The 54,913-nt window shown below is 66.6% G+C and carries 48 protein-coding genes and 2 riboswitches; of the genes, 27 read left to right on the top strand and 21 right to left on the bottom strand.

What is annotated here, in order from left to right; translation table 11 throughout:
* Positions 1–640: glycosyltransferase family 2 protein (locus D3H34_RS25230; protein ID WP_119556977.1), on the top strand; the 640-nt coding region annotated here is incomplete at its 5' end.
* 85 nt (positions 641–725) lie between these two features.
* Complete coding sequence (locus D3H34_RS25235; RefSeq protein ID WP_119556978.1) at positions 726–2,747, top strand: acyltransferase family protein; 2,022 nt, start codon at positions 726–728, stop codon at positions 2,745–2,747.
* A gap of 40 nt (positions 2,748–2,787) precedes the next feature.
* Here the strand turns inward: D3H34_RS25235 and D3H34_RS25240 are convergent, their stop codons facing one another.
* Both D3H34_RS25240 and D3H34_RS25245 read right to left on the bottom strand, forming a co-directional pair.
* On the bottom strand, positions 2,788–3,831 hold the full coding sequence (locus tag D3H34_RS25240) for a glycosyltransferase family 2 protein (RefSeq protein WP_286186213.1): 1,044 nt from the start codon (positions 3,829–3,831) through the stop codon (positions 2,788–2,790).
* 31 nt (positions 3,832–3,862) lie between these two features.
* Positions 3,863–4,867 carry a glycosyltransferase family 2 protein gene (locus tag D3H34_RS25245; RefSeq protein WP_350308486.1) on the bottom strand — a complete coding sequence of 335 codons (1,005 nt, stop codon included), beginning with the start codon at positions 4,865–4,867 and terminating at the stop codon, positions 3,863–3,865.
* 354 nt (positions 4,868–5,221) lie between these two features.
* On the opposite strand from D3H34_RS25245, the gene D3H34_RS25250 reads away from it, so the two are divergent.
* Both D3H34_RS25250 and D3H34_RS25255 read left to right on the top strand, forming a co-directional pair.
* Positions 5,222–5,989 carry an ABC transporter permease gene (locus tag D3H34_RS25250; RefSeq protein WP_286186214.1) on the top strand — a complete coding sequence of 256 codons (768 nt, stop codon included), beginning with the start codon at positions 5,222–5,224 and terminating at the stop codon, positions 5,987–5,989.
* A gap of 3 nt (positions 5,990–5,992) precedes the next feature.
* Entirely contained in the window at positions 5,993–6,694 is a 702-nt protein-coding gene (locus D3H34_RS25255) for an ABC transporter ATP-binding protein (RefSeq protein ID WP_119556982.1), read from the top strand.
* Positions 6,695–6,862: 168 nt separating this feature from the next.
* Here D3H34_RS25255 and D3H34_RS25260 read toward each other — a convergent pair whose 3' ends face one another.
* The 10 genes from D3H34_RS25260 to rfbB form a co-directional block, all read right to left on the bottom strand.
* The gene (locus D3H34_RS25260; protein ID WP_119556983.1) at positions 6,863–8,836 is read right to left on the bottom strand and encodes a rhamnan synthesis F family protein; all 1,974 of its coding nucleotides are present in this window, start codon (positions 8,834–8,836) and stop codon (positions 6,863–6,865) included.
* Positions 8,833–10,722, bottom strand: coding sequence for a glycosyltransferase family 2 protein (locus D3H34_RS25265; RefSeq protein WP_119556984.1), 1,890 nt, complete (start codon positions 10,720–10,722; stop codon positions 8,833–8,835). Before D3H34_RS25265 ends, D3H34_RS25260 begins: the two co-directional genes overlap by 4 nt.
* A gap of 73 nt (positions 10,723–10,795) precedes the next feature.
* Complete coding sequence (locus tag D3H34_RS25270) at positions 10,796–11,785, bottom strand: GHMP family kinase ATP-binding protein (RefSeq protein WP_119556985.1); 990 nt, start codon at positions 11,783–11,785, stop codon at positions 10,796–10,798.
* Positions 11,782–13,695 carry an HAD-IIIA family hydrolase gene (locus D3H34_RS25275; RefSeq protein ID WP_119556986.1) on the bottom strand — a complete coding sequence of 638 codons (1,914 nt, stop codon included), beginning with the start codon at positions 13,693–13,695 and terminating at the stop codon, positions 11,782–11,784. Before D3H34_RS25275 ends, D3H34_RS25270 begins: the two co-directional genes overlap by 4 nt.
* Positions 13,692–14,651, bottom strand: coding sequence for an SDR family NAD(P)-dependent oxidoreductase (locus tag D3H34_RS25280; protein WP_119556987.1), 960 nt, complete (start codon positions 14,649–14,651; stop codon positions 13,692–13,694). Before D3H34_RS25280 ends, D3H34_RS25275 begins: the two co-directional genes overlap by 4 nt.
* 82 nt (positions 14,652–14,733) lie before the next feature.
* Positions 14,734–15,363 (bottom strand): D-sedoheptulose-7-phosphate isomerase, encoded by a 630-nt coding sequence (locus D3H34_RS25285; RefSeq protein WP_119556988.1) that lies wholly within the window; start codon positions 15,361–15,363, stop codon positions 14,734–14,736.
* Between the two features lie 114 nt (positions 15,364–15,477).
* On the bottom strand, positions 15,478–16,026 hold the full coding sequence (gene rfbC / locus D3H34_RS25290) for a dTDP-4-dehydrorhamnose 3,5-epimerase (RefSeq protein WP_286186215.1): 549 nt from the start codon (positions 16,024–16,026) through the stop codon (positions 15,478–15,480).
* The gene (gene rfbA, locus D3H34_RS25295; protein ID WP_119556990.1) at positions 16,023–16,910 is read right to left on the bottom strand and encodes a glucose-1-phosphate thymidylyltransferase RfbA; all 888 of its coding nucleotides are present in this window, start codon (positions 16,908–16,910) and stop codon (positions 16,023–16,025) included. Before rfbA ends, rfbC begins: the two co-directional genes overlap by 4 nt.
* A 61-nt stretch (positions 16,911–16,971) precedes the next feature.
* Complete coding sequence (gene rfbD, locus D3H34_RS25300) at positions 16,972–17,862, bottom strand: dTDP-4-dehydrorhamnose reductase (RefSeq protein WP_119556991.1); 891 nt, start codon at positions 17,860–17,862, stop codon at positions 16,972–16,974.
* Positions 17,859–18,935, bottom strand: a complete 1,077-nt coding sequence (rfbB, locus tag D3H34_RS25305) for a dTDP-glucose 4,6-dehydratase (protein ID WP_119556992.1) — start codon at positions 18,933–18,935, stop codon at positions 17,859–17,861. Before rfbB ends, rfbD begins: the two co-directional genes overlap by 4 nt.
* Positions 18,936–19,052: 117 nt before the next feature.
* Positions 19,053–19,143, top strand: a riboswitch (glycine riboswitch).
* 45 nt (positions 19,144–19,188) lie between these two features.
* Positions 19,189–19,295: riboswitch (glycine riboswitch) on the top strand.
* A gap of 91 nt (positions 19,296–19,386) precedes the next feature.
* Here rfbB and D3H34_RS25310 point away from each other — a divergent pair.
* Positions 19,387–20,694: a D-amino acid dehydrogenase gene (locus tag D3H34_RS25310; protein ID WP_119556993.1), complete on the top strand. Its 1,308-nt coding sequence runs from the start codon at positions 19,387–19,389 to the stop codon at positions 20,692–20,694.
* Positions 20,695–20,712: 18 nt separating this feature from the next.
* On the opposite strand, the gene D3H34_RS25315 is transcribed toward D3H34_RS25310, so the two are convergent.
* From D3H34_RS25315 to D3H34_RS25330, 4 genes are all read right to left on the bottom strand, one after another.
* A complete protein-coding gene (locus tag D3H34_RS25315; protein WP_119556994.1) occupies positions 20,713–22,128 on the bottom strand; it encodes an RtcB family protein in 1,416 nt (471 codons plus the stop codon).
* 203 nt (positions 22,129–22,331) lie between these two features.
* A complete protein-coding gene (locus tag D3H34_RS25320; RefSeq protein ID WP_119556995.1) occupies positions 22,332–23,612 on the bottom strand; it encodes an FIST signal transduction protein in 1,281 nt (426 codons plus the stop codon).
* Between the two features lie 212 nt (positions 23,613–23,824).
* A complete protein-coding gene (locus tag D3H34_RS25325; RefSeq protein ID WP_119556996.1) occupies positions 23,825–24,622 on the bottom strand; it encodes a PhaM family polyhydroxyalkanoate granule multifunctional regulatory protein in 798 nt (265 codons plus the stop codon).
* Between the two features lie 64 nt (positions 24,623–24,686).
* Complete coding sequence (locus D3H34_RS25330) at positions 24,687–26,108, bottom strand: aminotransferase-like domain-containing protein (protein ID WP_119557022.1); 1,422 nt, start codon at positions 26,106–26,108, stop codon at positions 24,687–24,689.
* A 110-nt stretch (positions 26,109–26,218) separates the two neighbouring features.
* On the opposite strand from D3H34_RS25330, the gene D3H34_RS25335 reads away from it, so the two are divergent.
* From D3H34_RS25335 to D3H34_RS25385, 11 genes are read left to right on the top strand one after another with little or no spacing between them, the layout of a single operon-like run.
* Positions 26,219–26,818: a LysE family translocator gene (locus D3H34_RS25335; RefSeq protein WP_119556997.1), complete on the top strand. Its 600-nt coding sequence runs from the start codon at positions 26,219–26,221 to the stop codon at positions 26,816–26,818.
* A 2-nt stretch (positions 26,819–26,820) separates the two neighbouring features.
* Positions 26,821–27,774: a DMT family transporter gene (locus tag D3H34_RS25340; protein ID WP_119556998.1), complete on the top strand. Its 954-nt coding sequence runs from the start codon at positions 26,821–26,823 to the stop codon at positions 27,772–27,774.
* Between the two features lie 5 nt (positions 27,775–27,779).
* A complete protein-coding gene (locus D3H34_RS25345; RefSeq protein ID WP_119556999.1) occupies positions 27,780–28,190 on the top strand; it encodes a VOC family protein in 411 nt (136 codons plus the stop codon).
* A 60-nt stretch (positions 28,191–28,250) separates the two neighbouring features.
* The gene (locus tag D3H34_RS25350) at positions 28,251–29,459 is read left to right on the top strand and encodes an aminotransferase-like domain-containing protein (protein ID WP_119557000.1); all 1,209 of its coding nucleotides are present in this window, start codon (positions 28,251–28,253) and stop codon (positions 29,457–29,459) included.
* Positions 29,460–29,473: 14 nt separating this feature from the next.
* Positions 29,474–30,100 (top strand): DJ-1/PfpI family protein, encoded by a 627-nt coding sequence (locus D3H34_RS25355; protein WP_119557001.1) that lies wholly within the window; start codon positions 29,474–29,476, stop codon positions 30,098–30,100.
* A 25-nt stretch (positions 30,101–30,125) separates the two neighbouring features.
* A complete protein-coding gene (locus D3H34_RS25360) occupies positions 30,126–30,791 on the top strand; it encodes a LysE family translocator (RefSeq protein WP_119557002.1) in 666 nt (221 codons plus the stop codon).
* 5 nt (positions 30,792–30,796) lie between these two features.
* A complete protein-coding gene (locus D3H34_RS25365) occupies positions 30,797–31,438 on the top strand; it encodes a glutathione S-transferase family protein (protein WP_119557003.1) in 642 nt (213 codons plus the stop codon).
* 5 nt (positions 31,439–31,443) lie between these two features.
* Positions 31,444–32,376: a PhzF family phenazine biosynthesis protein gene (locus D3H34_RS25370; RefSeq protein ID WP_205736805.1), complete on the top strand. Its 933-nt coding sequence runs from the start codon at positions 31,444–31,446 to the stop codon at positions 32,374–32,376.
* A 14-nt stretch (positions 32,377–32,390) separates the two neighbouring features.
* A complete protein-coding gene (locus tag D3H34_RS25375; protein ID WP_119557005.1) occupies positions 32,391–33,086 on the top strand; it encodes a VOC family protein in 696 nt (231 codons plus the stop codon).
* Positions 33,087–33,088: 2 nt separating this feature from the next.
* Positions 33,089–33,721 carry a LysE family translocator gene (locus tag D3H34_RS25380; RefSeq protein WP_119557006.1) on the top strand — a complete coding sequence of 211 codons (633 nt, stop codon included), beginning with the start codon at positions 33,089–33,091 and terminating at the stop codon, positions 33,719–33,721.
* Between the two features lie 15 nt (positions 33,722–33,736).
* Positions 33,737–34,702 carry a threonine dehydratase gene (locus tag D3H34_RS25385; RefSeq protein WP_119557007.1) on the top strand — a complete coding sequence of 322 codons (966 nt, stop codon included), beginning with the start codon at positions 33,737–33,739 and terminating at the stop codon, positions 34,700–34,702.
* Between the two features lie 4 nt (positions 34,703–34,706).
* On the opposite strand, the gene D3H34_RS25390 is transcribed toward D3H34_RS25385, so the two are convergent.
* A complete protein-coding gene (locus tag D3H34_RS25390) occupies positions 34,707–35,534 on the bottom strand; it encodes a creatininase family protein (protein ID WP_119557008.1) in 828 nt (275 codons plus the stop codon).
* A 227-nt stretch (positions 35,535–35,761) separates the two neighbouring features.
* Here D3H34_RS25390 and pgaA point away from each other — a divergent pair, with 227 nt between their 5' ends.
* The 5 genes from pgaA (at position 35,762) to D3H34_RS25415 (ending at position 43,225) form a co-directional block, all read left to right on the top strand.
* Entirely contained in the window at positions 35,762–38,398 is a 2,637-nt protein-coding gene (pgaA, locus tag D3H34_RS25395) for a poly-beta-1,6 N-acetyl-D-glucosamine export porin PgaA (protein WP_167481273.1), read from the top strand.
* 8 nt (positions 38,399–38,406) lie between these two features.
* The gene (gene pgaB / locus D3H34_RS25400; protein ID WP_119557010.1) at positions 38,407–40,473 is read left to right on the top strand and encodes a poly-beta-1,6-N-acetyl-D-glucosamine N-deacetylase PgaB; all 2,067 of its coding nucleotides are present in this window, start codon (positions 38,407–38,409) and stop codon (positions 40,471–40,473) included.
* Positions 40,470–41,753 carry a poly-beta-1,6-N-acetyl-D-glucosamine synthase gene (gene pgaC, locus D3H34_RS25405; protein ID WP_119557011.1) on the top strand — a complete coding sequence of 428 codons (1,284 nt, stop codon included), beginning with the start codon at positions 40,470–40,472 and terminating at the stop codon, positions 41,751–41,753. Before pgaB ends, pgaC begins: the two co-directional genes overlap by 4 nt.
* Positions 41,737–42,306 carry a poly-beta-1,6-N-acetyl-D-glucosamine biosynthesis protein PgaD gene (gene pgaD / locus D3H34_RS25410; protein ID WP_119557012.1) on the top strand — a complete coding sequence of 190 codons (570 nt, stop codon included), beginning with the start codon at positions 41,737–41,739 and terminating at the stop codon, positions 42,304–42,306. The genes pgaC and pgaD overlap by 17 nt, the downstream gene beginning before the upstream one ends.
* Positions 42,307–42,427: 121 nt before the next feature.
* Positions 42,428–43,225: an SDR family oxidoreductase gene (locus D3H34_RS25415; protein WP_119557013.1), complete on the top strand. Its 798-nt coding sequence runs from the start codon at positions 42,428–42,430 to the stop codon at positions 43,223–43,225.
* Positions 43,226–43,593: 368 nt separating this feature from the next.
* Here D3H34_RS25415 and D3H34_RS25425 read toward each other — a convergent pair whose 3' ends face one another.
* Positions 43,594–44,502 carry a LysR family transcriptional regulator gene (locus D3H34_RS25425; protein WP_119557015.1) on the bottom strand — a complete coding sequence of 303 codons (909 nt, stop codon included), beginning with the start codon at positions 44,500–44,502 and terminating at the stop codon, positions 43,594–43,596.
* A gap of 86 nt (positions 44,503–44,588) precedes the next feature.
* Between D3H34_RS25425 and D3H34_RS25430 the strand changes: the two genes are divergently transcribed.
* Positions 44,589–45,599, top strand: a complete 1,011-nt coding sequence (locus D3H34_RS25430) for a zinc-binding alcohol dehydrogenase family protein (protein ID WP_119557016.1) — start codon at positions 44,589–44,591, stop codon at positions 45,597–45,599.
* A gap of 15 nt (positions 45,600–45,614) precedes the next feature.
* On the opposite strand, the gene D3H34_RS25435 is transcribed toward D3H34_RS25430, so the two are convergent.
* Together D3H34_RS25435 and D3H34_RS25440 are read right to left on the bottom strand one after the other, a co-directional pair.
* Entirely contained in the window at positions 45,615–47,363 is a 1,749-nt protein-coding gene (locus tag D3H34_RS25435) for a chloride channel protein (protein ID WP_119557017.1), read from the bottom strand.
* The gene (locus D3H34_RS25440; RefSeq protein ID WP_119557018.1) at positions 47,360–47,785 is read right to left on the bottom strand and encodes a MarR family winged helix-turn-helix transcriptional regulator; all 426 of its coding nucleotides are present in this window, start codon (positions 47,783–47,785) and stop codon (positions 47,360–47,362) included. Before D3H34_RS25440 ends, D3H34_RS25435 begins: the two co-directional genes overlap by 4 nt.
* Positions 47,786–47,857: 72 nt before the next feature.
* Between D3H34_RS25440 and D3H34_RS25445 the strand changes: the two genes are divergently transcribed.
* On the top strand, positions 47,858–48,412 hold the full coding sequence (locus D3H34_RS25445; RefSeq protein WP_119557019.1) for a GNAT family N-acetyltransferase: 555 nt from the start codon (positions 47,858–47,860) through the stop codon (positions 48,410–48,412).
* 17 nt (positions 48,413–48,429) lie between these two features.
* Here D3H34_RS25445 and D3H34_RS25450 read toward each other — a convergent pair whose 3' ends face one another.
* Complete coding sequence (locus D3H34_RS25450) at positions 48,430–49,785, bottom strand: PQQ-dependent sugar dehydrogenase (RefSeq protein ID WP_119557020.1); 1,356 nt, start codon at positions 49,783–49,785, stop codon at positions 48,430–48,432.
* A gap of 130 nt (positions 49,786–49,915) precedes the next feature.
* Here D3H34_RS25450 and D3H34_RS25455 point away from each other — a divergent pair, with 130 nt between their 5' ends.
* The 4 genes from D3H34_RS25455 to D3H34_RS25470 all read left to right on the top strand — a co-directional run.
* Complete coding sequence (locus tag D3H34_RS25455; protein WP_119557023.1) at positions 49,916–50,680, top strand: alanyl-tRNA editing protein; 765 nt, start codon at positions 49,916–49,918, stop codon at positions 50,678–50,680.
* Positions 50,681–50,739: 59 nt separating this feature from the next.
* Entirely contained in the window at positions 50,740–52,968 is a 2,229-nt protein-coding gene (locus tag D3H34_RS25460; protein ID WP_205736806.1) for a protein-disulfide reductase DsbD family protein, read from the top strand.
* Between the two features lie 125 nt (positions 52,969–53,093).
* The gene (locus tag D3H34_RS25465) at positions 53,094–53,786 is read left to right on the top strand and encodes a thioredoxin family protein (RefSeq protein ID WP_205736807.1); all 693 of its coding nucleotides are present in this window, start codon (positions 53,094–53,096) and stop codon (positions 53,784–53,786) included.
* Positions 53,787–54,033: 247 nt separating this feature from the next.
* The coding region (locus D3H34_RS25470; RefSeq protein ID WP_119557021.1) for a type VI secretion system Vgr family protein at positions 54,034–54,913 on the top strand (880 nt) is incomplete at its 3' end.

Genomic DNA, 54,913 nt, shown 5'->3' on the forward strand with positions numbered 1-54,913 from the left:
CGCCAAGGTCGTGCTCACGCTGAACATTCCCGAGACCGACCTGACCGCGGGACGCCCCTGGGGCTTCGCCATCGAGCGCATCGAGAACCCGGCGCCCCTGGGCTTCGGCGCCAACCACAACCAGGCCTTCGCGCGTTGCGACACGCCCTGGTTCCTGGTGCTCAACCCCGACATCCGCTTCGACAGCGACGTGCTCGCCCCGATGCTCGCCCAGGCCGCGCCCGATGCCGGCCTGATGACGCCGCGCATCCTGGAGTCGGGCCGGCCCGTGCCCGAGCCGCACCGCGCCCTGCTGACCCCTTTCGAGATCCTGGGCCGCAAGAAGCCCGGCTACCAGCCGCCGGCCATACCGGCCTGGATTCCCGGCCTGTTCATGCTGTTCCGCAGCCAGGCCTACCGCCAGATCGGCGGCTTCGACGAGCGCTTCTTCATGTACGGGGAAGACTTCGACATCTGCGCCCGCACCCGGCTGGCCGGCTGGAAGCTCCAGGTCGCCGAAGACCTGCGCGCACGCCACGACGCCCAGCGCGCCAGCCATCGCAGCAAGAAATACCTGTACTGGCACGTGACCAGCCTGCTCAAGGTCTGGCTGTCGGGGGCCTTCTGGCGGTACCGGCGACTGCAGCGCACCACCGCCTGAAAAAAGGGCGCCGCGACGTTTGCAGGGACAATCGAGGCCGAAAAGCCCCGCACCGAGCCCGCAAGCGCCGCTTTCAGCACCGACGATGACGACACCGAGCAGCCCTCCCCCTCTCACTGAACACGCCCACCTGGTTCACCCGAAATACCGCCCCGACATCGACGGGCTGCGCGCCGTCGCGGTGCTCTCGGTGCTCGCGTACCACGCGTTCCCGCAGTGGATCAAAGGCGGCTTCATCGGTGTCGACATCTTCTTCGTCATCTCGGGCTTCCTGATCACCACCATCATCCTGGGCAGCTTCCAGGGCGACGGCTTCAGCTACCGCGAGTTCTACGCGCGCCGCGTGAAGCGGATCTTCCCGGCGCTGGCGCTGGTGCTGCTGGCCACCATGGCCTTCGGCTGGTTCGCCCTGCTGCCGCACGAATGGGAACAGCTGGGCAAGCACGTGGCCGCGGGCGCGGGCTTCGTCTCGAACTTCGCCTTCTGGAGCGAGGCCGGCTACTTCGACAACGCCGCCGAGACCAAGCCGCTGCTGCACCTGTGGTCGCTGGCCATCGAGGAGCAGTTCTACATCTTCTGGCCCGTGCTGCTGGGCCTGGCCTGGAAGCGCAAGTGGCGCATGCTCACGGTGCTCGGCACGGTGGCGGCGATGTCGTTCCTGCTCAACGTGACGACCATCCACAGCCATCGCACGGCCGCGTTCTACTCGCCGCTGTCGCGCTTCTGGGAACTGATGATCGGCGGCATGCTGGCTTATGCCCGTCTTCATCGCCCACCGCCGAAGCCGGGCTGGACCCGCCATGCGCAGTCGATCGCCGGCCTTGTACTGATCATCCTGGGCCTGTGCTACATCCGTGGCGGCAAGGCATTCCCGGGCTTCTGGGCCATCCTGCCCTCTGTGGGCGCCTTCTTCTGCATCGCGGCGGGACCGAGCGGTGTGCTCAACCGCTACGTGCTGGCTTCCAAGCCGATGGTCTGGGTCGGCCTGATCAGCTACCCGCTCTACCTCTGGCACTGGCCGCTGCTGGCCTACGCGCGCATCCTCGAAGGCAAGCTGCCGTCGGACGGCATCCGCGCGCTGATGCTGGTCGCGTCGTTCGTGCTCGCGTGGCTGACCTACCGCTTCGTCGAGCGCTACACGCGCCGCAGCGAGAACCCCACAGTGACGGCAGGGCTGGTGGCGGTCATGGTCGGCTTCGTGGTGCTCGGCATGCTGGCGACGACCCGCTACTACGTCGGGCGCCACAGTGATCCTTATTTCAACAAGACGGCCGCTGCGGCGAAGGACTGGGCGTATCCAGATGGCATGAGCCCGATCAACGTCGATGGCGAAGTTCTCCAGCAGATTGGACATGGCAAGCGTCGGGTGCTGTTCTTCGGCGACAGCCACATCGAGCAGTACGGGCCGCGCGCAGTGGAGTTGAGCAAGATCGCGCCGAACACGCTCGATTCACTGTCGTTCTCGACCTGGGGTGCCTGCCCGCCAATTCCGAACGTTGTCGACGAGCAGAACAACCTCTGTGCGCAGCGGCGCGACGGCGGCATGCGCCTGGCAGTGAGCGACAAGTTCGATGCAGTGGTCTTCGGCGCTTGCTGGAACTGCTACTTCTCGGTGACCGACAAGCCCACCGCCGAGGACGCGGCGGCAGACCGCTACTACTACCTCGACGGCAAGAACAAGCGCCGCTTCATGGGCGGCGGTGGCGCGGACTTCGCATTGAACACGCTCGAAACTGTGATGACGGCCCTCTCCAAACACAAGCAGGTCTACCTGCTGCTGGACAACCCGGTCGGCGATGGCTTCGGTCCCGAAGAATTCGTGAAAGGTGGCCGCTTGGGCAACATGACTGTCGGACGCATGTCGCCGACTGCGCCCTGGGCGCCAAAACAGAAGGCATTGCACGAGCGCATGCGCCAGATCGCACAGCGCAGCGGCGCCATCGTGATCGATCCGATTCCGACGCTGTGCGAAAAAGATCAGTGCATTCGCGCGGACGCCGACGCCACGCCGATCTACAAGGACGCAGGCCACCTGCGCGCCGAATACGTGCGCACGCACGCCACCTACATGGACCCGGCGATGACGACACCGGCGCCGGCGCGCTAGGGATGCGATCACAGCGCCCCCCGGGCGGGCGCGGTGTGAATCAGGTCTTGTAGATCTTGCGCAGGCTGCGAATGCCTGGCAACTTCGTCACTGCCCCGACGAGGCGCACCACGCTCGGCGGGCAGTGGTTGAGCAGGAACAGCGTGATCCGCAGGCGCAGCTTCTTCTTGCGCCCCACGTAGGGGTTGTTCAGCACCATCGCACCGTACTCGTTGAGGATCGCGCTCATCTCCTCACGGTACTGATCGTCGTTCTTGATCGACTCGATCGCGTGGTTGACGAAATACGGCTGGAAGCGAGGCACCAGGAAGTCGCGGAGGTAGTAGCGCCCCCGCAGATGCTCGTCCGGGAACATTTCGGTGAGCTTCTTGAAGTACTTGAAGCGGCTGCGGATCATCCGGATACCGAAGGATGTGCTCGCCGTGTGGATGCACCAGACGGTGACGGCCTTGTCCACGAAGTAGTTGCTGAACCCCTTGCGGAAGATGCGCAGGAAAAGGTCATCGTCCTCGAAGCCCATGAACTGCGAATCGAACCCGTCGACGGCCTCGAAGGCCTTGCGGCTCACCAGCGCGGCCGACGGCAGCACGAACATGTCGTTGCGCAGCAGGTCGTTGATGTTGCGCTTGGGGTGGGTGGCATGCTCCTTGATCACGCCGGTACGGATCACGTTGCCCTCGGCATCGGCCTCGTACAGGTCGGCGTAGACATAGCCAAACAGTCGATCGCCGGGCGGGATCGCGGCCGCCAGCGTCTCGATGTGGTTGGGCAGGTAGAAGTCGTCCTGGTCGAGAAAACAGATGAAGTCCGAGGTGGAGGCCTTCACGCCGGCGTTGCGCGCCGAACCCTGGCCGCCGTTTTCCTTGTCGATGATGCGAAAGGGATAGCGCTCGGCCAGCGCATCGAGCGCCGCGCGCTCCTCGGGACGCGAGCCGTCGTTGACCACGATCACCTCGTGCGCGGGCACCGACTGCTCGAACACGCTCTTCACCGAACGCTCGATGAAATCGGCCCCGTTGTAGAACGGAATGATGACCACGACGTTCGGCCAGGCCGACGGCTCACTGGGCTGGGAAGAGTGCATGGGGGTGTGGGAGGAATTCATTGTTGTTGTGTCAGACGGATTCGAAGAGATCGCGGACCACGCCGCGCACCCCGCGGCCGAACTTGTCGTAGCGGCCGGTCATGGCTTCACGTAGGACCGGCACGCACCGGGCCAGGCGCGAGGCCGGCAGAGCAGCGCGGAAACGCTGGTGAACGATCTTGCTGCGCACCTTGTCGATGATCTCGGGGGGCACGCGATCGCCCAGCTGCAGCAGGCGCTCCAGCAGCAGCTCGGCCTTGATCGCGCGTTCGACGTGCGTGTTGCCTCGCGAGGCGAGTGCCTTGCGCACTTTTTCCTTGAACGAGTCGCGGCGGGCGCCGATCTGGTTGGATTCGTGCTGGCGGTATTCGATGAGCGGCTCTTCCAGCAGGTCGACCCGTGACGTGGCTGACGCCACGATTCCCAGCCACTCATCGTGCACCCATTCAACAGGCAGCGGCAGCGCATCGGCGAGCAGCCCACGACGGAAAACCGTGGTGGCGCCGGTCACGAGGTTGCGACGCAGGAACACGTCGAAAGCCCGCCCGGTATGAATCCGCTCGATTTCGGACGGCGTGACCTCCAGCGCATGGAACAGCGTGTTACCCAGGTCGCGGCCTTGCGAATCCACCAGGCGCGCGTCGGTGTGCAACAGCCACAGGTTTTCGTCCTGCACGAAAGGCGCCACCATCCGCTCAAGCCGGTCGGGCACCCACACGTCATCCTGGTCGCTCAGCGCGATCAGGTCGCCCGTGCAGGCGGAGATGGCCTGCTCGAAGTTTTTGACGACCCGCAGGGCCACGGGGTTCTCGAAGACCCGCAGTGCGATGGGCGGCCCCGGGCGCTCCGCCGCGCATTCGGCGACCGTGACGCGCACGACCGCGACCGAGCCGTCGCGCGAGGCGTCGTCGGACAGCACAATCTCGATCGGCGGCAAGGTCTGCAGGCAGATGCTGCGCACCTGTTCACGCAGGAAGCGGGCCCCGTTGTAGGTGCACAGGGCGACGGAGATTTCGGGGGGGCAGGACATACGCATGGGTGGATCGATTTTCTGTCGGGCATGCTGCCGATGGCAGCCGCAGCCCGTCCGATCGGGGGAGCGGTGGGCTCTTCCATGGTTACGAATTGCAGCGGAACCGGAGCCGGTAAAATTATCTCTCAGTTGATACTCTGAATAAAATGCACGGGCTCGCACGAGCACCGTTCCGGCCATCCGGCCATAGCCCTCCAAGAAATTCCGCTTGACTCCCTCGGCCACGAAGCGCTTTTGCTCATCGCCGTGTCATGCGGCGGTGGGAACCTGACCCTGCACACCGTCGTCCGCATGGCAGACAAAAAACACTGACGCACACGCATGAGCCAAGTTCATTCCAATCTCCATCGAAGCCCCTTGGCCGACTGGTGGGAAGGCACCCGCCGCACCGACATCTGGTGGACGCTGGCTTGGTTCGATATCGTGCTGCGCTATCGCCGTTCCATGCTGGGGCCGCTGTGGCTCACGCTGAGCATGGGCGTCATGATCGGAGGCATGGGGCCACTGTATGCATCGCTCTTCGGCACCCATCTGGACAAGTTCTTCCCGCACCTGGCGTTGGGTGTGATCTTCTGGGGGACGTTCTCCGCGGTGGTCACCGATGCCTGCAATGCCTTCGTCGGCTCGTCCAACTATCTCAAACAGGGCTACTTTCCCATCAGCCTGTTCGTCTGGCGAGGCCTTGCGCGCAACCTGATCCAGTTCCTTCACCAGATCGTGCTGTACATCCCCGTTGCAATCTGGGCCGGCGTCTCGCTGTCGTGGTCGGTGCTACTGATCATTCCCGCCTTCGTGATCCTCATCATCAACGCCCACGCCCTCGGCCTGTTGCTGGGCCTCATCTGCACGCGCTACCGCGACGTGACCCAGATCGTCACCAGCGTCATGCAGATGCTGATGTTCCTCACACCCGTGTTCTGGCTGCCCGAGAACCTTCCAGGCCGCGCCAAGTACGTGCTGTGGAATCCCTTCGCACAGATGCTCGACCTGCTGCGCACACCTCTCATGGGCGGCGAGGCGCACCTGCACAGCTGGATCGGCATCGGCGTGTGGACCGTGCTGTGCGTGTCCATCGCGAGCGTGCTTTTCGTCAAATACCGCCGCCGCGTCGTCTACTGGCTCTGATCCATGGCATCCATTTCTCTCAAGAACGTTTCGGTCAGCTTCCCCATCTATGGAGCGGGCTCGGCATCGCTCAAGAAAACGCTGGCGGCGTCGGTCACTGGCGGTCGCTTCGGCAAGGAAACCGGAGTCACCGTGGTGCAAGCGCTTAGCGGCCTCAATCTCGAGCTCAAGAGCGGTGATCGGCTGGGCCTGGTCGGCCACAACGGCGCGGGCAAGTCCACGCTGCTACGCACACTGGCGGGTGTCTACGAGCCTTCGGCGGGTGAATTCACGCGCCAAGGCTCCGTGGCCAGCCTGATCGATCCCGCACTGGGCATCGAGATGGACGCAACCGGCATCGAGAACATCATGCTGCGCGGCCTCGTGATGGGCATGAGCATGAAGGAAATCGAACGACTTACGCCCGATATCTGCGAGTTCAGCGGACTGGGCGAATACGTCAACATGCCCGTGCGCACCTACTCGACCGGCATGATGATGCGGCTGGCATTCTCCATCTCCACCAGCGTCGAAGCCGACATTCTGCTGATGGACGAATGGCTGTCGGTGGGTGACGCCGCGTTCACAGAGAAGGCCGAGAAGCGGATGCGCGACGTGGTGTCGAAGTCAGGCATCTTGGTCTTGGCCTCCCATTCGCCCGAGTTGATTGCCAAGGAGTGCAATCGCGTGATCCATATGGAGCATGGGCGGATCGTCGAAAGCTGAGATCCCGCGTGGAAAGTCGTTGGCTCGGCATACCACCGCCGCGCTACAGGTAGTTGCGACTGACCGAGGATCGCGCACCCAGGAAATGTGCTGAGCCACAGCATGCCAGCCGTGACCCGTCTGCAGACGGGCCGTGGGCCAGCAATTCAGCTTAGTGGCTCGCTCGCCTCATTGACGCTGAAAAACGACGAGGAAGCAATCACCCTCCTTCTCCTGATAGCTGTGCGCCGGGCGGTAGTAGACGCTGGAATTGCCATTGCCCCGAGCGAAGTCCAGCGGTAGGAACGCCTCGGAATCCAGCACGTCAAAGCCGTGTTTTGCGGCTCGCTCCTGCCACCAAGGAAGCGGCTCCAACGTCTGGTGCAAGGGGGTGCCATCCTCCGTGAAGCCGCCATCCACCTGGGAGATCGAGCAGGCGAAGATGCTTCCCGGACGGGTATGACGCGCAAGATTGGCAAACAGACCCTCGACTCCATCGGCCGTCAGATGCTCGAGCACTTCCCAGGCTGAGATCACGTCGAACTTGAACGTTTCGGTCTCGCCACGGCCCAGCGCGAAGGGGCGCGTCACGTCACACGTGAAGAGGGAATCGCGAAGGAGCCGCCATTCAGCACGTTGCTGGAGCCTGGAGATGTCGCTTCCCTCCAGGCCAACGCCCACATGGCCCCGGAGGATTGCATCAAGCACCATTCCCCCGGCCGAGCAGCCGAGGTCCAAGAAGGACAACTGCTTGCCAGAATCACCAAAGAAGTCCTCACACGCGCGGATAAAGCGCGGATGCCGCGTGTGATCGAGAACGGTTCCTACGGGATGAATGTGGTCCGGGCTGTCATAGGCCACCGGATAGTCCGTGACGCACTTGAAGCCCTGCAAGCTCCTGAGATCGATCTTCGACATCAACGCAATCAGGATATCCCGCTGCACCCAATCCAGATGCCCGTGCAGCTCCGCGACGGACGTCTGGACGTCACTCACATGGGCGACCGTGTTTGTCGAGCTCTGAGCGAGCGCCGCCATCTGAACCTGGAGGGCTGCAATTTGCGCAGCCGCGTCCCGCGACCCTTGGGCCAAGCCTGACATCTGCGCACGAACATCGACAAAGAAACTGGGCAACCCATCGATCAAGCCATTGACCGAGCCTCGCAGATTGCCAACATCACCATCGATCTTGACGGTCCTTTCCGCCAGATGACCGACCCGCTGCTCGATGCCAGCCAGCTTGTCGACCACCCGCGCTTTGAATGGCAGGTAGAGCGGCCACAGCATCCGCTTAATCACGGCGCGAATGGACAGCGCCGCAGGCGGGGACCCCGCTTGCGCTTGGAAGTCCATAGCGTCCTTCGCAAGTGCTTCCGATTGCATGTCCGGGCTGCCCTCGCCTTTCGGCTCTTGCAGCGGCGCAGGGAGAGCGATCCAGTCAAATGGGTACTTCAGCTCTTCCAACAGCGTTCGTGTCAGCGTGAGGTCTTCATTTGCAAAGTCGCGAGATGAAAACACCTTGCGCTTCAGGAATGGCGAGCCCTTCTGAAGAAGTGTGTTTTGATAGGTCGAGATATCCGCACCGAACGGAATTTCAAGAACGGAGCGATCAATCAAGGATGCGAAGGAGAACCCATTCTGAGCCAATCGCCTGCTGAGGCCGATCTCATATTTTTCGCATATTTTCTGCTTTGATTCCTCAACCGCAATGGATTCGAAGAAATCCCGAAACATTGCACTTTCGACAACAGATCGGTTCAGCACAAGGAAATAGCTCTGCAGATGCCGCGTGTTGCCGTAGTTCTCGGTAATGCCCCAAGCATCCAAACCGGCCGCATCCATGCGAGTAAAAATCTCCGCAAAGTCTCGCACAGGACCGTAATTGCTGTCATTCGCAAGAATCACAGCATCATACTTTTTCAACTCCTGCCATCCCAGTCGGAAGATCAATTTTTGCCATGAGCCGAAATCGTACTTCTCGTGTGCCTCCGCCCATTGACCACAAGCAATCACATCCAGCTTCTGAAGCTCTCCCTCGCTGACTTCATTTGCTGCCTGGTAATAGATATCAGAAAAATTTGAAAGCTCACGCAGATAATGAACAACATAGTCGTCAATCTTACCTTCAGGACTATATCCGGCAAAAAGGCACAAGCGCTTCATTCAATATCCTCCTTGTCCTTCTTCCAGATCGGAATTATGCCGAACAGCCGATGTGTGTGATGCTGACTGTCCGTGATCTTGCTCATCAAGGGAATTTTTCCGAATACATAAAGCGTGGTACAAATGCTCTCACCAGGGACAGTTAGCAAATTGAGCAATGGCCAGCGCCCATTGAGAAAATACCCACGCAATTCACCAACACGGCGGCGTTGAAAGGTATCACTGAATTTACCTGTCAACGCGGCTTGCGCATCCAGATCTTTCGACTGATCGGCATTTGCATCCGGTGCCACACCCGTACCATATTTCTTGTGGAGCTGCTCGGCGCTCATCGTGCCGTTCCAGTTACTACTTCCTTGATCCAGGCTACGATAGAAAAGCTCTTCGTCCGTCAGCCTTGAAAGATCCCTATACCACGGCAAATGCCTTGCCTCATAGGGGTAGGCCATTCGAAATGCCGAGAAGAAATCGGATGTGCGCCATTCTTTTCGCGGGCGATACAGCGCAAATGTCGTATCCACTGGTGCATCGTAAATTTTCAGCGCGCCGTGCTCTTTCACTTTTTCGTAAAATCGACCTTCCCATTTTAGAACATTCTCCTTCAACTCGTAGTGATCGGGCAGATCGTCCAGCTTGAGGGAAAAACCGATCTTGTTCTTCGCCGGATGGCTCAACAAGACATCAAGGAAGGCATACAAGAATTCAAACGGGCATTCGTCGACGGGCAGAACATCCGGGTCGGTCAAGACGAAATACTTCGAATCGACGATCTCCTTGAATTTCAATGAGTCGAACAATACTGTGTGTTTGTAATTGACACCCATGTAGTGCACTCTGTGAGGCGAGGCACGCAGGTATTCGACAAGTGGCGGATAGGACGACGCATTGTCAATGATATGGATGTTCTTGAATCCTGCCTGTTCGAAGTACGCAATGCTCGCCTGCAGATACGTCAGGTGATTGAACGAGATGATGAAGATCGGAATTTCGCGGATAACGTCTTTGCACAGGCGAACGAAATCATCTTGGGGCAGTGGCTTGATCTGATGAAACACGGAGGCCAGCTCAAGCGGTGAGCAAAGGTCGGGGCGCTTGATGGAAGCCATCAATTTCGCCAGCATATCGAGTTCGGCCGCCTCATTGCCGGACCCGCCTGTCAGCATCGTCGTAACCAGTTCCACATCAGCTGGCGACAGATCGCCCACCAAGTACCCGATCATCCGGAGCTTGACACCGACATCCAGCCGATGCATCTCATCCATGTGGGCAATCGACGCGCTTTCGTTGTGTCGACGATAGCGAAGCAGGATCTCCTGAACATTTCCCAGTTTCGTGACGCGAATGGCACGCGTCCACAAATCGTAATCCTCGCTGAAACGCATCGATTCGTCGTAGAAAAGATTGTTTTCAACGAACAATTGACGTCGCAGCATTGCCGTGGGGTGCGCGATATAGCAGCCCATGAGCATGTCGGCATAGCGGACGTTCTCCATGTGATGGTGAATGGCGTCACCATCCATGAACTGCTGAAACTTTGTGCCGCATACCCCCACGTCGAGATGCTCGTCGAGAAATGCCACCTGTTTCCCGAGTCTCGTTGCTTCCGCAATGTCGTCCGCATCCATGCGTGCAATGAATTCACCCCGCGCTTCGCGAAAAGCGAAGTTCAATGCAGCAGCAAGGCCCTTGCCTGGTCCTTTCAAGACTTTGATGCGTGCATCCTCATAGCCACGAATGAGATCCAGAGTGCCGTCTGTCGAGTTGTCATCAACAATCAACAATTCGAAATCCGTGAAGGTCTGCCCCAGAATGCTGTCCAACGCTTCCGTCAGATATTTCTCGGAATTTCGTGTTGGAATGACGACTGATACGCGTGGTGGATACATGAGCAGTTTTATTTTTTAATTCAAAGTGGCAGTTTGCGCAAAAATGCGAGCGCGAAGAATATGCTCATTCAAACTACAGATCAGTCGGATTGTAAAAAATGATTCGACTTCCTAAAGGCTCGAATCCGAAATGTATCCGACGTAGGCCAAGCGCCTTCTCGATCGCATCATGACGCTCGGACGGTGCGTAGAACATCAAAAACCCTCCGGCACCAGCACCCAACAATTTGCCGCCGAGCGCGCCATTGACCTTGGCCTTTACATACCAGTCGTCGATTGCGTTGCTGGTGATTCCCGAGGCCAACTGTTTTTTAAGCCGCCAGTTCTCATCGAGAATTTCGCCCATCGAGTCCAGATGGCCGCTCTGCAGTTCGTCGCGCAATTCATAGACCAACTCAACCATGCGATTCAGCATTTTTTGCTTACCTGCACTGTCGGCCACATTCGAGGACTGCTCTTTCAAAATCCCCGAGGCGCTGCGCGTAATGCCCGTATAGAAAACAAGAATGTTGCTTTCGACGGCCTCTCGAATCTTTCGCTGCAGCACGAGCGGCGTCACCAGGACGCTATCATCTGGCTTGAATTCGATGAGACTCAATCCACCGTACGCTGACGCGTACTGATCCTGTTTTCCGATTGGTTCGCCACAGCGATCTATTTCAATTTCGCAACTCAATCGCCCCAGCTGTTCTGCCGAAACATGCCGCCCCAGATAGGCCGAGAGGACATTGATCAAGCCGACGGTAAAGGCACTAGAGGACCCCAGCCCGGTGCCGCGCGATGGAATATCGGCAGTGCTTGTGACTTCAATCCCTCCCGGAATTTCCAGCATTTGAAGCGTCGCGCGAACTAGGCGATGCTCGATCTTTTCGATGTGGTCAACTTCTTCGGTCTTGGAATACGCGATGCGGATCCCACCGTCGAACTTCTTGTTGACGCTCACATAGACATACTTGTCCACAGCGGTCGACAACACCGCTCCGCCGTGCTGTCGGTAGTAGCTCGGCAGATCGCTTCCGCCGCCGACAAAACTCATCCGCAACGGTGTCCGGCTAATGATCATGGCGTGTCATCAATGGAGAAAATGGAATCGAAATCGAGCACGCTGTCGGCCCTGGCCCGCGCAGCGGTCACCAAGGGCGTTTCGTCTTGCTGTCGCTGCTCGTAGGCTTGGGCCGCCCCTTGTGCATCAGCCAAGCCCCGTGCGATGAGGTCGACTTCGACGCGAACGCGCCGCGAAACCTCGTCCGCGTCGATATGGAGACGCCAGATCCGCCGCTCGCTCCGCCAATCGGCGAGCAGCGCAGGGACACCCTCCAAAATCAAGACCGCGTCCTGTGCCAGCACCGTGCGCTCGGGCAGGCCCCGGTCGCGACGCATCCGGTCGTAGGACGGCAAGTCAGCGTCTACCGTGCGACCGTCGAGCCAGTCTTTGAGATCTTCTTGCGCTTCTTCCAAGGCATAGCGCCCCAGCACGCTGGCGCGTCGTTCGGCAGCGGGACGCAGCCAGCGATCGAGCGACAGCACATGAGCGTCCAGCGTGCGAGCCACGAGTTCAGCCTTCAGTACGCCGGCAATGGTCGACTTCCCACTGCGCGCCAAGCCACCGATCAACACCAGATCGCCCGGCTGGACTTTGAGCATCCATTCGTTGATGGCAGCAACAAGCAGCGGATACATGTGAACGATGAAGCGCGCTGCATCGCCAATGTGTGCAAAACGAAAATCCGGTGCCGCTGTGAACTTGCCATCGCGCCCCGCTTCCCCGGTTTCCAGCAAGACCGAACGCAGCCCGGCTCGCCGCGCGGCCAGCATGTCGGCGGTGCTGTCGCCGACCATCCAGGAGTCAGCGGCCTGGATATTCATCGCCGTCATGGCTTGGCGCATCATGCCGGGTTGAGGCTTTCGGCAATCGCATCCGATTTTCAGCGCGGACACTTCGCCCTCAAAACCGGCATCGGGATGGTGCGGGCAAAAGTAGATCGCGTCGACATAGGCACCGGCATCGCCCAGCCGGCTTTCCAGCCGGTTGTGGATGCGCTGCAAGTCGTCGAAGCTGGCCTCCCCACGCGCCAGCACCGGTTGATTCGTCACCACAACAACGCGGTATTCCGCGTTGTTGAATGCACGCACAGCTTCGGCGGCGTGCGGCAGAAGCTCGAGATCCTCGGGCCGGCGGACATAGTCGCGAAGCGCGTTGAGGGTTCCGTCCCGATCCAGGAACACGGCTTTTTGCAGGTGCGTCCGGCTGGCTCGTTCGACAACGCCTGAACGAAGGTGCTTTTCCACCTTGTCGAGCCGCTTCGGGGTGCCCAGGTCCTTGATGTACTCGAAGCTGACGTAGCCTGAGATGTGCGCGCCAGCGCGCACCATGGCCGGGAAGAGGTCCTTGGCGAAGTCACAGGGTACGGGAAAGTCGCGCCGCGCCAGGAGCGCCTTCTTTTCGACGATGTAGAAGGCAGCGTTGACGAGATTACGCAACTCGGCGCCGCTCGGGTGCGGGTACCCATGAAATGCCCGCACCCGGCCCGATGCATCGACCTCCACGAGGTCCGAATCTGCCGGATGATCGTTCGGATGCAGCAGCAGGGTGACATCCGCGCCGGACGCCTCGTGCGCAGCCAGCATGTGCCCGATATCGATATCGAACAGCGTGTCGCCATAGACGACGATGAATCGATCGTCCAGTTCGTCCAGACATGCCAAGAGGGCACCCGCCGTCCCGCGCGGCTCGCCATCGTCGAAAAGACGCACCCGACTGGGAAACTGGCGCTGCTCGAAGAAGGCTTGGATCTGGTCTGCCGCATGGTTGACCAGAACGACGACGTCATCGATCCCGTGATGCGCGAGCGTGCGAACCTGAAGCTCCAGCAATGGCGTGCCATTGACATCCACGAGAGGCTTGGGCCGCCCGTTCAGGCGCTGTGCCAGCCGGGTGCCCTTGCCACCCGCAAGAATGACCGCTTGCGTCACTCCGCCAGCTCCTCGCGTGCGATCTCGTCGACCGCACGCACCATGGCTTGAGTGGAATCCAGCTGAGGGCTCCAGCCGCTGGCAGCCAGACGCTGGGTTGAATAACGGAAGCGCGGCACATCGCCCACCCAGCCGCGATTGCCCTCGCCGAAGACGATTTCCGCTTTCGGGGAGACCCGGTCACGCACTGTCTGCGCAATCATTCGCACCGTGACGCCATCGTCCTTCGGGCCGATGTTGAACACGTTGTAGCGCCCCTCGATCCGGCTCACGTGCAGCATGGCGTCGATCAGATCGTCGACGTGCAGATACGCCTTCTGCTGCGTGCCGTTCCCGAGAACCTGCAGTTGGTCAGGGGTTGCCTTCAGCTTGCGGATGAAATCGAAGATGACGCCATGCGTTGCCGGTACACCGATGACGTTCGGGAATCGGAAGATGTCTGCACGCGGGAGGAACGCTTCGACTGCCGCCCGGATTTGCACTTCCGATGCCAGCTTCATGGCCCCGTAATTGGAGATCGGCTGCAACGGACCGATGTCTTCATGAATTTCACGTTCGCCGAGATCGCCATAGATGGCCGAGCTCGACGCGAAGTGCAACTCCGGAATCTCGTGCCGGCGCATGGCTTCGAGCACGGCAAAAGTGGTCAGGAATGTACGATCGCGATCAATGCGCGGATCAGTCACTCCAGCCGGGATGTCCGAATTGGCGGCCAGATGCCAGACATGAGCAACAGGTGCGCCAACCTCTTGGATTGCAGCCGACAAGGCCTCAAGATCGGAGCAGTCCACCTGCCGAAAAATGAAAGAAGGATTGCTGTCGAATTCCGCCACCAGCTCACGCCGTCCACGCGACAAATCATCCAGGGCCAGAACGGCGCTACCTTCTTGAAGCAGACGGCGTGTCAGGTTGACAGCGACAAAACCAGCGCCACCAGTGATCAGGTGCAATTTCATTGGGATCTCACAATAGGAAGGCCTTGGGTGACAGCAGACCTAAAGAGCTAGAAATTGCTTGTCCAGGCCGGCATGTCAGATGCTAGAACTTGAGCGTTCCCAGCAGGGAGGGATCTGTCAGGTGACTCTGGCGAAGGTATTGCGCCAGGATGTGCATGAGCGACTGATGCACATCCTCGACGACACCATAGTTCTGCGCATCCACGTGAAGACTGACGTCGGCGAGGCGAGCTGCATCGCCACCCGCAAACCCGGTCATGGCAATCGTTGCCATCTTCATCTCACGCGCCGCATTGAGCGCCTTGATGATGTTGGGCGAGGCGCCGGACGAGCTGATCGCGATGAGGACGTCTCCTTCGGACGCCATGGACGTCAACTGGAACGAGAACATCTCGTCGGGGCCGATATCGTTGACGATCGCGGTAATCAATTCGACAGCGGACGAGAGGCTGTTCACCTTCGGCTTCAGCCAGCTGTTGCTGCGAACGCCTTTCATGCAATCGCAGACCAGGTGGTTGGAAATGGCTGCCGACCCCCCGTTGCCGCATGAAAAGATCATCTTTCCTTGGGCTGCGCGCTCCGCAAGAAGGCGCCCGGCGGCAGCCAGCGCCCCACGATCCACCGTCTTGGCTGCAGCGTTGATTCTTTCGAAATACGCATCCGCGTACAGCCCAGCATCTGGTATCTGGTGTTCTGGAAAGAATGTAGGCATAAAAATTCGGGGGTAGGAGTTATAAAAATATTGAGTGGCAGACAGATCCGATGGCTTTGACTACCCCTTTGAAACAGCCGCGAATAGTCGATCCGCAGCATTCGTCGTCTTCTTCTATTCGAAAAATTCCGCCTGCTTCATCGAAAGCCCGGCGCTGTCCTTGGCTGAAAGTGCCGGGGCCTGCCCGACATCCGGCCATGCAATGCCGAGAGAGGCGTCACTCCACAAGATGCATCGCTCATGCGCAGGCGCGTAGTAGTCGGTCGTCTTGTAGAGAAAATCTGCCGTGTCGCTCGCGACCAGGAATCCGTGCGCGAAGCCAGCGGGCACCCACAGCTGCCGGTGATTGCTTGCAGTCAACTCCACACCGACCCACTTCCCGAAGGTGGGCGAAGACCGACGGATGTCCACGGCCACATCGAACACCGCGCCGCGCACCACGCGCACGAGTTTGCCCTGCGGTTGCTGGATCTGATAGTGCAAGCCACGCAGCACGCCCTTCGTCGATCGCGAATGGTTGTCCTGAACAAATTCGACATGCCGCCCGACAGCCTCGTCGAACGCTTTGCCATTGAAACTCTCATAGAAGAAGCCGCGTGCATCGCCGAAAACCTTCGGCTCGATGATCAAAACGTCAGGGATCTCGGTTTGGATGACCTTCACGAGCGAATCTCCTCGGCCAGCAGGTGCTTCAGGTACTTTCCGTATCCATTCTTCTGCAGCGGTGCGGCGAGCTTTTCGAGTTGTTCGCGGTCGATGAAGCCATTGCGCCATGCGATTTCTTCAGGACACGCGATCTTCAGCCCTTGCCGATGCTCGAGCGTCGCAATGAACTGCCCTGCTTCGAGCAGGCTCTCGTGCGTGCCCGTATCCAGCCACGCGTAACCGCGCTGCATGATCTGCACGTTCAACTGATCGAGGTCCAGATACGCCTGATTGACTGCCGTGATCTCCAGTTCGCCTCGTGCGCTCGGCTTCACGGCCTTGGCAATGTCGACGACCTGGTTGTCATAGAAGTACAGGCCGGTGACGGCGTAGCTGCTCTTGGGCTGGGTAGGCTTCTCTTCGATGCTGCTGGCCTTGCCGTTGGCATCGAAGGCCACCACGCCATAGCGCTCCGGGTCGTGCACGTGGTACGCGAACACGGTTGCGCCGCTCTGCTTGGCATCGGCGTCCGACAGCAGATGCACGAAGTCGTGCCCATAGAAGATGTTGTCCCCCAGCACCAGCGCACTCGGCGAGTTCCCCACGAACTTGTCGCCGATGATGAACGCCTGCGCCAGGCCATCGGGACTCGGCTGCACCGCGTACTGCAGGTTGATGCCCCACTGGCTGCCATCGCCCAGCAGTTGCTGGAAGCGCGGCGTGTCCTGCGGCGTGCTGATGATCAGGATGTCGCGCATGCCGCCGAGCATCAGGGTGCTCAGCGGGTAATAGATCATCGGCTTGTCGTACACCGGCAGCAGTTGCTTGCTCATGGCGAGCGTGGCCGGATGCAGGCGGGTGCCGGAGCCGCCGGCGAGGATGATGCCTTTGCGTTGCGTCATGGAGTCTCTTCTTCTGTGGGGTCCGTGAAAATCAGTCTGCTCTTGCTCTGTCAGAGAGCCATCAGAGCGTCTCGCGCAGCATGCGCGCCACGCCTTCCTGCCAAGGCGGCAGGCGCAGGCCGAAGGTGGTCTGCAGCTTGGTGGTGTCGAGCCGCGAGTTGTGCGGCCGCGTCGCGGGCGTCGGGAAGGCGCTGGTGGGCACGGCTTCGACAGCCTGCGGTCCTGCCTTGAGTTCGACGCCGGCCTGCTGCGCCATCTCGAGCACGAAACGCGCGTAGCCGTGCCACGTGGTCTCGCCGCCGGCGATGGCGTGGTACAGCCCGGCCTTGGCCGGGTCCTGCAGGGTCGCGCGGATGGCGTGTGCGGTGATGTCGGCCAGCAGTTCGGCGCCGGTCGGTGCGCCGAACTGGTCGTCGATGACGGTCAGCTTGTCGCGCTCCTTGGCCAGGCGCAGCATGGTCTTGGCGAAGTTGCCGCCGCGTGCGGCGTAGACCCAGCTGGTGCGAAAGATCAGGTGCCTCGCGCAGTGCTTGGCCACCAGTTGCTCGCCCTCGAGCTTGGTCTGGCCGTACACGCTGAGCGGGCCGGTCGCGTCATCTTCCTTCCAGGGGCGGGTGCCGCTGCCGTCGAAGACATAGTCGGTGGAGTAATGCACCATCAGCGCGCCGATCTGCTGCGCGGCCTCGGCCACCACGCCGGGCGAGGTGGCGTTGAGCTTGCGCGCGAAGTCGGGCTCGCTCTCGGCCTTGTCGACGGCAGTGTGCGCGGCGGCATTGACGATCACGTCGGGGCGCACCGCCAGCACCGTCTCGGCCAGCTGCTCGGGACGGCTGAAGTCGGCGTGGAAGTCGGTGCTGTCGAAGTCCAGCGCGACCAGCTCGCCGAGCGGCGCGAGGCTGCGCTGCAGCTCCCAGCCGACCTGTCCACCCTTGCCAAGCAGCAGCAGCTTCATGCGCCAGCCTTCGCCGTGGCGTCGTACTGCTTCTCGACCCACTCGCGGTACGCGCCGCTTTGCACGTTGCGCACCCAATCGCCGTTGGCGAGGTACCACTCGACGGTCTTGCGGATGCCGGTGTCGAAGGTCTCGGCCGGCTTCCAGCCGAGTTCGCGTTCGAGCTTGCGTGCGTCGATGGCGTAGCGGCGGTCGTGGCCCGGGCGGTCCGTGACGTAGGTGATCTGTTCCTTGTACGGCTTGCCGTCGGCGCGCGGGCTCAGCTCGTCGAGCAGCGCGCACACGGTGTTGACGATCTCGATGTTGGGCTTCTCGTTCCAGCCGCCGACGTTGTAGGTCTCGCCCAGCGTCCCGGCTTCGAGCACGCGGCGGATGGCGCTGCAGTGGTCCTTCACGTAGAGCCAGTCGCGCACCTGCATGCCGTCGCCGTACACGGGCAGGTTCTTGCCGGCCAGTGCGTTGACGATCATCAGCGGGATCAGCTTCTCGGGGAAGTGGAACGGGCCGTAGTTGTTCGAACAGTTGGTGGTGACCACCGGCAGGCCGTAGGTGTGGTGCCAGGCGCGCACGAGGTGGTCGCTGGCGGCCTTGCTGGCCGAGTACGGGCTGTTGGGCTCGTACTTGTTTTCTTCGGTGAAGGCCGGGTCGGTCTTGGAGAGCGAACCATAGACCTCGTCGGTCGACACGTGCAGGAAGCGGAAGGCCGCCTTCTGGTCGGCCGGAAGGGCGTTCCAGTAGCCGCGCACCGACTCGAGCAGGCGGAAGGTGCCGAGCACGTTGGTCTGCACGAAGTCTTCCGGGCCGTGGATCGAGCGGTCGACGTGCGATTCCGCGGCAAAGTTCACGACGGCACGCGGTTTGTGTTCGGCCAGCAGGCGGTCGAGCAGCGCGCTGTCGCCGATGTCGCCCTGCACAAAGATGTGATTCGCGTTGCCCTTGAGCGATGCGAGGGTCTCGAGGTTGCCCGCGTAGGTCAGCTTGTCGAGGTTCACGACGGGCTCGTCGCCTTGCGCGATCCAGTCGAGCACGAAATTGGCGCCAATGAAGCCTGCGCCGCCGGTCACCAAGATCATGGGGTTCCCTGCCTGTAGAAAAAAGTTTGCTTTACGGAAAATTAACAGTCAATTATCCCATCGGCGCGCAGTGCCGATGTACAGGGGTTGGCCGCCTTGCGGACCCCGCCTACAATCGCCCCCACTGCAGGAGAGCGGGCTTCCACGGAGGCCCTACCGAAGGCGCAAACTCCCATAAACGCTCAGGTCGGCCCGACGAGGTTCCAGGAAGAAATCAGGAACTTCGGCAAGGGGTCAGTACTGCAAATCATCGATACGGCCGTCTGGAGAGCCGCCACGCCATGTGGCGCACCGAAGGAGCAAACCCGCTGCGGGTGCAGCAGGGTGAATCTCTCAGGTACCGAGGACAGGGGGAGCGGCAACTTGGACAGCGGTCGTCCAGTTGCTTGCTATTTGTTCAATAGCACTCCACGCCCGCCGTTCAAGCGCTGCAAACTCAAAGGTACTTGAAATGCGCGTGATCGTTCTTGGCGCCGGCCTGCTCGGCGTGACTTCGGCTTACTACCTCCAGCAACTCGGCCACGAAGTGACCGTGATCGACCGGCAGGCCACCCCGGCCGCCGAAACCAGCTTCGCCAACGGCGGCCAGATCTCGGTCAGCCATGCCGAACCGTGGGCCAATCCGAGCGCGCCGCTGAAGGTGCTGCAATGGCTCGGCAAGGAAGATGCGCCGCTGCTGTTCCGCATCCGCGCCGACATGCGCCAATGGCTCTGGGGCCTGCAGTTCCTGCGCGAATGCACCCCGGCGCGCACCCGCCATAACATCGAACAAATCGTGCGTCTTGGTACATACAGCCGCGACATGTTGCAGCAATTGCGTCGAGACACCGGCCTGAGCTACGACCAGCGCACGCAAGGCATCCTGCACTTCTATACGACGCAGAAGGAATTCGACGGCGCCCTCGCGCCTGCCGAGCAGATGCGAGCCCTGGGCTGCGAACGCCAGGTGATCTCGGCCGACGAGGCCATCCGGATCGAACCCGCCCTCGCCCACATCCGCCCCCAACTCGCCGGCGCCACATACACCGCCGAAGACGAGTCGGGCGACGCCAACCGCTTCGCGCGCGAACTCGTGAAGCTGGCCGAGGCGGCCGGCGTGAAGTTCCTCATGAGCCACACGGTGACCGCGCTGCGCGAAGCCGGCGGCAGCATCGACCACGTCGAGGCGACCGACAGCGAAGGCCGCTTCCAGCGCATCCGCGGCGACGCCTTCGTGCTCGCGATGGGTTCGCTGAGCCCGCTGTACGCGGCGCCGCTGGGCATCCGCCTGCCGATCTACCCGGCCAAGGGCTACTCGGTGACGCTGCCCGTGAAGGACGCCTCCAAGGCCCACCAGGTCTCGCTGACCGACGATGAATACAAGCTGGTGTTCTCGCGCTACACGTCGGAATCGGGCGACCGTCTGCGCATCGCCGGCACGGCCGAACTCAACGGCTACGACCGCGACCTGAACCGCGTGCGCTGCGAAGCCATCGTGCGGCGCGTCGAAGAACTGTTCCCCGGCGCCGGCGACACCGAGCGCGCCCAGTTCTGGACCGGCCTGCGTCCCGCCACGCCGAGCAACGTGCCGCTGATCGGCAAGACGAAGCTGCCGAACCTGTTCCTCAACACCGGCCACGGCACGCTCGGCTGGACGCACGCCTGCGGCTCGGGCAAGTCGATCGCACGCATCGTGAGCGGACTGGCGCCCGAGGTCGACTTCACGTTCGCCGGCATGCCGGCGCCCGCGTCGCGCGCCGTGCAGCCCGCTCTGGGCTGACACGGCACCCGCCCTGGGTCATGCCTTGAACGTGACCCAGGGCTTGAGCCGCACGGCGCAGCGAATCAGCCCCGCACTTTCCTGCGCATCGATCACCGCGCCGATCGGCTTGTAGGCCTGCGGCGCCTCTTCGATGCGGCGCTCCTCGCGCAAGGTCACGCACTGCCAGCTGGCGTTCTCGTCGCCCGGCGCGGGCCGCATCGCGCGCACTTCCTGCCGCCGCATGCGTCGGCCGGCGCCATGGCTGCACGACCACAGCCAGTCCTCGTGGCCCAGTCCGGTCGCCAGGTACGAGTGATCGCCCATCGAGCCCGGGATCAGCGCGAGATCGCCCGCGTGCGCCGGCGTCGCGCCCTTGCGATGGATGTTCATTCCGTGCTCGCGCAGCACCACGTTGTGCGGCACGTCGACCACCAGCGCCGACGCCGTGGCGCCCAGCAGCTCGGCGAAGTCCTTGCGCACCAGCTCGGCCAGCACGACGCGGTTGGCCCACGCATAGCGCGCAGCCACGCCCATGGCCTCGAGGTACTCCTGGGCCAGCGGCCCGGTCAGCCCGTACAGCCCACTCTTCGGATGGCGCAACCCCTGCGGCCACTCGGCCCGCGCCCGGTCCATCCAGCGACCGCCGACATGGAACCCGATGTCGCGCGAGCCGCTGTGGATCATCACCACGACCTCGCCGGCCTTGAGCCCTGCGCGATAGGCCGCATGCCGGTCCATCACCTGGTCGACCACCTGCAGCTCGACGAAGTGATTGCCGCTGCCCGGCGTGCCGAGGCACGGGTCGCGGAAGACCTCGTGGCGCGCGCCGGTGTAGGCCGACGGTGCGTGTCGCGACCGCCCGCCGAAGCTCGCCAGGCCGATGCACGCGCCGATCTCGGCATGCAGCCGGTCGCGGTCGCACGCCGCCCAGAGCCCTTCACCGCGCACGGCATCCAGGAACGCCGCCGGCCCTTCGTCGAACAGCGCGCGAAACGCCGCCGTGTGCACCGGCACGTCGCGCCCGTTGTCGAGCAGGCTGCGCGTGAGCCGCGCGAGCAGCTGCGTCTTGTGCGGCGCCACCTGATCCAGCGTGAGGCCGGTGGTCAGCAGGCGCATGCCGCAGTTGATGTCGGTGCCGACCGCGGCGGGAATGACGAAGTCGCCATCGGTGGCCACGACGCTGCCGACCGGCGCGACCGATCCCGGATGGAAGTCCGGTGTCGCGCAGGCCTTGCACACGCCGTGCTCACTATCGGGCGAGCGCACGCTGGCGAAGGCCAGCAGCTGGTTCACGGCCTTTTCTTCCAGCGGCAGGCTCTGCGGCAGAAGAACGGTCGCCTGCGCGGCCTCGTTGCGCAGGTGATAGATGCCGTCGCGGTAATCGACGGCGATGTTGGCGCGCGAGAAAGCGCGCTGAAGTCTCGAAAAATGACGGTTGGTGGGGCTGCCCATGGCTGCAATTCCATTCGGGGAAACCGTGTCGGTTTCCGGGCCCCGGTCACATCGCGTGGCGGGGCGAAAGAGATCGACCGCGCGCCTCGGGGCACGCGGATCACTCTTTCTTGCAGCAGCAGAGATTCAAGAAAGCGGGCGGATTCTATCGACGCAGGCCGCTCGCGAAAACAGCGGGCGGGGCGCTGCGTCGTTTTTTCCCGTCAGTCCGGCGCAGTGAACACCGTCAGCACGCCCGTGTAGCCATACAGGTGATGGCGCGCGATCTCGCCGGCGGCGAAGAAGCCGACCAGCGGCACGTCGCCCAGCGCATGTCGCACGATCTGCAGTTCGGCGCCCGGCGCGCCGAAGTGCGGGCCGCCGCGGCCGGAGCAGCTCACGTACACCGCGCCGGCGATGCGCCGCGCGGGGTGCGGTGCAGCCTCGGCCTCGCCGGCCGCCACGGCGCGCGCGGTGGCCAGGGTCTGCTCCTCGGGCTCAAGTTCTTCGCGGATCTCGGCGCAGATGCGCATGAGGTCGGCGCGCGCCGCCTGCGCATTGCGGCGGCAGAAGCTCATCCGCATGCCGGCCTCGGCGTTGTCGGCGATGGCAATGCCGCGTCGCGTGGGATCCAGGCCGATGATGTGACGCACCAGCACGTCGGCGCCCAGGTCGCCGGTGCGGCGGATACCGTCGCTGCCCGCGTCGGCCAGGCCGACCAGCGTGTTGCGCACGGCGTCGATGGCTTCCTGCGGCCGGTCGAGCGACACCTGCAGGTCGGCCAGCAGCACGTCGAGCGCCGGCTCGCCGTCGAGCGCGAGCAGCAGGTTGCCATCGGCCTCGGTGATCTCGCGCTCGCGCGCGCCACCGGTGCGCAGCGGCTGGCAGCCTTGCGTGACACGCGACACCAGCCGCACGCCCTCGCCGAACACCACGCCGGACAAACCGCCCGAGAACACACCGCCCGCCGCCCCGTGACCGCGGATGTTGCCGTTGCCGCCCACCGCGAACTGCAGCGCCCCGCCGCGGCCGGACGAGAGCCCGCCGAACAGGTAGCCGGTGTCGGTGCGGCCCGCCATCTCGCCGATGAGCTCGCTCAGGTCGGGCGTCGCGGGGTCGGCGTGCACGAGCGCGGTGTGGGCCTCGAAGCCGCTCATTTCGGAGCTGCCCAACGGCGCCACGCCCGAGAACACGCGGTACTGGTCGCTGGGCAGCGCGCACAGCATCAGGCTCAGGCCGGGCTCGTCGAAATACTCGGCGTTGTTGGCCGCGACGCCGATGCCGACCGTGCCCGACCAGTCAGTGACTTCGGGCAGCTCGGCGCCCAGGTGATCGAGGATCTCCTGCGCGTCGCTCGCGTAGTGGTCGGTGATGTACAGCAGCCCGAGCGTCGGATTGGACGCGTAGTCGGGCAGCGCCATCTGTGCGCGCAACTGGGCCAGCACGAGGCCGGCGGCCATGCGCCATTGCGGGTGGGTGGCATGGCCGGTGGGAAACAGTTTCATGGTGCGTACCGACCCGTGCGTCGTCTGTCTGGAAAGGTGGCGGTCAGAAGGTGTGAATGAATCCGGCGTGGCCGAGCAGCCCGCCCAGGCGCGCGCCATCAAGGCGCAAAGCGCAGCCATAGCTCGGGCTATGGCGAGCATTTGCAACGCAGAGGGAGCGTGCCTGGGCGGGATGAGCGGGCATGGCGGGTTCGTTCACACCTTCTCAGACGTCAGCGCCGGCCGGAGGTTCGCTTGCGCGCGGCGGCGGACGTGGTTTTCTTGCGCGCGGCAGGTGCCGGTGCGGCTTTCTTCGGGGCGGCCTTCGAGGCGGTCTTGGCGGCCGGCTTGCGCGCCGCCGTCGACTTGCCGATGACCTGCCCCACGGCGTCGGCCAGCGGCTGCGCCATGGCCGGCACCTTGAGCTGCGCCGCGTCCTGCAGCGCCGTGCTCGCGATCTGCTGGAACTGCTCGGTCAGCGAGCCCCACCATTGCATCGGGTCGACCACGCCGGCAGCGCCGTCGGCCGCGCGTGCGGCAGCCGGCCTGGCGCGCGACTTCTTCTTCGGTGCCGGGGTTGCCTCTTCCTCTTCTTCCTCGATCTCGTCGAAGTCTTCTTCCTCTTCCTCCACGGCCTCGGGCTCAGGCTGGGGTGCCGGGGCCGGTGCAGCGGGAGCCGGCGCTGGCGCAGGCGCCATGGCCGCGGCCTGCCGGGTGAATGCGCTGGCGATGTCTTCCATGCGCACGTTCATGCCGCGCAGGGTCGACAGTGTCATCTTCTGCACCTCGAGCGCCTGGATGGTCGCCTTGAGCGCGTGGCCGTTCTGTTCGAGCCAGTACTGGACCGTCTTGAGTTCCTGGATGCGCTTGTCGACCTCTTCGACGCTCATGGTGGGCGCCACCCAGCTGGCGAGGCTGGGGATGCCGGGCACGGACCCGGAGCCCGCCGCGGCACCGCCGGCAAGGTTCTTCAGGAAGTCGAATCCGGGGACGAACTGGCTGAAGTCGAAGGGTTTGCTGGCATTGCTCATGCGGGAGGTCTCCTGGCTGGGTTTTCTTGTGTTGCCAGCTTACTCCAAGCCCTTGGCGTGCGAATCAGAGCTCGTCCCTGACCCGGCTGAAAACCTTCCAGAAAACCGCGTCCTGCGAGGTCGCGAAGTTGATCCGCATCATCGTGCTCGGCGGACGGCGCGCATGGAACAGCGAGCCCGGCGCCAGCAGGTAGCCCTGGTCGAGCATGCGCTGGGTGAGCGCGTCGGTGTCGACACCCGTGTCGACCCAGCCGAAGAGTCCCGCGGGTTCCGAGGCGAAAGTGCAGCCGTGGGCCATGGCCAGCTTCACCGCGCGGCCGCGCGCGCCATCGAGCCGGGTGCGAATGCGCTCCGAATGGCGGCGCAGCTGCCCCTGGTCGATGCACCACGAGAGCGCCCGCTCGAACAGCGTGGGCGAGGTCAGCGTGGCCAGCAGCTTGGTCTCGAGCAGCCGCTCCTTCAGCGCGGGCGAGGCGGCCAGGAAGCCGATGCGCCAGTTGGGCGCCAGGATCTTCGCGAAGCCGCTGACGTAGATGGTGCGCTGCAACCCGTCGAGCGCACTGAGCCGCGTGGCGTGCTCGGGCGCGAGGTGGCTGTAGGTGTCGTCCTCGACGATGTGGAAGTCGTGTTCGTTGGCCAGCTTGAGCACGCGGTGCGCGCTGCCGGGCGTGAGGCTGTAGCCGGTCGGGTTGTGCAGCACGCTCACGCTGACGAAGAGCTTGGGCTTGTGCAGCGCGCAGTACTGCGCCATCACGTCGAGGTCGGGCCCGTCGGCGCGGCGCGGCACGGGCAGGATGCGCATGCCCAGCGCCTCCAGCCGCGCGAACTCCAGCGCCCAGCCGGGCTCCTCGACCATCACCGGGTCGCCCGCGCGCAGCAGGCTGCGGCTCACGATGTCCAGCGCGTGCGTGGCGCCGATGGTGGTGACGATCTGGTCCGGCCCGGCCGGCACGTTGATGCGCACCAGCTTCTGCGACAGGCTGCGCCGCAACGCGAGATCGCCCGAGGGCTCGCCATATTGAAGCGATAGCTCCTGCAGCGCAGACGTCGTGGTCACGCGGCGCACCGCGGTCGCCATGAAGGTCGACGCCATCCAGTCGGGCGGGAACACGCCCATGCCCGGCTGCGGCTTGTCGCTCGGGCGGTGGAACATGCTGCGGATCAGCGAGCTGGCATCGGCCGGCACGCGCGAGGCCATCATCGGCGGGACCTCGGGAACGGCATGCGCCGGATTGCGCGGGCTCTCGGGCACGGGCGCCGAATCGCGCACATAGAAGCCGCGCTGGCGGCGCGCCTCGACCAGGCCTTGCGCCAGCAACTGGTCGTACGCGGCGACCACGGTGTACGGGCTCACGCCCTGCTGCCGCGCGCATTCGCGCACCGAGGGCAGGCGCGCGCCGGGCGCCAGCAGCCGGTTGCGGATGCGCTCGGCGAGACGATCGGCCAGCTGCCCGGTCAGGGACTGGGTGGAGGTTCGGGTCAGCATCGAGTCGGGCTGCATCGCACAGTGTGTCGAAGGAATGACCAATACAGATTTCAGATTTGTTTGATCATCTGTACTGGAACTGTAATGGTCTCAAGTTTAGAGTGTGTGACATGAACTGGCAAGAATTCACCGCGCTGCTGGTGCTGGCCACGGCGATGAGCTTCTCGCCCGGCCCCAACACCACGCTCTCCACCGCCCTGGCGGCCAACGGCGGCCTGCCGCGCGCCATGCGCTTCGTGGTCGCGGTGCCGGTCGGCTGGACCTTGCTGCTGGCCATCTGCGCCGCCGGCCTCGGCGCGCTGGTGGTGGCGATGCCGCCGCTGCGCCTGGCGATCAAAGGGCTGGGCATCGCCTACCTGCTGTGGCTGGCTTACAAGCTCAGCGGCAGCGCCCAGCTCGGCAAGGCCGACAGCGCCAGCCTTTCGGTCGGGTTCGGGCAGGGCGTGATGCTGCAGTTCGTGAACATCAAGGCCTGGCTGCTCGCGCTCACGCTGGTGGCCGGCTGGATCGCCGGCCAGCCCGACGCGCTCGCGCGCTTCGCCATCGTGGCGCCGGTGATGCTGACCTATGCCTTCGCGAGCAACTTCGCCTATGCGCTGGTCGGCGCGCTGCTGCGCGAGTGGCTGGCCAAGGGCACGCGCCTGCTGTGGTTCAACCGCGCGATGGGCCTGATCCTGGTGCTCACGGCCTGGTGGATGGTGAGCGTCTGACCATGACCAAGCTCCACATCAAGGATGAAACGCTGGGCATGTGGCTCGGTGTGGTGGGCGTGGCCCTCTTCGCCATCACGCTGCCGATGACGCGGCTGGCCACCGGCACGCAGGCCGATCCGCAGCTCTCGCCGTGGTTCGTCACGCTCGGGCGCGCGGCGCTGGCGGGCGTGCTGTCGGCCGTCTTCCTGCTGGTCACGCGTTCGCCGCGCCCCGCGCCGCACCAATGGAAGCCGCTGGGCATGGCGGTGCTGGGCAACGTCATCGGCTACCCGCTGCTGCTGGGCTACGCGCTGCGCGTGGTCACGGCCAGTCACGCGGCGGTGGTGACGGCGCTGCTGCCGCTGGTCACGGCCGCGGTCGCGGCCTGGGTGCTGCACCAGCGCGCGCGACTCGGCTTCTGGCTCTGCGCGGTCGCGGGCAGCCTGCTGGTGGTGGTGTTCTCGGTGCTGCGCGCGCAGCAGAGCGGCCACGGTTTCGGCTTCGAATGGGCCGACCTGCTGCTGGTCGGCGCTGTCATCGCCGCTTCGGTCGGCTACATCTACGGCGCACAGGTCACGCCCGCGCTCGGCGCCGAACGCGTGATCTGCTGGGTCTGCGTGATGGCGCTGCCCGTGACGCTGCCCGCCACCATCGCCTTGTGGCCGCAGCAGCCCGTGGCCGCGTCGGCCTGGGTCGGCTTCACCTACGTGGGCATGTTCTCGATGTGGATCGGCTTCTTCGCGTGGTACCGCGGCCTGGCCCTGGGTGGCGCGCTGCGCGTGAGCCAGACGCAGCTGTTGCAGCCCTTCCTGTCGATCCTCGCGTCGATCCCGCTCCTGGGCGAACCGCTCGACCTCGTGACGCTGGGCTTCGCCGCCGCCGTGGTCGCCACGGTGGTCGTGGGCAAGCGGCTGTCGCAACCCCAGGCCGCGCCCGCCGTTGCGCGCGGCGCAGAGTCTCAAGCCAGGAGCTGACGACGATGCTCTTCAGCCATGTCACCGTCGGCTGCTCGGACCTCTCGCGCGCCGCCGCGTTCTACGACGCGGTGCTCGCGCCGCTCGGCCTGATCCGCCGCCCCGTGACGCCCGACGGCGGCCCCGACGCCGCCTGCTGGATCGCGCCGGGCCAGACGCTGCCGCGCTTCTATGTGTACATCCCGCTGGACGGCGAACCCGCCAGCGCCGGCAACGGCAGCATGGTCGCGTTCTGCGCGCCTTCGCCGCAGGCCGTTCACGCCGCCCACGAGGCGGCCCTGCGTCACGGTGGACGCGACGAAGGCGCGCCCGGTCCGCGCCCACGCTACGGTCAGGGCTATTACGGCGCCTACCTGCGCGACCCGGACGGCAACAAAATCCATGTCGTGCACCGCGGCGACATCGCGCCGTCCTGAGTCCGACACCCGCACACTCACCCGCTCACCTCTCATCCGCCAGAAAGAAGAAAGCCTCCCATGAACTGGAAACTCGCCGCCCGCGCCGCCAAGATGAATCCTTCGGTGCTGCGTGAAATCCTCAAGGTCACCGAGCGCCCCGGCATCATCAGCCTGGCCGGCGGCCTGCCCTCGCCCAAGACCTTCCCGATCCAGGCCTTCGCCGACGCCTGCGCCGAAGTGCTGCACAACGACGGCCAGGCCGCGCTGCAGTACGCCGCCAGCGAAGGCTACGCGCCGCTGCGCCAGGCCGTGGCCGACATGCTGCCCTGGGACGTCGAGGCCTCGCAGGTGCTCATCACCACCGGCTCGCAGCAAGGCCTGGACCTCGTGGCCAAGGTGCTGATCGATCCGGGCAGCAAGGTGCTGGTCGAGACGCCCACCTACCTCGGCGCGCTGCAGGCCTTCGGCCCGATGGAGCCGCACCCCGTGGGCGTGGCCAGCGACGACGAAGGCGTGGTGGTCGACGACCTCGTGGCCAAGGCCGCGGATGCGCGCTTTGTCTACCTGCTGCCCAACTTCCAGAACCCCACCGGCCGCACCATGACCGAGGCGCGCCGCGCCGCCGTGTCGGCCGCTGCGGCTGCAGCCAACCTGCCGATCGTCGAGGACAACCCCTACGGCGAGCTCTGGTTCGACGAAGCCCCGCCGCTGCCGCTGGCCGCGCGCAACCCCGAGGGTGTGATCTACCTGGGCTCGTTCTCGAAGGTGCTGGCCCCCGGCCTGCGCCTGGGCTTCCTGGTGGCGCCCAAGTCGATCTATCCGAAGCTGCTGCAGGCCAAGCAGGCGGTGGATCTGCATACGCCGATCTTCACGCAGCGCATGGTCTCGGCCGTGATGAAGGACAAGTTCCTCGACAGCCACGTGCCCACCATCCGCGCGCTCTACAAGCGCCAGCGCGACGCCATGATCGCCGCGCTGCAGCGCGAGATGGCCGGCCTGGACGTGAAGTTCAACGCCCCCAAGGGCGGCATGTTCCTGTGGGCCCGTCTGCCCGAAGGCATCGACACCGTGACGCTGCTGCCCAAGGCGGTCGAGCGCAACGTGGCCTTCGTGCCCGGCGCGCCGTTCTACGCGGGCGAAGGCGATCCGCGCACCCTGCGCCTGTCTTTCGTGACCGCCAGCGTCGAGGACATCGACCGCGCCATCGCCGCGCTCGCGCAGACGCTGCGCGAAGAACTGGCACTGCTCGGCCGCGCGCCGCAGCAGCTCGCCGCCGCACAAGCCTGAACAGGCGGACGACGATGCACATCGCCATCCTGACCTTCGACGGCTTCAACGAGCTCGACTCGCTGGTCGCGCTCGGTGTGCTCAACCGCGTGAAGAAGCCCGGCTGGCGCGTGACGCTGGCCTCGCCCAGCGCCACCGTGACCTCGATGAACGGCGTCACGGTGCACGCGAGCTCGACGCTCGAAGCGGCCTGCGAGGCGGGCGCGGTGATCGTCGGCAGCGGCATCCGCACGCGCGAGATCGCCGCCGATGCCAGCCTCATGGGCGTGCTGCGCGGGCTCGACCCGTCGCGCCAGCTCATCGGCGCGCAATGCTCGGGCACGCTGCTGCTGGCCAAGCTCGGCCTGCTGGGCACCGTGCCCGCCTGCACCGACCTCACGACCAAGCCCTGGGTGCAGGAAGCCGGCATCGAGGTGCTCAACCAGCCCTTCTTCGCGCAGGGCAACGTCGCCACCGCGGGCGGCTGCTTCTCGGCGCCCTACCTCGCGGCCTGGCTGATCGCGCGCACCGAAGGCATCGAGGCCGCGAAGAGCGCGCTGCACTACGTCGCGCCGGTCGGCGAGAAGGACGACTACGTGGCGCGTGCGATGCGCAACATCGAGCCGTACCTGCTGCAACCTGCCACCGCCACAGCCACCTGAAGCAAAGAAAAGAAAAGCCACGCTCATGATCGGACTCGCCACCCTCTCGCTCTTCCTGCTCGCCGTGCTGGCGCTGTTCCTCTCGCCCGGCCCGAACATGGCCTTCGTGATGTCGCACGGCGTGGCGCACGGCCCGCGTGGCGGCTTCGCGGCGGCCGTCGGCATCTCGGCGGCGGACCTGGTCCACACGCTGTTCGCGGCCACCGGCGTCACCGCGCTGGTCGCGGCCTGGCCGCCCGCCTTCGACGTGCTGCGCTATGCCGGCGCGCTGTACTTGGTCTGGCTTGCGATTCAGGCGCTGCGCAGCGGCGGCGGCTTCCGCCCCGGCGCGCAGGCGCAGCCGGCAGGGTTCGGCCGCATCGTGCGCATGGCGTTGCTGAACAACCTCGTGAACCCGAAGGCGCTGCTGTTCTTCATGGTCTTCCTGCCGCAGTTCGTCGATCCGACGCGCGGCAGCGTGCCGCTGCAGCTGGTGCAGCTCGGCGTGGTGCTGTCGGTGGCCGCGCTCGCGTTCAACACGCTGCTGGGCGCCTGCAGCGGGCAGGTCGGCCGCTGGCTGCAGCAGCGTCCCGGCGCCGAGAAGTTCCAGCGCACGCTGCTGGCGCTCGTGATGATCGGCCTGGCCGTTCGCCTGCTGCTGCTCGACCGCCCTTCCGCGCCACTTTCCGCGCTGCCCGCACAAGGACACTGACCGCCATGCTGAACATCTGGGGCCGTATCAGCTCGATCAATGTGCGCAAGGTCGTGTGGTGTGCGCAGGAGCTCGGGCTCGACTTCCAGCGCACCGAAGCCGGTGGCAAGTTCGGCGTCGTGCAGACACCCGAATACCGCGCGCTCAACCCCAACGCCATGGTGCCCACCATCGACGACGGCGAAGGCGCCGAGCGTGTCACGCTGTGGGAGTCGAACGTCATCGTGCGCTACCTCTGCGCGAAGCATTCGCACGGCACGCTCTATCCGAGCGAGCTGCCCGCGCGCTTCGACGCCGAGCGCTGGATGGACTGGCAACAGACCACCCTCAACCGCGCCAGCCGCGACGCCTTCGTGCAATGGATACGCACGCCGCCTTCGCAGCGGCAGCCCGCGCTGATCGCCGCGTCGGTGCACGCGAGCGAGGCGCTGTTCGCCATGCTCGACGCCCACCTCGCGCAGCGCCCCTACATGGCCGGCGATCGCTTCACCATGGCCGACATCCCCATCGGCTGCGAGGCGCACCGCTGGTTCGGGCTGCCCGGCGCCGAATACCGCCGGCCGACATGGCCAAACGTCGAGCGCTGGTACGCCGATCTGCTTTCCCGCCCGGGCACGCGTGGCGTGCTCGATCTATCCCTCGAATGATCCTGATGAAATCCCGCCCCTTCAAGCAAGTCGACGTCTTCACCGCCACTGCCTACTTCGGCAATCCGCTCGCGGTGGTGATCGACGGCCAGGACCTCGACGACGCGACGATGCAGCGCTTCGCGCAGTGGACGAACCTGTCCGAGACCACCTTCCTGCTGCCGCCGACCGACCCGGCCGCCGACTACCGCGTGCGCATCTTCACGCCCGGCGGCGAACTGCCCTTTGCGGGGCACCCGACCATCGGCAGCTGCCATGCGTGGCTGCAGGCCGGCGGCAAGCCCAAGGCCGCGGGCCGCGTGGTGCAGCAGTGCGGCGCCGGCCTGGTGCCGCTGCGCCGCGACGGCGAGCGCCTGGCCTTTGCCGCGCCACCGCTCAAGCGCAGCGCGCCGAGCCCCGCGCTGCTGGCCAAGGTGGCCGGTGCGCTGGGTCTGAAGGCGCAGCAGATCGTCGCAGCGCAGATGCTCCAGAACGGCCCCGCCTGGCTCGGCCTGCTGCTCGAGAACGCCGATGCGGTGCTGCAACTGCGCCCCGATCACCGGCTGCTCAAGGAGCTGGGCGTCGAAGTGGGCGTGGCGGGCGTGCCTTCGGCGGACGACTCTTCACAGCTGATCAGCCGATCGAACCGTGAAGCGCGCGCCTTCGGCACGCGGTCGGCGACCGTGGCCGCGATCGACACCGACGGCCCGACGATCGATCTCGAGGTGCGCGCCTTTGCAGCAGCCGTCGGCGTCGACGAAGACCCGGTCACCGGGAGCTTCAACGCGGGACTCGCCGAATGGCTGATCGCCGACGGCCACATGCCCGAGCGCTACCTGGCCGCGCAGGGCCAGTGCCTGGGCCGCGCGGGCCGCGTGTACATCGAACGCGACAGCGACGGAAAGATCTGGGTCGGCGGCGATGCCGTGACCTGCGTCGACGGCCACGTCTCGCTCTGAACAGGCACGCCACCATGCACCCCGCCGAAGTCGACCACCTCGTGATCGCCGCCGCTTCGCTGGCCGAGGGCGTGGCATGGTGCGAGGCCACGCTCGGCGTCACGCCCGCGTCGGGCGGCGCGCACCCGCTGATGGGCACGCACAACCGGCTGCTGAACATCGCAAGCGACGCGTTCCCTCGCGCCTATGCCGAGATCATCGCCATCGAGCCCGGCAAAGCGCCTTCGCGGCCGAAGACACGGCGCTGGTTCGACCTCGACGACGCCGCCCTGCAGGCCGCGCTCGCGCAGCACGGCCCACGGCTGATCCACTTCGCGGCGCGCGTGCCCGACGCGCATGCCGCCACGCAGGCGCTTGCGCGCGAGGAGCATGCGCACATCGACCGCGGTCACCTGCTCGCCGCCTCGCGCGACACGCCGGCCGGCCGGCTCGAATGGCAGATCACGGTGCGCGACGACGGCCAGCGCCTGTTCTACGGCGCGCTGCCCACGCTGATCCAGTGGGGCGCGGTGCATCCGACCGACGCCATGCCCGCCTCGGGCCTCACGCTGCGTTCGCTGCGCGCGGTGCATCCGCGCGCGCCGGCACTCTCTGCCGCGCTCACGGCCATCGGCATGGGCAGCCTGCCGGTCGACGCCGGCCCGCCCAACCTCGTCGCCGTGCTCGACACGCCGCGCGGCCTCGTCACCCTCGAATCGCAAGGACTCTGACCATGCTCACCCTGACCGAAATCGCCTGGTTCGCCCTCGCCTCGCTGCTGCTGGCGCTCACGCCGGGGCCGAACATGATCTATTGCGTGTCGCGCACGCTGATCCAGGGCCGCCGCGCGGGGCTCATCTCGCTGGGCGGCGTGCTGATGGCCTTCCTGGTGCACCTGTTCGCCGCCGCGCTGGGCCTCACGGCGCTGCTGCTGGCGGTGCCGGTCGCGTTCGACGCGATCCGTTTCGCCGGCGCAGCCTACCTGCTGTGGCTCGCATGGCAGGCGGTCAAGCCCGGCGGCAATGCCCCCTTCGAAGCCCGCTCGCTGCCGGCCGATCCACCCGCCAAGCTGTTCCGCATGGGCTTTCTCACGAACCTGCTGAACCCGAAGGTGGCGATGTTCTACCTCTCGTTCTTCCCGCAGTTCATCCACCCCGAGCGCGGCTCGGTGCTGCTGCAGAGCCTGCAACTGGGCTTGGCACAGATGGCGAGCAGCGCGCTGGTCAACACCGTGATGATCGTCGGCGCCGCCAGCATCACGGCCGTGCTGTCGCAAAGCGCCGGCTGGCTGCGCGCGCAGCGCTACATCATGGGCAGCGTGCTGGCCGCGCTGGCCGTGCGCGTGGCGCTCACCGAACGCAAGTAACGAGGACACCGCCCGATGCGATTCACCCGCGAAGAGATCGAAGCCGCGCAGCGCACCGTGCATGCGGCCATGCCGCCCACACCCCAGTACCGCTGGCCGCTGCTGTCGCAGCGACTGGGCGCGACGGTGTGGGCCAAGCACGAGAACCACACGCCCGTCGGCGCCTTCAAGATCCGCGGCGGCCTGACCTACTTCGAGACGCTCGCGCGCGAGCAGCCGCAGGTGCGCCACGTGATCAGCGCCACGCGCGGCAACCACGGCCAGTCGGTCGGCTTCGCCTCGCAGCGCCACGGGCTGGCCACGACCATCGTGGTGCCGCACGGCAACTCGCGCGAGAAGAACGCCGCGATGCGCGCGCTCGGCGTCACGCTGGTCGAGCACGGCGACGACTTCCAGGCCGCGGCCGAGCATGCGGCGGTGCTCGCCGAGCGCGACGCGCTGCACCGCGTGCCCTCGTTCCATCGCGAGCTGGTGCGCGGCGTGTCGACCGCATATGTCGAGTTCTTCAGCGCCTTGAAAGACACACCGCCCGACGTGCTCTTCGTGCCCATCGGCCTGGGCTCGGGCTTCGCCGGCGCGGCGGCGGCGCGCGCGCATTGCGGCGTGTCGACGAAGCTCATCGGCGTGGTGTCGGCCCATGCCACGGCCTACCGCGATTCCTTCCGTGCGCGCCGTGCCGTCGAATCGCCCGCCACCACGCTGCTGGCCGACGGCATGGCCTGCCGCACGCCGGTGCCTGAATCGCTGGATGTGATCCTGCGCGAAGCCGACGACGTGATCACCGTGACCGACGACGAAGTGGCGCAGGCGATGCGCGTTCTTTTCAGCGACACGCACAACGTGGCCGAAGGCGCGGGCGCCGCGGCGTTGGCGGGCGCGCTTCAGCAGCAGGAGCGATGGCGCGGCAAGACCATGGGCATCGCGCTGAGCGGCGGCAATGTCGATGCCGACATGTTCGCCGGGGTGCTCGGCGGACGTTGACGCGTCAGGGCAGCGGGTCGGTGTTCGCTGTGCTCAGCGGCAGCCGTGACACCTCGGCCAGCAGCAGCGCCAGCTGCTGCGCCGCTGCATCGATCACCGCCTGGCCCTTCTCGGCTGTGGCCGCCGCTGCGTTGCCGGCCGCGCCCTGCGCGTTGTAGTCCTCCATGGCCCAGCCGAGCTTGGCGCTCTTGCCGTTGCCGAGGATCGCGTAGTCCGCCGCGCGTTGCTCCGACGTGGAACGGAAATCCTTCGCCTCGCCCATGCGCACCAGCGCGGGCGTCAGCGCCAGCATCATCGAGGTCTCGACCTCGCCCGCATGCACGCCGAAGCGGTGCTCCTGGGCGCTGAACTGCGCGTTCGCGTCGCCCAGCGGCAGGTTGAACCAGCTCACGCTGTAGACGATCAGGCCGTGCGCGGCGCGCAGCTCGCGCGCCACGATGTCCATCGCGCCCACATGGCCGCCATGGGCGTTGAACAGCACCAGCTTCTTCACCCCCGCGCGCGCCACGCCCTCGCCGATCTCCTTCCACACGCGGATCAGCGTCTCGGCCGACAGCGTGAGCGTGCCCGCGAAACGCGCGTGCTCGGGGCTCAGGCCGATCTGCTGGGTCGGCAGGAACAACACCGGCAGTTCGGGCGCCAGCAGCGGCAGCGCGGCGGCCACGATGCCGTCGGCCAGCACGGTGTCCACGCCCAGCGGCAGGTGCGGGCCGTGCTGCTCGGTGGCGCCCAGCGGCAGCACCGCCACGGTGGTCGCCGCATCGAGCGCCGCGAAGTCACGCGTCGTCAACTGGGACCAGAAACGGGGCGGGGAGACCGGAAGTGCGTTCATGCCGCGATCTTAGGGCGGCGCCTCGAGGCACGTCAGGGCGCGTTGTGGGTAGCACTTGCATACAACTTGCCAACATCGGATGAATTGATCGCGAATCTGTTCACGATTAGTTCTCATCTTTGCCCATATTCGGCTCAATTGTTAACAAATTGGCCTAGAGTCCCTTTTCACGAACTTTCCGCCACGGCTTGTCACGGCCCAGGAAGGTTCACGCAAAAGGGAGTAGCGTGTCCATCCATTCCAAAAAAGATGGAGGCACCGTCGTTGCCGGGCGCAAAGTCGCGCCCTTCAAGGCATTGCCTCACCATCTCGCACGTGCCGTGCGAGGTTTCTCGCCGATCGTGTGCGTGCTGGTCTTCGGAACCGGCACTGCGTACGCGGATTCCACCGTCGCGCCCCCGCCTGCCGCCCATCTCGGCGGCGCGGTGGCTTATGACGCATCGCAGCACGACGACCTGATCGTCGCGCGACGCGCCGGCCGCACCACGCCGGCCGCCGCGCTGCAGCAACTGCACCAATGGCTGGCCGGCCCGCTGAGCGACGCACAGCGCCGCCGCGTGGCCTCGGACGCCATCGCGATCGCGGTGGCCGACGGCCAGTTCGCCGACGCGGTGGCCGTCGCCCGCCAGGTGCCGCCCGCCGGGCTGGACGATTACGCGCTCGGCCCGCTGGCCGGCGCCGCGCGGCGCACGGGCGACGTCTCGCTGCAAGGCGACACGGTCAAGGTCTGGCGCGCACGCCAGCCGGCGGCCCGCGAACCGCGCATCCACGAAGCCTTCTGGCGACTGGCCAGCGGCGACACGGCGGGCGCGCAGACGATCTACCAAGCGCTGGCACAGCCCGCGCCCACCGCGATCGCGGACCGCGTCGCGCTGCTCGACCTGCGCGCCGCGCTGGCGCGTGCGCAGGGGCAGCCCTTCCAGGCGCTGTCGGCCTACGGCGAGATCACCGCGCTGCAGCCCGCCCGCCGCGATGCGCAACGCGACGCCGACTTCCTGCTGGCCGAGTACGGCGGCGCCACGGCCGCGTTTGCGGATGCGCAGGCGGCCGAACGCAAGCAGCCCGGCAGCATCGCGCCGCTGACACTCGCACTGCTCGAACAACAGGCGCTGGCACAGCAACTGCGCTGGGCCGTGAAGGCGCGCGACCAGCGCCTGGGCGCCGCGCGCGTGACCGACCTCGACAAGGTGCTGGCCGCCCAGAGCGACGCGCTGGCCCGTGTCGATGCCGCGATCGCACAGCCCGCCACGCCGGACGCCGACACCTGGCGCACGCTGCGCGTGCGGCTGCAGTCGGACCGCATGATGGCGCTGCTGGAGCGCGGCCGCCCCGCCGACACCATCGCGCTGTACGACACGCTGCATGCCGACGGCACCCCGCTGCCGCCCTATGCGCTGGGCACCGCGGCCCGCGCGCTGGCGCAGGAGCGCCGCTCGGTCGATGCCGTGCCGCTGTTCGAAAAGGCCGTCGCCGATCTGCCGATGCCCGACAGCCTGCATTTCGGTCTGGTCTATGCCTACCTGGACACCGGCCGCTTCGACGACGCCGAAGCGCTGCTCAAGCGCATCGAGGAGGCCACGCCCGTGCTGATGCGGCTGGCTCCGGAAGCCGGCCGGCCCAACGACCAGTTCTCCGAAGTGAGCGGACTGAGCGCGCTGCTGCAGCTCTACGGCGACCGGCCGAAGGTTGCGCAGCCGCGCTTCGAGACGCTCACGCAGGAAGCCCCGCTCAACGCGAGCTACGCCTACGGCGCCGCGCTCACCGAGCGGCTGCGCGAACACCCCGAGGCGTCCGTGGCGCGCTTCGAGGCACTGAGCACCGACCACCCCGACGACCTGAGCGTGCGCACGGGCCATGTCGAGGCGCTGCTCGACGCCGACGAGTTCCGCGCCGCGCGGATCCGCGCCGAAGCCGTCGAAGCCGATGCACCTGATTCCGCCGAAGTGCGCGAGATGGCACGCAAGCGCCGCTCGCTGGTCGGCCCGCAGCTCGAAGTCGATGCCGAAGGTTCGCGCGGCGGCGGCACGCTCGCCAGCCGCGAATGGCGCGTCGACAGCCGGCTCAGCTCCGGCCTCATCGGCGATGCGTGGCGCGTGTTCTATGCGCAGACGCTGGGCCGCGGCTACACCTCCGAAGGCACGGCCCGGTGGGCGCGCGGCGGTCTTGGCGCGAGCTGGCAGCAGGGCCGATGGCTCGCCGAAGGCGTGCTGCAGCATTCGAACAACGGCCGCTACCGCAACAGCGTGGCCGGCCGCGTCGACTACCGCGCCAGCGATGCCTGGCGCCTGTCGGCCACCTACGACGGCGACAGCAAGGAGCTGCCCTGGAAGGCGCGCGCCATGCCTTTCGGCGCGCAGGCCATCGGCGCGCGCGAGTTCGGCGCCAGCGTGGCCCACATCGTCAACGAGTCGCGCCGCTTCGACCTGCAGTGGCGCCGGCTCGACTTCAGCGACGGCAACCTGCGCGACGGCCTGGACTTCGGCTGGCGCGAGCGCTGGGTCAGCACGCCGCGCTTCCAGCTCGAGACGCGGCTGGGCGTCGATGCCAGCCGCAGCCGCCTGCAGGACGTGCGCTACTACAGCCCCTCGCGCGACGCCAGCGCGCAGCTGTCGGTGCGCGGCCAGTGGCTCACCTGGAAAAGCGACGACCGCCAGTTCTTCCAGGTGCTGGAGCTCGGCGGCGGCAGCTACCACCAGGCCGGCTTCGGCAGCGGCCCGCTGTGGAACGTGCGCTACGAGCACCGCTGGGCCCTCGGCCAGAAGCTCACGCTGCGCTACGGCCTGACCTTCGGCAGCCACCCCTACGACGGCGTGCGCGAAAAACAGCGCGGCGTGTTCCTGAACCTTTCGATGCCCTTGCAGTGAGGCCCGCGATGCAAGCCCCCACCTTCTTCCTCCGGTTGCGCGCCGCCCTGCTCGGGCTGCTGCTGGCGGCGGCACTGCCGACGCTCGCTGCACCGGTGCTGCCCGCCGACCCCGACAACGGCGTCGACTTCCGCGTGATCTCGTTCCACGACGTGCGCCCCAACGTGCGCGCCAGCTTCGAGACCTCGCCCGACGAAACCGCCATCGACGAGCGCACGCTCGCCGAAGTGTTCGCCTGGTTGCAGCACAGCGGCTACCACCCGGTCAGCCTGCAGCAGATCATCGACGCGCGCAGCGGCGGCAAGCCGCTGCCGTCGCAGCCCGTGCTGCTGACCTTCGACGACGGCTACCGCAGCGCCTACACCCACGTGTTCCCGCTGCTCAAGCGCTTCAACTACCCGGCGCTGTTCGCGCTCGTGACGAGCTGGCTCGAAGTGCCCGAAGGCCAGCCCGTGCACTGGGGCGACAAGCCCGCGCCGCGCGAGAACTTCCTGCTGTGGCGCGAGGCCGCCGAGATGGCGCGCTCGCCGCTGGTCGAGTTCGCGAGCCACACCGATGCAATGCACACCGGCATCCTGGCCAACCCGCAAGGCAACCTGTTGCCGGCCGCCGCCACGCACCGCTACGACCCGGCCACCGGCCGCTACGAGGACGACGCGGCCTACCTGCGCCGCATCGAGACCGACCTGCGCCGCAGCCGCGAACTCATCGAGAAGCGCACCGGTGCCAAGGTGCGCGCCACCGTGTGGCCCTATGGAGCCTACAACACGCCCGCGCTGGAAGCCTCGGCGCGCGTGGGCATGCCGATCACCTTCACGCTCGACGACGGCTCGAACACGAAGGAGATCCCGCTCAACCGCATCCGCCGCGCGCTGGCCGCCTACGACAACGAGGCGCCCGACTACGTGCAGATGCTGCGCAGCCCGGTGGGCGGCGAGGTGCGCCCGATCAACCGCGTGATGCACGTGGACCTGGACTACGTGTACGACCCCGACCCGACCCAGCAGGAGCGCAACCTCTCGGCGCTGATCGAGCGCGTGGCCGCCGTGCGTCCGCGCTCGGTGTTCCTGCAGGCCTATGCCGACCCCGACGGCGACGGCGTGGCCGACGCGCTGTACTTTCCCAACCGCCACCTGCCGATGCGCGCCGACCTGTTCGCCCGCGCCGCCTGGCAGCTGCGCAGCCGCACCGGCGTGAAGGTCTATGCCTGGATGCCCGTCACGGCCTACAAGCTGCCGACCTCGAACCCGCTCGCCACCCACACGGTGCGCACCATGAAGGGCGATGCGCCGGCCGACCGCTACCACCGGCTCTCGCCCTTCGACCCCGCCGTGCGCACGCTGGTGGGCGACCTGTACGAAGACCTGGGCCGCCACACCTTCTTCGAAGGCCTGCTGTTCCACGACGACGCGATGCTGTCCGACGACGAGGACGCGAGCCCCGCGGCGCTGGCCATCTATGCGAAGTGGGGCCTGCCGGCCGACGTGGCGGCGATCCGCGCCGATCCGCAGTTGATGGCGCGCTGGACCACCGCCAAGACCGGCTACCTGATCGACTTCACGAAGGAACTGGCGGCACGCGTGGGCACCTGGCGCCCGGCGCTGGAGACCGCGCGCAACCTGTACGCGCGGCCGGTGCTCGAGCCCGCCGCCGAGCAGTGGTTCGCGCAGAACTACGAAGCCTCGCTCGCCGCCTACGACTACGTCGGCCTGATGGCGATGCCGCGCATGGAGCAGGAGGCCCGCACCGCCGCCGACAGCGACGCCTGGCTGGGGCGCCTGGCCCAGCGCGCGGCCGCCACGCCGCACGGCCTGGACCGCACCGTGTTCGAGCTGCAGGCGCGCGACTGGCGCACCGGCAAGCCAGTGGCCGACGCCGAACTCACGCGCCAGTGGACCCTGCTGCAGCGCGCCGGCGTGCGCCACCTGGGCTACTACCCCGACGACTTCCTGAACAACCAGCCCTCGCTGGACACCGTGCGCCGCGCGATCTCGGTGCGCTCGCTGCTCTCGCGCGCGCCCCGGCGCAACCACGACGCCGCGACGCTGCCGCCCGAAGGAGGCAAGCCCCGATGAACACGCTCCAGATGCTGGTGGACCTGATTCCACCGGTGCTCTTCGGCTTCGTCTTCTACTACCCGTTCTTCATGGCCTGGGTGTGGATGGCGGGCGGGCTGTCGCACGCCTGGTCGTTCGAGCGCAAGAAAGACGTCGAGGTCGACCCGCTGACCCTGCTGCCCTCGCTGCCGCTGGTGACGGTGGTGGTGCCCTGCTTCAACGAGGCCCCGCACCTGCGCGAGGTGATCGAGCAGCTCATGCGCACGCGCTACCCGCACTACGAGGTGATCGCCGTCAACGACGGCAGCACCGACGGCACCGGCGAGCTGCTGGACGCCATGACGCAGGAGTTCCACCACCTGCGCGTGATCCACAACGCCAGCAACCAGGGCAAGGCCGTGGGCCTGAACACCGCCTGCCAGCTGGCGCGCGGCGAGTACATCCTGGGCATCGACGGCGACGCGCTGGTCGACCCGAACGCCATCGCCTGGCTGCTCAAACGCATGCTGGCCTCGGAGCACATCGGCGCCGTCACCGGCAACCCGCGCATCCGCACGCGCACCACGCTGCTGGGGCGCATGCAGGTGGGCGAGTTCTCGTCGATCATCGGCCTCATCAAGCGCTCGCAGCAGCTGATCGGCACGCTGTTCACGGTGTCGGGCGTGCTCGCCATGTTCCGCCGCCGCGCGGTGCTCGAAGTGGGCTTCTGGAGCCCCGACGTGCTCACCGAGGACATCGACATGAGCTGGAAGCTCCAGCTCGCCGGCTGGCGCCTGCGCTTCGAGCCGCGCGCGCTGTGCTGGATCCTCATGCCCGAGACCCTGCGCGGCCTGTGGAAGCAGCGCCTGCGCTGGGCCGTGGGCGGCATCCAGACCATGCTGCGCATCACGCCGTCCATCCTGCGCCTGCGCAGCTGGCGCCTGTGGCTCATCTACAGCGAGTACATGGTGAGCGTGGTGTGGGCCTATGCGATGGCGCTGGTGCTGCTGATCAGCTTCATCCGCCCCTTCCTGCCGCAGGTGTCGGCCTGGCACTCGGCCCTGCTGCCGCACTGGCAGGGCACGCTGCTGGCCATGACCTGCATCCTGCAGATGCTGCTGAGCCTGTGGATCGACCGTCGCTACGACCGCGACCTCATGCGCTATTTCGCCGGAACGATCTGGTACCCGATCGCTTTCTGGACGATCACCATGGCGACCACCGTGGTCGCCCTTCCCAACGCTCTGATGCGTCGTCGCGGCAAGCGCGCGGTGTGGACGAGCCCTGACCGTGGAGTTTCCGATGTCCCTCGAGAATGACCCGACCCTGGTGCAGCCCCCGCACATCCCGCCCCCGACGCGACAGCGCTCCTGGGGCCAGCCCGCGGTGGACGAGCCCATCATCGACGCCGCGCGCATCCCGCTGCACGCCTTCGGCAACGGCCGCTCGCCCGCGCGCAACCTGGCCATGTACCTGTGGCTGCGCGTGCTGCGCCCCGCGATCACCGTCGCGATCTGGTTCTGTGCCATCTGGTACGCCTGGCCCTACGTGCTGGGCGCGCGCTCGCAGCCCGAGGTGCTGCAGCTGCTGGGCCTGTACGCCATCGTCATCGGCGTGATCCTGGCCTCGATGCTGCTCATGGGTCCGCTGCGCCGCCTGCAGCACCGGCGCGAGACACCGCCCGAGCAGGAACAGTCGTCGCTGTTCGCGCTGGCCTCCTACATCGAAGTGCCGCCCGCGCGCCTGTCGACCTGGCAACGCGCGCGCCAGCTGCTGGTGCACCACGACCGCGACGGCCAGCTGCGCGACGCCACCGACACCGCGCCGGGCGCACTGGAAGACATCGCACCGCCGAAGCGCCGCAAGGCCTGAGCACGCGGCGAAACCCGCGCGGCCTTTCGGCCGCGCCGCTGCAGGAATTTCGGGGCGGTGATTCAATCGCGGCGCAGCCATTGCGCCGCGATTGAATCACCTTCTTCCAAGGACCCCCGACATGGACCTCCAGCTCCAGGACCAGCACGTTCTCATCACCGGCGGCAGCAAGGGCATCGGCCTGGCCTGCGCGCTGGGCTTCCTGCGCGAAGGCGCGCGCGTGAGCCTGGTCTCGCGCGACCTGCAGAACCTGCAGCAGGGCCAGCAGACCCTGGTCGCCGCGTTCCCGCAGGCCGAAGGCCGCATCGGCCTGCACGCCGCCGACCTCAAGAACCCCGCCGGCGCCGTGGCCGCCCTCGACGCCGCCGAACAGGCCTTCGGCCCCGTCGACGTGCTCGTCAACTCCGCCGGCGCCGCCCGCCGCACCCCGCCCGACGAACTCACGCCCGCCGCGTGGCACGACGCGATGGACGCCAAGTACTTCACCTACATCCACATGATCGACCCCGTGGTCAAGCGCATGGGCACGCGCGGCCGGGGCGCGATCGTCAACATCATCGGCCAGGGCGGCAAAGTCGCCAGCCCCGTCCACATGGCCGGCGGCGCCGCCAACGCCGCCCTCATGCTCGTGAGCGCCGGCATGGCCGCAGCCTACGCCGCCAAGGGCGTGCGCGTGAACGCCGTGAACCCCGGCCTCACCCTGACTGCAAGACTGCAGGAAGGCATGAAGGCCGATGCGAAGCTGCAAGGCATCGACACCGACGAAGCACTGGAGCGCGCCACCGCGCGCCTGCCGCTGGGACGCATCGCGACGCCGGAAGAAGTGGCCAACACCGTGCTGTTCCTGGCGTCGTCGAAGGCGAGCTATGTGACGGGGGCGATCATGGCGATGGATGGGGCGGTGACGCCGATGATTTAAGGGCGGAGAGGGCAAGCTCGAACGCCGCGGCCCTCACCCCGCCCCTCTCCCAGAGGGAGAGGGAATAAATCCGGGAAGCGAACGCAGTGAAGCGATCCCCAGGGCCGAGCGAAGCGATGGCCCGAGATTCCCCCTCCCCTCTGGCCGCGCCGAGGAGCGCAGCGTTTCGCGGATCAGGGCTCGCCCTTGTCTGAGCCGCAGGCGAGTTTGGGCGAGACCCCGCGCGAAACGCGAGCACCGCAGGTTGCCCGCAGCTTCGCTGCGGGACGCGGACAGTGGGGTCGCCTTTCTTTGCTTACTTTCTTTGGCGAAGCAAAGAAAGTAAGTCGCCCGCCGGGGCGAGACCCGGCCAGCGGCCTCAAGAAAACTCACCCCTCCGCCAACAACCCCTCGAACTTCAAAGCCAGAAAGTCGACAAACGCCCGAACCCGAGCCGCCACAAACCGCCCACTAGGCAACAACGCATGCAACGGATAAGGCTCCGTCTCCCACTCAGGCAGCAGCCGCACAAGCCGCCCCTCACGAAGATCGCAACGAACATCCAGCGCAGACTTCAGCGAAACCCCATACCCCGCCACAGTCCACTCCCGCGCCAGCGACGCGTCATCCACACTGCGATTCCCACTCACCCGCACCTGCGTCCACTGCCCCTGCAACGCAAACCGCCACACCCGATGCCGCCGCCCGCCACGATTGAAGACCAGGCAGTTGTGGTGCACCAGATCCTGCGGCGTCTTCGGCGCGGGATGCCGACGCAGGTACTCCGGCGAGGCCGTCAGCAGCGGACGCGTCACGGCAAAGGGCCGCGCCACCAGCCGCGAATCCGCCAGCGCGCCGTAGCGCAACGCCACGTCCACCTCATCGCGCATCACATCCAGCGGCCGGTCCCCAACGGAGAGCGACAGTTGCACACCGGGATGCAGCGCCAAGAACTCGTCGAACCAGGGCAGCAACGTGCTGCGCGTGAGGTCGGAAGGTGCGGCCACCCGCAGCGTGCCCACCAGCTCGCCCCGATCGGCTGTGACCAGCGACTCCCCCTCATCCAGCAGTTCAAAAGCACGCACCGCATAGTCGAGCAGCGTCTGCCCCTGCGGCGTCAAACGCATCGCTCGCGTGGAGCGCTCGAACAGCCGCGCCCCCAACTGCGCCTCCAGCCGCTTCAGCGTCGCACTGGCCGCCGCCGGCGTGATGCCCAGCGCATGCCCCGCCGCCGTGAGCGTGCCCCCACGCGCCGTGTGCACCAGCACCTGCAGGTCCGAGAGATTCTCAATTTTCATTTGAAAGTGTTGGTGATTCAGCCGGCCTTATCAAACAGGCATTGCCATCCTACAGTTCAGCCATCGTTCCAGAAAGGTCCCCTCCCATGAAAGCCGTCGGCTACTACCAGCCCCTCCCCATCGACAACGCCGAATCGCTGCAGGACATCGAACTCCCCGCGCCCGTGCCCGGCCCGCGCGACCTGCTGGTGCGCGTGAAGGCCGTGTCGGTCAACCCCGTCGACACCAAGGTCCGCAAGAACGCCGCCCCCGAGGCCGGCCAGGCCAAGGTGCTGGGCTGGGACGCGGTCGGCACCATCGAGGCCATCGGCAGCGATGTGCAAAGCTTCAAGGTCGGCGACCGCGTGTACTACGCGGGCTCGATCATTCGCCCCGGCGCCAATTCGGAGCTGCACGCGGTGGACGAACGCATCGCCGCCCTCGCACCGACAAGCCTCGACGACGCGCAGGCCGCCGCGTTGCCGCTGACCACCATCACCGCCTACGAACTGCTGTTCGACCGCCTGCAGGTGCCCAAGGGCGGCGGCGAAGGCCAGACGCTGCTGATCACCGGCGGCGCGGGCGGTGTGGGCTCCATCCTCATCCAGCTCGCGCGCCAGCTCACGAAGCTGCGCGTCGTCGCCACCGCCTCGCGCCCCGAAACGCGCGAATGGTGCCTGGCGCTGGGCGCGCACACGGTCATCGACCATTCGAAGCCGCTCGCCGCCGAACTCAAGGCCGCCGGCATCGGCGAAGTCGACATGGTCGCCAGCCTCACGCAGACCGACCAGCACTACGCGCAGATCATCGAAAGCCTCAAGCCCCAGGGCCAGCTCGCGGTGATCGACGACATGAAGCTGCTCGACGCAATGCCGCTGAAGACCAAGTGCATCTCGCTGCACTGGGAGATGATGTTCACGCGCTCGCGCTTCACCACGCCCGACATCGCCGAGCAGGGCAAGCTGCTCGCCGAAGTGGCGGCGCTGGTCGACGCGGGCCGCATCCGCACCACGGCCAATGCGAGCTTCGGCACCATCAACGCCGCGAACTTGAAGAAGGCCCACGCCCTCATCGAGAGCGGCAAGGCGCAGGGCAAGGTCGTGCTGGCGGGGTTCTGAGGTTCTGAAAAAGCGCTAGTTGGCCTGCCAGGGCAGGCCGCGCATGCGCTCGCGCTTTTCCTCTTCGTCGAAGTGCGCGAGCGAAGGCTTGATGAGGTCGCTGCGCGCGACAAGGCCGACCAGCGCCATCGACTGCGCGTCCTTCACGACCGGCAGCCGTTCGAGCCGGTGGCGCGCCAGGCGCGTGGCCACCGCGCGGCAGTTCTCGCCGGCCAGCGCGAATACCGGCGGCGCGGCGCCGCAGGCATCGCCCACCGTACCCACGCTGAACGCCGCGAGCATCGCGCGGTCGGCCATGCCGATCACCGCGCTGCCGCGCAGCACCGGGTAGGCGCGGTGCACCTGGCCTTCGCCGAAGTACTGCGCGAGCGCCTCGCCGACCGGCAGCGCGGCATCGATGCTGCGCACCTCGCGCGTCATCACTTCTTCCACCGAGTGCCGCTCCAGCGGATCGATGCCGTACTCGCGGTAGATGTGATAACCGCGGCGCGCGATTTTCTCGGTGAGGATCGAGCGGCGCATGGTGAGCACGGTGAAGCCGTAAGCCACGGCGGACGTCGTGAGCAACGGCAGCAGCGCATTGCTGTCGTGCGTGAGCCCGAAGGCGAAGATGGTGGCGGTGAGCGGCGCGCGCATCACGCCGCCCAGCGTGGCGGCCATGCACACCAGCGGCCACAGCATCGGGTCGTTGCCGGGCAGCACGTGCGACAGCACCACGCCCAGGCCGGCGCCCATCATGAGCAGCGGCGCCAGCACACCGCCCGACGTGCCCGAGCCCAGCGAAATCACCCAGATGATGGCCTTCACCGCCAGCAGCGCCGCCACCACGCCGAGCGCGAGGTGGTTGTGCAGCAGGTCGCCGATGACGTCGTAGCCCACGCCCAGCGCGCGCGGCTCGAAGTAGCCGCCGATGCCGACCGCCAGGCCGCCGATGGCCGGCCACCACATCCAGTGGATCGGCAGCTTGCCGAACAGGTCTTCCACCTTGTAGAGCGAGATCGAGAGCGAGGCCGACAACATGCCGCACAGCAGCCCGGCGATGACGCACGAGAACATCGCCAGCGGGCCCGGCACCGCCGTCTGCAGCGGGAACAGCGGGCCGGCTTCCATGAGGAGCGGGCGCGTGAAGCCGGCGACCGCGCAGGCCACGGCCACCGGCAGCAGGCTGCGCGGGCGCAGCTCGAACAGCAGCAGCTCGACCGCCAGCAGCACCGCGGCCACCGGCGTGCCGAACACGGCCGTCATGCCGGCGGTGGCGCCCGCCACCAGCAGCGCCTTGCGCTCGGCCGCGGTGAGGTGGAAGTGCTGCGCGATCAGCGAGCCGATGGCGCCGCCCGTCATGATGATCGGCCCCTCGGCGCCGAACGGCCCGCCGCTGCCGATCACGATGCCGGACGACAGCGGCTTGAGCAGCGCGACCTTCGGCGACATCTTGCTCTTGCCGAACAGGATGGCTTCGATGGCTTCGGGAATGCCGTGGCCGCGGATCTTGTCGGAGCCATAGCGCGCAATCAGCCCCACGATCAACCCGCCGATCACCGGCACCACGATGACCCACGCGCCCAGCGTGTGCTCGGCCGGCGAGCGGTCGGCCAGCGAGAAGGTCTGGAAGAAGAACAGGTTGGTGAAGAAGCGGATCAGGTCGAGCAGCACGCGCGCGGCCACGGTGCTGACGGCACCGATGACCACGGCCATGGCCGTGATGCGCAGCAGGCGCGTGTTGAGCGCGAAGTCGCCGCGCGGCGGATGAGGGGTGGTTTTCATGGCTGTTCGGGAAGATCGATCTGCGGCACCTTGAAGGCGCCCTTCAGCGACTGCAGTTCCGCACGGTGCAGTTCGGCCAGCCGCTCGAGCAGCTTGCGGCCTTCGGGCAGCAGGTGCACCTCGACCTGCCGCCGGTCGGTGGCGCTGGGCCGGCGCTCGACCAGCGCCAGCGCTTCGCAGCGCGTGACGAGCGCGACCGCGCCATGCGGCTGCAGCTGCAGGCGCTCGGCGATCTCGCCCACCGACGCCCACTCGCGCCCCGGCACACCCTTGATGTGCAGCAGCACCAGGTACTGCTGCGGCGTGAGCCCTTCGGCCTGCGCCGCGCGTTCGGAGAACCGCTCGAAGCGGCGCATCTGGTAGCGGAATTCGGAGAGGGCCTCGAAGTCTTTCTTCGCAAGCTTGCGGGCAGGAGGTGACATGAGAGGACGGCGGTGGGCGGGCAGCGAATATATCACGTCATGATATATATACCGTGCGCCACAATCGGCGGCATGACTGCTGAACTGATCGAATTCGACACCCCTCGCCTGCGTCTGCGCCAATGGCGCGAGAGCGATCTCGCGCCGTTTTTCGAACTGGCTTGCGACCCGGCGGTGATGGAGTTCCTGCTGCCCTTGACCACCCGCGCTGACAGCGACGCGCTGGCTGCACGCATCAAGAGCCGCCTCGCCGAGCACGGCTGGGGCTTCTGGGCCGTCGAGCACAAGGCATCGGGCGAGTTCGCCGGCTTCACCGGCCTCAGCGTGCCGATGGCTTCGCTGCCCTTTTCACCTTGCGTCGAGATCGGCTGGCGCTTCGCCCGCAAATGGTGGGGCCAGGGTTTCGCCACCGAGGCCGCGCGTGGCGCGCTGCAGGTCGGGTTCGAGCGGCTCGGGCTCGACGAGATCGTGGCGTTCACCGCCGTCGGCAATCTCCGCTCGGCCGCGGTGATGGAGCGCCTGGGCATGCAGGAAGACGTGGCCGGCGCGTTCGAGCACCCGGCCGTGCCCGAAGGCCACGCCCTGCGCCCCCACCGGCTCTACCGGATCGGCAAGCCGCCGCGCTGAACGGAAGCGACCGCGCCCTACTTCGCCTTCGACACGCGCCACACCGCGTTGCCCACGTCGTCCGCCACCAGCAGCGCGCCGCTCTTGTCGAGCGCCACGCCCACCGGCCGACCGTGGGCCTTCTCATCGGCGCTCAAAAAGCCCGTGAGGATGTCGACCGGCGGCCCGCTCGGCTTGCCGCCGATGAAGGGCACGAACACCACCTTGTAGCCCGACTTGGGCTTGCGGTTCCACGAGCCGTGCTCGCCGATGAAGGCGCCGCTCGCGAACTCGGGCGGCATGCCGCGCGGGTGGGAGAACACCAGGCCCAGCGGCGCGACGTGCGCGCCCAGCGCGTAGTCGGGCGCCAGCGCCTTCGCCACGAGTTCGGGCTGTTGCGGCGTGACGCGCGCATCGACCACGCCGCCCCAGTAGCTCCAGGGCCAGCCGTAGAAGGCGCCCTCCTTCACCGAGGTGAGGTAGTCGGGCACGAGGTCGCTGCCGATCTCGTCGCGTTCGTTCACCACGGTCCACAGGGCGTTCGTCTCGGGCTCCCAGCCCAGGCCGTTGGGGTTGCGCAGGCCGCTGGCGAACAGGCGTTTCTCGCCGGTCTTCGCATCGACCTCCCAGATCGCGGCACGGCCCTCTTCGGCCGCGAGGCCGTTCTCGCCGATGTTGCTGTTGGAGCCGACCGTGACATAGAGCTTGCTGCCGTCGGCATTGGCGATGACGTTCTTGGTCCAGTGGTGATTGATGCCGGCCGGCAGCGCCGTCACGACCACCGGCTTGGCCCGGGCCGCGGTGTCGCCTTCGGTGTAGGGCACCTTCACGAGCGCATCGGCGTTGGCGATGAAGAGTTCGTTGCCGACCAGCGCCATGCCGTAGGGCGAGACGAGGTCCGACAGGAAGACCTGCTTCACCTCGGCCAGGCCGTCGCCGTCGGCGTCGCGCAGCAGGGTGATGCGGTTGGCACTGGGCACGCCGGCGCCCGCGCGGCCCATGACCTTGCCCATGACCCAGTTGCGCACCTTGGCGACCGGGCCGCTGGCGCCGCTGCCCTCGGGCTTGGGCGGCTTGTTGCTCTCGGCCACCAGCACGTCGCCGTTGGGCAGGGTGTAGACCCAGCGCGGGTGGTCGAGCCCGCGCGCCAGTGCCGTCACGCGCAGGCCTTCGGCGGGGGTGGGCGCGGCGGTGTCGGTCCAGCCGACGGCGGGCGCGACGTTGACGGTGGGAATCAGCGTCTTGTTCGGGTCGACAAGCTGCGGCCGGGGGCCGGTCGTGAGTTCGGGCGCGAGCTTGGCGGCCTCGCCGCAGCCGACGACGAGCAGCACGGCGGCCACGGCCCCTGCGGACAGGGCGATGCGAACAGGAAGGCGCGGCGATGTCTTCTTCATGCAGATTCCTTGCGCGGCGGACGGCCGCGGACCAGCGGATCATGCGCAATCGCGCGGCGCGGGCGTGTCGGTCGTGGGCGCTTTCCGGCGTGCGCGCACCTCCTTCGCGCATCGTCGCTACCATCGCCGCATGACCGACGACCTGTTCCGCGCCGACGCCTACCTGCGCACCTGTGAAGCCCGCATCCTGCGCATCGACGACACCGGCATCGTGCTGGACCGCACCGTGTTCTATCCGCTGGGCGGCGGGCAGGCCGGCGACACCGGCGTGCTGGTGCTCGCCGACGGCCGCGAGGTCGCCATCGCCGACACCCGCAAGGCCAAGGATGCCGAAGGCCAGCCGACCGCCGAGTTCGTCCACGTGCCCGCGCCCGACCAGGCCGACCTGCTGGCCGCGCTGAAGCCCGGCGACACCGTCACCGCCCGCCTCGACTGGGAGCGCCGCCACCGGCTGATGCGCTTTCACACCGCCTCGCATCTGCTGTGCCACCTCGTGCCGGTGCCGGTGAACGGCTGCTCGATCACGCCCGAGTACGCGCGCATCGACTTCCACATCACCGACCCGCTCGACAAGGAAACCCTCACCGCCGGCCTCGCGAAGCTGGTCGAGGCCGCTCACCCGCTGACCGTGGGCGCCATCACCGATGCCGAACTCGACGCCAACCCCGCGCTGGTCAAGAGCATGAGCGTGCAGCCGCCGCGCGGCACGGGCACGGTGCGCACCATCCGCATCGGCGGCACGGGCGAAGACGGCGGCACTCCGTCGATCGACTTCCAGCCCTGCGGCGGCACGCACGTGGCCAACACGGCCGAGATCGGCGCCGTGGTCGTCACCAAGATCGAGAAGAAGAGCGCGACCACCCGGCGCGTGGTCCTGGGCTGGGCGGCCGCCTGAGCCCCGGGAAGACCCTGCCCCAGGAACTTCGCCCCGCCCTCTGGCTCCGACTGACCGGCATGATCTTTTCGCGCATCTCTTTTGCTACCTTTCTGATAGCTACCGCCGCAGCCTGCATGCCGGCTGCGGCTCAGCTGGCCCCGAAGACCGGGGCCGTGGTCACCACCCCCCATGTGCGCGCCGAACTGGTCGCCCATGCGCCCGACGGGGTGACGCCCGGCGCGCCGGTGTGGGTCGGGCTGCAGATCACCCATCAGCCCGAGTGGCACACCTACTGGAAGAACGCCGGAGATTCCGGTCTGCCCACCGAGCTGAAGTGGACGCTGCCCGCCGGCGTCTCGACCGGCGAGATCGCCTGGCCGGTGCCCAAGAAGATCCCGGTCGGCACGCTCGCCAACTACGGCTACGAGAACACCGTGCTGCTGCCGGTGCCGCTCGAGGTTTCGACGCTCTACAAGCCCGACCTGGCGCTCACCGGCGCGGCGCCGGCCATGGACATCAAGCTGCAGGCCTCCTGGCTGGTCTGCCGCAAGGAATGCATTCCTGAAGAGGGCGAGTTCACGCTCTCGCTGCCCACGCGCGGCTCGACCGCCCTGAACAAGGCCGCCTTCGACACCGCGCAGGCCGCGCAACCGCAGCCGCTGGGCGCGCCCGGCACCATCGCCGTCGAAGGCCAGCAACTGAAGGTGCGCCTCGACGGCCTGCCCGCCGCCGCGCGCGGCAAGACGCTCGAGTTCTTCCCCGAAACGCCCGAGGTGATCCGCACCGCGGCCGTCTCCGGCAAGGACTGGACGCAAGCCTGGGACGGCGCGACCTGGACCGCCACCATGCCGCTGGCCGACCAGCGCAGCGAAAGCCCCACGGCAATGCCGGTGGTGGTGGCCCTGGCCGAAGCCGACCGGCAGGCGGGCCAGCCCGTGGCATGGCGCGCCGAGGCGCCGGTGTCGGGCACCTGGCCGGCAGCGATGGTGGCCGCACGCGCCGAGGTGTCTCCCGCGCTGCAGGCCGCCCTGGCCGCCAACGCGGCCAAGGTCGCCGCCCCAGCCGGCGCCGGCCAGCCGCAGCCCCAGCCCGCAGGCACCTTCCTCATCGCCCTGCTCGGCGCATTGCTCGGCGGCCTGCTGCTCAACCTCATGCCCTGCGTGTTCCCGATCCTCGCGATCAAGGTGCTGGGCTTCGCGCGGCAAGCGGGCAACGCCAGCGCGCACCGCAAGGCCGGGCTGGCCTACACGGGCGGCGTGCTGGTGTCCTTCCTCGCGCTCGGCGGCGCCATGCTCGCGTTGCGCGCGGCCGGCGCACAGCTCGGCTGGGGTTTCCAGCTGCAGTCGCCTGCCGTGGTGGCGGCGTTGGCGGCCCTGTTCACGTTGCTGGGCCTGAACCTCGCGGGCGTGTTCGAGTTCGGCCGCGCGGCGCCGCAGTCGGTGTGCAGCGCGCAGGCCAAGCATCCGCTGGCCAACGACTTCCTTTCCGGTGTGCTCGCCGTGGTGATCGCCTCGCCCTGCACCGCGCCGTTCATGGGCGCGTCGCTGGGCTTCGCCATCGGGCTGCCGGCCGCGCAGGCGCTGCTGCTGTTCGCGGCGCTGGGCCTGGGCCTCGCACTGCCCTATCTCGTGGCGGGTTTCGTGCCGGCCGTGGCGCGCCTCTTGCCCAAGCCGGGCCCGTGGATGAACACCCTGCGCCGCCTGCTCGCATTCCCGATGTTCGCGACGGTGGCGTGGCTGGTCTGGGTGCTGGGCCAGCAAAGCGGCATCGACGGCGCGGGCGCGCTGCTCGCGCTGCTCGTGTGCCTGGCCGCCGTGGTCTGGGCGTTCACGCTGCGCGGCCGCACGCGTGTGGTGATCGCCACCGTGATGATCGCCTTCACCGCCGTGCTCGCCGGCGCCATCGGCCGCAACATCGTGCAGGTGGTCGAGCCCGCAAGGCTGGCGTCGTCGACCGCCTCGCCGGGCGAGCGCTGGCAGCCGTGGTCGGCCGCGCGCGTGGCTGCGCTGGCGAGCGAAGGCCGCCCGGTCTTCATCGACTTCACCGCCGCGTGGTGCGTGACCTGCCAGTACAACAAGAAGAGCACCCTGGCCGATGCCGAGGTGCTGGCCGACTTCGACGCCCGCCAGGTCGCGATGCTGCGCGCCGACTGGACCCGCCGCGACCCCGCCATCACCGAGGCACTGACCGCGCTGGGACGCAGCGGCGTGCCGGTGTACGTGCTGCAGGCGCCGGGCAAGGCACCGGTGGTTCTGACCGAAATCCTCAGCAAGGACGAGGTGCGCGCCGCGTTGGCAGCGCTTTGAGCGCCGATGCGGTGAAATGGAATGAGATGACAACGCCGCTGTCATGGGTTGTCACACGCACTTGAAGAAACCGTTCTAAGCTGCAGTTGTTGTTTGGAATTTTGTTTTTGGAGTTCAAGCTGGCCATGACGCTTTCGCCCACTGTCGACTCACGCTCCTTTCGCGCCGCGCGCCAGGCACGCGCCGCCCTGAGCCGTGCCTCCCGCCGCGCCGTCGTTGCCGCCGCCGTGGCGCTCGGCGGGGCCTTCCTGATGGGCACCAACGCCTTCGCCGCGCCCGCCGTGGGCCAGCAGGCGCCCGACTTCGTGGCCGTCGACACCAGCGGCGCCAAGCACAAGCTCTCGGATTTCGCGGGCAAGTTCGTGGTGCTCGAATGGACCAACCCCGGCTGCCCTTTCGTGCGCAAGCACTACGGCAGTGGCAACATGCCCGCCACGCAGAAGGCCGCCACCGACAAGGGCGTGGTCTGGCTCGCCATCAACTCCACCGAACGCGCCGCAAGCGACTACCTGAAGGCCGACGCCCTCGACACCTGGATGAAGTCGCAGAAGGCCGCGCCCACCGCCGTGCTGATGGACGAAGACGGCGTCATCGGCCAGGTCTACGGCGCACGCACCACGCCCCACATCTTCATCATCGACCCCAAGGGCACGCTGGTGTATGCCGGCGGCATCGACAGCATCGCCTCGGCACGCGTCGACGACATCAAGACCGCCACCAACTACGTGAACCAGGCGCTGGGCGAAGTGCTCGGCGGCAAGCCGGTGTCGATGGCGAGCACGCGGCCTTACGGGTGTTCGATCAAGTACAAGAGTTGAGTGCGCGGGCTCCATGCCCGCCGGGAATCGCGCGCTGAGCAGAGCGCCGTCATTCCCTTCTTGCGTCTTCGATGCGACGCAACTTTCCCGGCCCGAAACAGGCTCGGCGCTCCCGGCCACGGATGACAAATCTCTCGTTGGGCCAAGGAGCTTGATGGCCCCGAGCGTGACGTGACCATTGTTATCAGTGTGATCGCGAGCTGGCTCGCAAACTGCGCGACCTGTTTTCCTCCCCAGGAAGTCGTCGATGCCGCGCACGCTGTCTGTTTCTTCCGCCGCGATCCCCGTTGTTCTTGGCCAGGCCGCACTGGAGCCTGTGCGGCTGTCAGGGCATGAAGGCCTCAATGGCCTGTTTGCCTACGAGCTGCTGCTCAAGACCCCCGACGCATTGGGCCTGTCCGGCGTCTCGCTCGCCGCCGACTTCGACCTCGATGCCTTCATCGGCCGCGAGATCAGCTGCGAGATCGAACTCGATGGCTCCATCCCCCGCCAGATCAACGCCCTGATCACCGACGCGGCCCTGTGGGGCGAGGAAGGCCGCCACGCCCAGTACAAGCTCACCCTGCGCCCCTGGCTGCACCTGGCCACCCTGCGCACCGATTGCAGGATCTTCCAGGACCTCAACGTCGTGCAGATCCTGGATGCGCTGCTCTCGGGTTATGCCTTCCCCGTGGACAAGCGCCTGATCGAGCACTATCCCGTGCGCGACTACCAGACCCAGTTCAACGAGAGCGACTTCGCCTTCTTCACCCGCCTGTGCCAGGAATGGGGCATCAGCTACCACTTCGAGCACTCGGGCGGCAAACACCGCCTGGTGCTCTCGGACGCCATGGGCGCCTATGGTGGCTGCGATCCGCTGTACCAGCAGGTCGAGTACCACGCCCCGGGCTGGAAGATCGATGCCGAGTACATCCACAGCTTCGTGCCCGCGCATTCGCTCACCAGCGGGGCGTACGCCACCCGGGACTACGACTACACCCGACCCAGGGCCGATCTGAGTGTCTCCAGGCTCGATCCGCGCCTCACCGGGCAAGCCGGGAGCGAGGTCTACCAGTGGCATGCCGAAGCCGGGGGCAGCCACTACGCCCAGCCCCATGCGGGGGCGGGGGCAGGAGCAGGCAGCAGCA

The sequence above is a fragment of the Acidovorax cavernicola genome, from assembly GCF_003581445.1.

Bases quoted from the DNA above. Each gene is read 5' to 3' on its own strand.
- D3H34_RS25235 (WP_119556978.1), top strand. From the start codon at position 726: ATGACGACACCGAGCAGCCCTCCCCCTCTCACTGAACACGCCCACCTG.
- D3H34_RS25240 (WP_286186213.1), bottom strand. From the start codon at position 3,831: ATGCACTCTTCCCAGCCCAGTGAGCCGTCGGCCTGGCCGAACGTCGTG.
- D3H34_RS25245 (WP_350308486.1), bottom strand. From the start codon at position 4,867: ATGCGTATGTCCTGCCCCCCCGAAATCTCCGTCGCCCTGTGCACCTAC.
- D3H34_RS25255 (WP_119556982.1), top strand. From the start codon at position 5,993: ATGGCATCCATTTCTCTCAAGAACGTTTCGGTCAGCTTCCCCATCTAT.
- D3H34_RS25260 (WP_119556983.1), bottom strand. From the start codon at position 8,836: ATGAAGCGCTTGTGCCTTTTTGCCGGATATAGTCCTGAAGGTAAGATT.
- D3H34_RS25265 (WP_119556984.1), bottom strand. From the start codon at position 10,722: ATGTATCCACCACGCGTATCAGTCGTCATTCCAACACGAAATTCCGAG.
- D3H34_RS25270 (WP_119556985.1), bottom strand. From the start codon at position 11,785: ATGATCATTAGCCGGACACCGTTGCGGATGAGTTTTGTCGGCGGCGGA.
- D3H34_RS25280 (WP_119556987.1), bottom strand. From the start codon at position 14,651: ATGAAATTGCACCTGATCACTGGTGGCGCTGGTTTTGTCGCTGTCAAC.
- D3H34_RS25285 (WP_119556988.1), bottom strand. From the start codon at position 15,363: ATGCCTACATTCTTTCCAGAACACCAGATACCAGATGCTGGGCTGTAC.
- rfbA (WP_119556990.1), bottom strand. From the start codon at position 16,910: ATGACGCAACGCAAAGGCATCATCCTCGCCGGCGGCTCCGGCACCCGC.
- rfbD (WP_119556991.1), bottom strand. From the start codon at position 17,862: ATGAAGCTGCTGCTGCTTGGCAAGGGTGGACAGGTCGGCTGGGAGCTG.
- rfbB (WP_119556992.1), bottom strand. From the start codon at position 18,935: ATGATCTTGGTGACCGGCGGCGCAGGCTTCATTGGCGCCAATTTCGTG.
- D3H34_RS25310 (WP_119556993.1), top strand. From the start codon at position 19,387: ATGCGCGTGATCGTTCTTGGCGCCGGCCTGCTCGGCGTGACTTCGGCT.
- D3H34_RS25315 (WP_119556994.1), bottom strand. From the start codon at position 22,128: ATGGGCAGCCCCACCAACCGTCATTTTTCGAGACTTCAGCGCGCTTTC.
- D3H34_RS25320 (WP_119556995.1), bottom strand. From the start codon at position 23,612: ATGAAACTGTTTCCCACCGGCCATGCCACCCACCCGCAATGGCGCATG.
- D3H34_RS25325 (WP_119556996.1), bottom strand. From the start codon at position 24,622: ATGAGCAATGCCAGCAAACCCTTCGACTTCAGCCAGTTCGTCCCCGGA.
- D3H34_RS25330 (WP_119557022.1), bottom strand. From the start codon at position 26,108: ATGCTGACCCGAACCTCCACCCAGTCCCTGACCGGGCAGCTGGCCGAT.
- D3H34_RS25335 (WP_119556997.1), top strand. From the start codon at position 26,219: ATGAACTGGCAAGAATTCACCGCGCTGCTGGTGCTGGCCACGGCGATG.
- D3H34_RS25340 (WP_119556998.1), top strand. From the start codon at position 26,821: ATGACCAAGCTCCACATCAAGGATGAAACGCTGGGCATGTGGCTCGGT.
- D3H34_RS25345 (WP_119556999.1), top strand. From the start codon at position 27,780: ATGCTCTTCAGCCATGTCACCGTCGGCTGCTCGGACCTCTCGCGCGCC.
- D3H34_RS25350 (WP_119557000.1), top strand. From the start codon at position 28,251: ATGAACTGGAAACTCGCCGCCCGCGCCGCCAAGATGAATCCTTCGGTG.
- D3H34_RS25355 (WP_119557001.1), top strand. From the start codon at position 29,474: ATGCACATCGCCATCCTGACCTTCGACGGCTTCAACGAGCTCGACTCG.
- D3H34_RS25360 (WP_119557002.1), top strand. From the start codon at position 30,126: ATGATCGGACTCGCCACCCTCTCGCTCTTCCTGCTCGCCGTGCTGGCG.
- D3H34_RS25365 (WP_119557003.1), top strand. From the start codon at position 30,797: ATGCTGAACATCTGGGGCCGTATCAGCTCGATCAATGTGCGCAAGGTC.
- D3H34_RS25370 (WP_205736805.1), top strand. From the start codon at position 31,444: ATGAAATCCCGCCCCTTCAAGCAAGTCGACGTCTTCACCGCCACTGCC.
- D3H34_RS25375 (WP_119557005.1), top strand. From the start codon at position 32,391: ATGCACCCCGCCGAAGTCGACCACCTCGTGATCGCCGCCGCTTCGCTG.
- D3H34_RS25380 (WP_119557006.1), top strand. From the start codon at position 33,089: ATGCTCACCCTGACCGAAATCGCCTGGTTCGCCCTCGCCTCGCTGCTG.
- D3H34_RS25385 (WP_119557007.1), top strand. From the start codon at position 33,737: ATGCGATTCACCCGCGAAGAGATCGAAGCCGCGCAGCGCACCGTGCAT.
- D3H34_RS25390 (WP_119557008.1), bottom strand. From the start codon at position 35,534: ATGAACGCACTTCCGGTCTCCCCGCCCCGTTTCTGGTCCCAGTTGACG.
- pgaB (WP_119557010.1), top strand. From the start codon at position 38,407: ATGCAAGCCCCCACCTTCTTCCTCCGGTTGCGCGCCGCCCTGCTCGGG.
- pgaC (WP_119557011.1), top strand. From the start codon at position 40,470: ATGAACACGCTCCAGATGCTGGTGGACCTGATTCCACCGGTGCTCTTC.
- pgaD (WP_119557012.1), top strand. From the start codon at position 41,737: ATGTCCCTCGAGAATGACCCGACCCTGGTGCAGCCCCCGCACATCCCG.
- D3H34_RS25415 (WP_119557013.1), top strand. From the start codon at position 42,428: ATGGACCTCCAGCTCCAGGACCAGCACGTTCTCATCACCGGCGGCAGC.
- D3H34_RS25425 (WP_119557015.1), bottom strand. From the start codon at position 44,502: ATGAAAATTGAGAATCTCTCGGACCTGCAGGTGCTGGTGCACACGGCG.
- D3H34_RS25430 (WP_119557016.1), top strand. From the start codon at position 44,589: ATGAAAGCCGTCGGCTACTACCAGCCCCTCCCCATCGACAACGCCGAA.
- D3H34_RS25435 (WP_119557017.1), bottom strand. From the start codon at position 47,363: ATGAAAACCACCCCTCATCCGCCGCGCGGCGACTTCGCGCTCAACACG.
- D3H34_RS25440 (WP_119557018.1), bottom strand. From the start codon at position 47,785: ATGTCACCTCCTGCCCGCAAGCTTGCGAAGAAAGACTTCGAGGCCCTC.
- D3H34_RS25445 (WP_119557019.1), top strand. From the start codon at position 47,858: ATGACTGCTGAACTGATCGAATTCGACACCCCTCGCCTGCGTCTGCGC.
- D3H34_RS25450 (WP_119557020.1), bottom strand. From the start codon at position 49,785: ATGAAGAAGACATCGCCGCGCCTTCCTGTTCGCATCGCCCTGTCCGCA.
- D3H34_RS25455 (WP_119557023.1), top strand. From the start codon at position 49,916: ATGACCGACGACCTGTTCCGCGCCGACGCCTACCTGCGCACCTGTGAA.
- D3H34_RS25460 (WP_205736806.1), top strand. From the start codon at position 50,740: ATGATCTTTTCGCGCATCTCTTTTGCTACCTTTCTGATAGCTACCGCC.
- D3H34_RS25465 (WP_205736807.1), top strand. From the start codon at position 53,094: ATGACGCTTTCGCCCACTGTCGACTCACGCTCCTTTCGCGCCGCGCGC.